The organism is Streptomyces sp. NRRL F-525 (assembly GCF_000716605.1).
In the GTDB taxonomy this organism is placed as follows: domain Bacteria; phylum Actinomycetota; class Actinomycetes; order Streptomycetales; family Streptomycetaceae; genus Streptomyces.
Genome location: NZ_JNXE01000058.1, coordinates 57,513 through 112,945, shown reverse-complemented (window position 1 = coordinate 112,945; position 55,433 = coordinate 57,513). Strand labels below are relative to the sequence as shown.

Below are 55,433 nucleotides of genomic sequence, written 5' to 3'. Positions count from 1 at the left end.
TATACGGAAGCCGATCTCGCGCATCCCACAGCCTGGCGGGACTGGCTGCTGGCGTATCTGCGCGAGGACGCCGAGCACGCGGCGCTCGGCAATGTGGATGGTCCGCTCAAGGCGGCGCTGGACGTGCTGCGCGATCTGCGCAACGAGCTCCGGCTGGTCGTCGACCACGGCGGTCTGGCCGGCACCTCCCGCCGTGACCACCTGGACCGCTGGTACACGCCGCTCAACGCGTTCCTGTCCATCGGCCCGCCCCGGCGCCGTATCGAGGAGCTGGCCGCGCTGGTGGAGGCGGGCGTGGTGGAGGTGCTCGGGCCGCGGCTGGAGGTGCGGGAGGCCGACGGCGCCTGGGTGGCGCGCTCACCGGAGGTACCGGGCTCGGCAGTGCGTGTGACAACCCTCATAGAGGCCCGACTCCCCGAACCGGACCTGCGCCGCACCGCCGACGAACTGCTCGGCCGACTGCTGCGGACGGGCCGGTGCCGCCCGCACACGGTGGACGGTTACGAAACGGGAGGACTCGACGTAACACCACGTCCATACCACCTGATTGACCGTCAAGGAGCCGTCCACGCAAGGCGGTTCGCGTTCGGGGTGCCCACGGAGGGCGTGCACTGGGTGACCGCGGCGGGTGCTCGTCCAGGGGTGGATTCGGTCACGCTTTCGGATGCCGACGCGGTGGCGAGAGCGGTTCTACGTGCGGCGACGGCCGAACCGGAACCGCAAACGGAAGCCGAACGGTGGCCAAATGTTGAACTTGCAAGCATTGATTAGGTTCACCTAACGTTGATCGCTCACTCGGCTCGCCCCCAGACCGGTCCGCGACCCGGACCGGCCCGACCGAAGGAGCACCCCCCACGTGACCCCTCACATCAACGGACGCCTCAACAAGGCCCAGCCGTACGCCGTCGGCCTGTTCCGGATCGTCGTCGGCCTGCTCTTCGCCTGCCACGGAGCGGCCTCGCTCTTCGGCGTCCTCGGCGGCGCGGCCGGCACCGACGGCGGCACCCTGGACGCGGGCACCTGGCCCGGCTGGTACGCGGCCGTGATCCAACTCGTCGGCGGCACGTTCGTCCTGCTCGGCCTCGGCACCCGGGTGGCCGCGCTGATCACCTCGGGCTCGATGGCGTACGCGTACTTCGACGTCCACCAGCAGGCGGCCCTGTGGCCGATCCAGAACGGCGGCGAGGCCTCGGCGATGTTCTGCTGGGCGTTCCTGCTGCTGGTGTTCACCGGGTCCGGCGCGCTGGGCGTGGACCGGCTGTTCGCGAAGCGGTCCGCTACGGCAGCCGGCGAGCGGACGTCGGCGGACCAGACGCCGGTAGCCGCCTGACCCACTGAGCGACTGGCCGGCGCCCCCTCCCAGGGACACCGGCCAGTCGCGTCAGGGAGCCCAGCCGAACGGCACCGTGAAGCAGGCGGCGCGGGTGTGGCTGCCGGGCATGTCATGGATGACGACGGAGGACGCCTCGCCCTGCCGGAAGCCCCAGTCGTGCTGGGCGCTGGCCTCGGCGGCACCGTGCTCGTCGGCCGTGAAGTCGAGCCAGACCTCGTTGTCGGCGTTGGTGGCGGCCGGGTCCGTCGACGGCTTGTGCTGGAAGTGCCCGCCCGCGGCGGCCGGGTCGGCACCGCAGGGCTTCTGATGCACGTGGACGCCGTACGCGTGCCCAGGCACCATCCCGTCCACCTTCAGCCGCACGGTCGTAGCACCACTGACTGCGATGTGCTGACTGACCTGGATCCAAGCAGCGGCGGGAACCAGCTTGTTGTCATACGTCACCGCCGCCGACGGCACGAGGGCGCCGACGGGAGCGAACCGCGCGTCAGTCCGCATCCAGTACCCGTCAGGGGCGCCGGAGCCGGAGCCGACGCCACTGCTACCTCCGCCGCTCGCCAGAAGGGCCGCGACGACGGCGCCCGCACATATGCCTGCCACCATGATGTGTACCGTTCCTAACGTTCTGATGCCTTTGGGTGCGTTTGGATCCCCTTTAAGTTGCTACGGGATGCGGGCCCGCCCCGCCCCTCGGGACAGGGCAGCCGGGTGAACGCGCTGTGCGGATCACACGCGCCCCCCGTGAATCTCCTGTACCCACCCAGGCGTACGCTGTATGGCTGTCACTGGCCGTCTTTGCCGCGGCCCACGGGGGAGTTCACGGGGAGACGCGTTGTTCGAGAGTGTGGGGTCGCTGACCGGCAGCCCATGGATCTACGCCATGGTCGCCCTGTCCGTACTCCTTGATGTGTTCCTGCCGGTTCTGCCGAGCGGCGTCCTGGTCATCGCGGCCGCGACGGCGGCGGCAGCGGGCACCGGTGCGGCGGCGGACGCGGTTCCCGTCCCGCACGAGGTCCCCAGCATCCTGGCGCTGATCGCGTGCGCGGCCACCGCGTCCGTCCTGGGCGACCTGGTCGCCTACCGGCTCGCCTGGCGCGGCGGCGCCCGCCTGGACCGCGCGATCTCCCGCTCCCGCCGCCTCACCACCGCGCAGGAACGTCTCGGCCTCGCCCTCGCCCGAGGCGGCGGCGCCCTGGTCATCCTGGCCCGCTTCGCCCCCGCCGGCCGCTCGGTCGTCTCCCTGGGCGCAGGCGCCGCCCACCGCCGAGCCCGAGACTTCCTCCCCTGGTCAGCCCTGGCGGGCCTGTCCTGGGCGGCGTACAGCGTGGCTCTGGGGTACTACGGGGCACAGTGGCTGGGCGCCACCTGGCTGGCGACGGGGGTTTCCTTGCTGGCGCTGTTCGGGGCGGGCGCGGGGGCGGCGTTCGTGATGCGGAGGCAGCCGGGGGTGGCGGCGGAGGTTGGCGCGCCTTAGGGGCGGGGCGGGTTCGTTTTGAATCAGGGGCGCGCGTCCGTCCTTCAGGGGCGCGGGGAACTGCGCGACCAGCCCCCACCGACCCGCGGATTCACTACGGACCTGAGGCGCGCGTCCGTTTCGAATCGGGGGCGCGCATCCGTCTTTCAGGGGCGCGGGGAACTGCGCGACCAGCCCCCACCGGCCCGCGGATTCACTACGCCCCAGAGGCGCACGTTCGTTTCCAGGGACACGGCTTCGCTACGGATCAGGGGCACGCATCCGCTTTTCAGGGGCGCGGGGAACTGCGCGACCAGCCCCCACCGACCCGCGGATTCACTACGCTCCCCGCGACGCGCCCGCCCCCCTCACCTCAAGCCCCGCCAACAACTCAGCCGTAGCCTCCGCAATCACATCAACCGCACGGTCGAAGACCTCACGATTGTGCGCGGCAGGCGCCCGGAACCCGGAGACCTTCCGCACGTACTGCAACGCGGCAGCGCGAATCTCCTCCTCCGTGGCCTCGTCAGGCAGAACAGGCGGTCGAAGCGTCTTGATACTGCGGCACATACCCCCAGTCTCCCGCGCCGCAAGCGATACCGCCGCCCCTCTCCCGAACACACCTGCGATGATCCCTCCGAGGCGGCCACCGTCACCACGCACGGGGCCGACCGACGAGAGGACGCAAACATGGCGAACAACGAACTCACCGTGGCGGTACTGGGCCCCGGCGGCGTAGGCGGCCTGCTCGCGGCGCTGCTGTCCCGCGCCGGCCACCGAGTGATCTGCCTGGCCGGAGCAGAAACGGCCAACACCCTCCGTACGAACGGAATCCGGGTCCACAGCACCCGCTTCGGCGACTTCACCGCCCCGGTGGAGGCGGACACGGAACTACGCGAACCGGTGGACGCCTGCCTGATCACGGTCAAGGCGACAACCCTGGACGCGGCCCTCACCCGAGTCCCGGCGAAGACCCTGGACGACGGCCTCCTCGTCCCGTTCCTGAACGGCGTAGAACACCCGACACACCTGCGCGCCCGCTACACGCCCGCCCGGGTGGCCCCCGCGATCATCCGGGTCGAGTCAACTCGCACCGCTCCAGGGGTGATTGACCACGGCAGCCCGTTCGCGGAGATCGACCTGACAGGCGACCCCGTCCCCCGCGACCGCCTGGACACCCTGGCGGAGGCACTGCGCGAAGCCGGCCCCGCAACCCAGGTCCTGCCCGACGAAACGGCCGCGCTCTGGGCCAAGATGACCTTCCTGGCCCCCCTCGCCCTCCTCACCACCCGCTACGCCCTCCCCCTGGGCGACGTACGCACGCGCCACCGCGAGGAGCTGACGGCCCTGCTGGAGGAGACGGCGGCGGTGAGCCGCTCGTACGGCGGTCCCTCGGACGCGGCGGGCGCACTGGCCCGCTACGACACCTTCCCTCCGCAGACCAAGTCGTCGATGCAGCGCAACGCGGAGGCGGGCCGCCCGCTCGAACTGGACGCGATCGGCGGGGCGTTGCTGCGGGCGGCGGAACGACAGGGCATCGCGGTACCGGTAACGGCCAGGCTGGTAAGGGAGTTGGGTTCACCGAGCCCCAACTGACAAGCAGCTCACCCTCCAACGGCCGACGGGGTCACCCGTGAAGGTCGACCCGCCAGTCGTTGGAGGTGATCCAGTGCCCCTTGGGGTACTCGAACTCCACCTCACCGACCAGGGTGAACCCAGCCTTCCGGCACACCGAGTTCGACGCGGGATGGCCGACGCTCGGGAAGGCATGCATATACCGGTTCCACCCGGCGGCCCGCGCCTCCGCGACCACGGCACGGGCCGCCCGGGCGGCAAGCCCACGCCCCTGGAACTCGGGCAGGACACCCCACCCGGTCTCCCACACCGACTCCCCCCGCCACTCCCGCTCCCAGAACCCGATCGAGCCGACGGTCTCCCCGCTCCCCGCCAACTCGACCCGGTACATGCGCCCCCGCTCCAGCCCGAGATACCGCCGATGCCGGGCATCGAGCTGCGCCGCACTCTCGGGACCCCCCAAGTGGGCGGTCATCTCAAGGCTGTTGTTCCGCTCCAGCAACCAGAAGTCACCCTCACCCCAGGGCTGAAGCCGTACGAGTTCCACGTCCATGCCGAGCACACTAGGCGGCCCCACTGACACCCGGCTCCGTCAACTCCGGCCCACCGGGCGCCGCAGCCACTCGGCGTACCAGATACGGAAATCCGGGCTCACCGGCACGAAGCCGCCCCAGTCCGGGTCGAGCCGCCAGACCTCGCCCCTTCGCGGGCCGTTCAGGATCAGCCTGACGTAGATGCCGCAGCCTTCGTCGGCCAGCATGAGCGTGCCCGGGGTCAGCTCGCCGGCCGACGGACCGATGCGGCCGGGAAGGGGTTCGGCGAGGGGGAACGGCCCGGCGAGCCGGCCCGGCAGCCGGTCCTCTTCCCACTCGTCGTCCACGGCCCACTCCCACTCCTCGCCGGCCCCGAGGCGGCGGGGTGCGGCCAACGGCGTCAACCCGTGGCCGGGACCCGCAGGTCCGTCACCCACCTCCGTGACGAAAGACCGGTACTCCGCCGGCAGGTCGATGCCGTGGACCGCCTCGAATGCTCTGACCTCCGCCTCCGGCAGCGCAGGTGACAGCTGATACCGGTGCGTGTCCGCCCCGAAGCGCGACCGGTCCGGATCCCGCGCCGCCAGCTCCCGTATCCGAGCGCGCACGCCGCCCTCGTCCCACCGCTCCATCCGGCGACCGTAGCAACACCGTCCCCAACCCGATCGTGTGAAGTCCCCCAAGGAACTCGCGACCCAAATTCGAACAGGCGTAGCATTAGCGCGTGGCTACGACCTATGACTTCCCGAGTGACCTCCTCGCCGGTCAGGAGGAGCTGCATCAGGTCCGGAACGAGCTGTCGGCCCTGCTGAAGCGGCTGCCCTGGTCGGTCGAGCCCCTGGACGGGTTCAGCGACGTGGGCGGCTGGCGCAAGGTGGAGCGCCCCGCGTCCCCCGGCTGGACGCCCGACGAACAGGCCGAGGTGGAGAAGCTCCGGCAGCGCGAGCACGAACTCGCGGTCTTCGTCAGCGGCCACCGCTTCTGGACGGAGGTCGCGGCGACGGAGCGCGTGGAGGGCCGGATGCGGCTGAAGCACGCCCACGAGACGCCTCCGGCGGACGACAAGGACGACTGAGGGGACCGGGGCGACACGAGTCGACGTAAGCCTTGGCGAGTTGACGTAAACCTTTGGATCGCCGGTGCAACCGCGGGGCGGCGATCACAGATGCGGGCGGTCCTGCCTCAACTACGGCTTCCGCAGGGCCCGTTGGGCCACCAACAGGACCGTCACGGCCCCCACGGCACCGACGCCGGCGGCCCGGAACCCGCGCGTGGACCGCCACGACAGCACCGACCACCGCGACTGCGCCGACAGCACGGACCCCGTGCTCAGCCACGACCCGGCCGAGACCAGCGACAGGGCCGAGCCGATCGAACCGACCGACAGCGCGCTCCCGATCGACCCCACGGACAGGCTCGACCCGACGGACCCGATGGACAGCACCGACCCCACCGAGCCGATCGACAGCACCGAGTCCTTGGACCAGAGGGACAACACGGAGCCGGTCGCGGCAGCGCCGGATCCGGTGCGAGGTCTGCTCATGTACCCATCCTGCCCAGCATCCCCGGAAACCGCGACACGGCCGACCCAAAATGACCGACACGGCCTCAACTCCCCGACGGCAAGAAGAAGTTAGAGCTGGTCCCGCCACCACGGCACGCCCGGACCGTCGACCTGAATGGCCTTGGCCCGCGTCAGGATCTTGTCGTCGAGGGCGGAGACAAGAGCGCGCAGTTCCCGTGCGCTCTTCGCGGGCAGGGCGTGCAGCACGGCTTCGAGATGGTCGCGGAAGTACGCCACGTCACAACAGCCGGGAACGCCACACCGGTTGGCGGTCACCGGGTCCGCGATCAGCCTGAGCGGCCCGTGGGCAAGGGCCTTCCAGTGCCAGAACGCCTCGGCGGTCTCGTCGGGCAGGAAACGGGAGCGTTCGAGCCGCCGAAGATCAGCCATGCAGGAGTCCGACAGGCGATCGATGCACGGGTACCGGCGCCAACTGGCGTGCCGGACAGGGACTTCGCCCCGCAGGGCGGACGGGCGCCTACGCGGCATCGCCCTTTCGGTTGTCGGTCATGAGGGCACGGTACAGAGCCGCGTACCAGGCAGCCACCGGGTATCCGTCGGCCTTGCGCCCTAGCAGTCGTACCGATGCGCGTAAGGCAGTTCCGGGCAGCGGCGGCACACGAAGATGTATATGCCTCCGAGGTCGCCCATCGTCATGTCGAGGTCCTCCTCCGCGGTGACGCTGAGCAGGTGTTCCATGCGGTGACCGCGCGCGCAGAGTGGCCAGTCGGGGGGCTGGTTCCAGGCCGGGTAGCCGCCAACCTTGTTCTGCAGCGCACACGCGAACAGGGTGTACTCCATGCCGAAGCGCGCTTCGAGTTCCTCGATGCGGGGCCGCAGGGCCTGCTGAAGGCCTTGTGGCAGGTCCCAGTTGGGGTACTCGATCACCGCGGTGGGGGACACGGTGCAGGGGGTGGGGACGAACTCCTCGTCATACTCGCCCTGTTGCGGGGCGGGAACGTCCCGGAGGACGCCGGTGGCGAGGACGGCCGCCTCGTTGCGCCAGTGGAGCCTCGGCAGCGTGGCGTACGCCTGGTCGTCAGGGTGGATCAGCGGGCACCAGAGCAGCTGGAGCACGTCCGCCCCTTCCGGGAACGGGAGTTCAGGGACATCGCGGGCGAAGAGCTGGACGACCGGCACCATGGGGACCGTTCCGGCCGGGTTCCTGTCGTGGGGCGGGACGTGGTGTCCCCGTTGTGCGCAGGAGGGCCAGGGCTCGTCCGCCGGCCAGAGCAGCGGGCCGCCCAGGGAACTCTCCCCGACACCGGGACACCCGCTCGTCGGCGACAGCACCGTCGTTCGCCGGGCGTGGACCGCGAGTTCGGGTATCAGGTCGTCCAGGTCGTACGGCGGGCCGGTGACGCTCTGTTCCACGGGTGGGGTCTCCTTGTCCGCGCCCGGTGGCGCGCTCGTAGGATGCCGTATGTGACCGGAAGCGTCGTGCTGTGGGACTTCGACGGGACCTTGGCGTTCCGGGGCGGTAGGTGGCGTGGGTGTCTGGTGGAGGCGCTGGACGAGGTCGCGCCCGGGCACGGTGTGGTCGGGGCCGATGTGGCGCCCGGGTTGCGTGACGGTTTTCCCTGGCATCGGGCGGAGATCGGGCATCCCGAACTGAACAGCCCCGACGCGTGGTGGGACGCTCTGCAGCCGCTCTTCGTTAAGGCGTATGTCGGGGCGGGTGTCGAGGACCGGTTGGCTGTCCTCGCCGCGAGCAGGGTGCGGGATCACTACATCGACGCGAGCCGTTGGACCGTCTTCCCCGACAGCCTCGCCGCGCTCGAAGAACTCGCCGGCGCCGGGTGGCTCCACGTCATCGTCAGCAATCATGTGCCGGAACTGGATGATCTGCTTCGGGATCTCGGGCTCGGCCGGCACTTCGCGGCCGTGGTCAACTCCTCGCTCGTCGGGTGGGAGAAGCCGCACCGCCGGATCTTCGAGGCCGCGTTGGAACGGGCCGGGTCTCCCGAGCGGGTCTGGATGGTCGGTGACAACCCGGTGGCCGATGTCGGCGGCGCCCAGGCCCTCGGAATCCCGGCGATCCTCGTCAGCCCGGCGGAGAGCGGGCTGCGACCCGCTGTGCGGCGCGTCCTCGACGGGGATGTGGACTCCATGCGGACTCCGGCCACGGAAAGAGGCCTCCCGGGGAACTCCCCGGAAGGCCTCTGACCTGCTGCTTATCCTGGTGGGCGCGGACGGTTTCGAACCGCCGACATTCGCCTTGTAAGGGCGACGCTCTACCCCTGAGCTACGCGCCCAGGACGAGTCGACAGCCTACATTGCCGGGGGGCCTGTCCTGCAAACCCGTATCGCGATGGAAGAAGGTCCGGGGGGAGGTCAGGGCACTCCCGGGGGTTTTCCCCACCCCGGGTCCGGGAGCGTGCCGGATGCCCCCGCCGAGCGCCGCTCTCTACGGTCGAAGGGCGCCGTAGGAGTCACCGGGACTCCGCGACCGTCCCAGGGGGAATTCACCGTGACCCGCACCGGCACCCAGAGCCGCAGCCACACCCGCACCACCCGCGCCCTCACCGCCACCGGCACCCTCGCCCTGCTCCTCCTCACCGCCACCGCCTGCGGTACCGCCTCCGCCGGGGACGACAAGCACCCCGATCACCGCACCTTCGCCCTGGCCGGCCGTACCCTCACCATCGACTCCGACGACTCCGCGCTGGAGGTCGTCGCCGCGGACTCGAACCCGGCCGGGAAGATCGAGGTCACCCGGTGGTGGGAAGGGAGCGTGGCGATCGGGTCGGATCCCAAGGTGACCTGGGCGATGGACGGCGACCGGCTGGTGCTGCGGACGAAGTGTTCCGGGGTGATCGCCGACTGTTCGGTCAAGCACCGGATCGAGGTGCCGCGCGGGGTCGCCGTGAAGGTGGAGGACGGGGACGGGAGTGTGCGGGCCCACGGGTTCGCGGACGCGCTGAGCGTTCGTACGCACGACGGGTCCGTCCACGTGACCGACTCCACCGGGCCGCTGGTGCTGCACAGCGGGGACGGGTCCGTGCACGCCGAGGTGTCGTCCCGGCAGGTGCGCACGACCACCGGTGACGGGTCCGTGCACCTCGAACTCGGCGCCGTACCCGACCTGGTGGAGGCCGACAGCGGCGACGGGTCCGTGACGATCGCGCTGCCCAAGGCCGGCGGCGCGAAGTACCGCGTGACCACCAAGACCGGGGACGGATCGGTGGATGTGTCGGTGCCCCGGGACTCGTCGAGTTCTCATGTGGTGACCGCCCACACCGGCGACGGGAAAGTCACGGTGCGGAACGCGAACTGACCGGCCCGTGTGTTCGTCCTCTACCGGTGGGAGAATGACAACGGTCAGGATGGAAGACACGGGAGAGGGATGTGACGGCGACACCAGCGCAGCCGTATTCGCCGCTCACACGGCCCCGGCGCGGTTCCGCCGCCGCCCGTGCCGCGCTCGACACCCTTACGGTCATGAGCCTGCCGCTGCTGGTCGGTGTGCTCGCGCTCCCCGCCACGTTCGCCGGCGGCGGCACCCGGCGCTGGTTCGGCGGGCGGGCCGAGAGCCAGCGGGCCGAGGCGCAGGCGGCGAAGGACGCCGCGGCGGCCGCGTTCTACGAGCTGGACACCGCCCAGCGGGATCTGCGGATCTCGATAGACACCATCACCGCGGTCGACGACTCGCCGGCCGCCCGCCGCGCGGTCACCGACTTCGAGGCGCTCGGCCGCCGCATCGACGAGGCCAGCGGCCGGTACATCAACGCCGTCGACGCGCACGACCTCGACCGCGACGACCTGGAGGCGGCGGCAGCGAACCGCGCCCGCACCGAACTGACCGCCGCCAAGGACCAGTTGGGGCAGGTCAAGCAGGAACTGGACCGGTTCGAGAACGGGCTCGGGCCGCTGCTCGGCAAGGCCGAGACCCAGCTCGCCCGGCTCGCGCCCGCCGTCGAGCGCGCCCGGCAGGCACTGCTCGCCGCCTCCAACGCCCTGGACGCCGTCCGCGCGTCGGGGCTGCGCGCCGACGCCCTCGCCGCCCGGCTTGCCGCGCTCGGACCGGAGCTGACGAAGCTGAACCAGGGCGCAGGACAGCACGGCGTACCGCAGACGCTGGAGCGGGCCACGCAGGTCGCCCGGGAGGCGGAGGCCATCCGCGCCGAGGCCGACGGCCTGCCCGAGCGGGCCGCCGAGATCGACCACCGGCTCGTCTCCCTCCGCACCCGCGCCCAGGCCCTCACCACCCGCGCCGGTCAGGTCGACCCGGTGCTCAGCGAACTGCGGCGCCGCTTCTCCGCCGCCTGCTGGCAGGACCTCCAGCACGTCCCCGACCAGGCCGGCGAGAACGTACGACAGGCCGAGCTGAAGCTGAAGGAGGCACAGGCCGCCCGGGACGCACAGCGCTGGCCGGACGCCACGTCCCTGCTGTCGACCGTCCGGGCCCTCCTGAACACCACCGACGAGGCCGTCTCCGCCGCCGGTGACCGCCTGCGCCGCCTGAACGCCGTACAGAAGGACCCCCAGCAGGAGATCGACCGCACCCGCTTCGCCATCCGCGACGCCCAACGCCTCGCGATGTCCGGCCGCACCACCCCCGACCCCCGCCACGCCCGCCCCCTCGACGACGCCGTAGCCCGCCTCGACCGCGCGATCACCACCCTGGACGGCCGCCACCCCGACTACTGGCACTTCCTGACAGAAACGGAGGCGGTACGCCAGTCCGCAACCCGAGTGGTCACCCAGATCCGCGAGGAACGCGGAACCCCGAGCCACTGACAACAGGCCCAGGGTCACCCCCCAAGGGGCGCGGGGAACTGCGCGACCAGCCCCCACCGGCCCGCACATTCAAAACTACCGAGCCAGCGCAGCTTCAAGCACATCCCGCAACAACGTCGGCGGCCGCCCGATCAACTCCCCCAACACCGGACTCACCTCCGCGAACTCCCCCGCCCTGCTTGCCCGGAAGAGCCCCACGAGCATGTCGGCCTGCTCCTCCGGCACCCCATGGGAGACCAGCCCCGCCCGGTACTCCCCATCCGTCACCGTCACCCGCTTGATCGTCCGCCCCGTGATCGACGAGGCAAGCGCGGCCACCTCCGCAAGGTCAAGCGCCTCCGCCCCGGTCAGCGGCGGAGTCACCCCGTCGAACCGCCCCTCCTCCACCAGCGCCATCGCCGCCACCTCCGCCAGATCCGCATGCGCCGTCCACGACACCGGCCCGTCCTCCGGCGCGGACAACTCACCCGTCTTCAGTGCCGCACCGAGCAACATCACGGTCGTAGCCGCGTAGAAGCCGTTGCGCAACGACGTGAAGGGGACACCCGAGTTCCTCAACTCGCCCTCCGTCTCGGCATGGTCGGGCATCGGGGCGAACGGCGAGGCCGGGTTCGCGCCCATGTGGCTGGTGTACAGGATGCGGCGGGCACCGGAGTCACGGGCCGCCGCTATCGCCGTACGGTGCTGCCGTAGAGCCGTGTCACCCGTGCTCGCGGCGGACACCAACAAGATCTGCTCGGCCCCCGCGAAGGCGTCCGCCAGACTCGCGGGGTCGTCGAAGTCGCCCCGGCGGACGCGGACGCCCCGCTCCCCCAGCGCCTCGGCCCGCTCCGGGTCGCGGACGCTCACGGCGATCCGCTCGGCGGGGACCCGGACGAGCAGCCGCTCCACGACGTCCCTGCCCAGTTGCCCATTGGCTCCGGTCACAACAATCACGACGACCTCCGCAACACCACAACGCTTCCATCGCTAACCCAATCGACAGTAGCATCGCTACCGAACGAACGCTAACGAGATTCTGTTAGCGTTTGACCCATGTCTGCCGACGACGACCACCGCAGCCCCCGCGACCGCATCCTCGCCGCCACCGCCCGGCTCCTCACCGAGGGCGGTCGCGAGGCCGTGTCGACGCGGGCCGTCGGTACCGCGGCCGGGGTTCAAGCCCCCACCATCTACCGGCTGTTCGGGGACAAGCAGGGGCTGCTGGACGCGGTCGCCACGGAGGGCTTCGCGGCCTACCTCGCCGACAAGACCGACCTCGCGCCCACCGCCGACCCGGTCGCCGACCTGCGCGCCGGCTGGGACCTGCACATCGACTTCGGGCTCGCGAACCCGGCGCTGTATCTGCTCATGTACGCCGAGCCCCGGCCCGGCGCGACCCCGCCGAAGGCCGCCGTCGCGGGCGCCGAGATCCTCGCCGGGCACATCCACCGCATCGCCGAGGCGGGCCGGCTCCGGGTCAGCGAGGAGCGGGCCGCGCAGCTCGTGCACGCGGCCGGCAGCGGTACGGCGATCAGCCTCATCGGCCTGCCCGAGGACCGCCGCGACCTCGAACTGTCCACGCTGGCAAGGGAGTCGGTGATCGCCGCGATCACCACCGAGGCCCCGGTGAGCGACGACCCAGGACCGGTCCCCGCCGCCGTGGCCCTGCGTGCCGTACTCCAGCGGACCGACGTCCTCACCGACGGCGAGCTGAGCCTCCTGCGCGAGTGGCTCGACCGGATCGCCCGCAGCACGACGTGAACACAGAACGGCCCCCCGTCGCATACCGAAGCGACAGGGGGCCGGTGAAGCTGTACCGGACTACGGACCTCAGGTGCGGTAGGCGTAGTAGTACGCGTTCGGGTACGACGCGATGAGGCTCGCCACCGACCTGCGCAGGGTGTTGTTCGAGTGGTACGTGACGTACGGGACGCCGTTGCTCTTGGCCGTCACGATCATCGTGTGGTCCTTGGCGCCGTCGCGGTCGAAGTCCATCTGGAGGACATCGCCGACCTCCAGCTGGTAGACGTTCGCCAGCGGGGTGGTGCGCTTGGAGTTCTGCGCGAACCAGGACCACTCGTTGACGCCGACGAAGGAGTCCGACTGGATGTCCGCGGTGCCGAACCACTTCGTGTAGTCGTAGACATAGCCCGGGACGTGCTTCCAGCCGCCGGCCTTCAGGGACTGGCTGACGAAGTTGGTGCAGTCGCCGCCGTCCGCGTGGCCGTTGAAGTCCGGGTAGGCCGTGTTGTAGACGTTCCAGTACTTCTCGGCGTAGGCCGCCATCGCCTTGTAGTCGTACGTCGTGCTCGTCTTCGGGACCGCCACCGGGTTGCGGGTGGTGGCCGCGCGCGGCGCATCCGGCGTGGTGTTGCCGTCGTCGGCCGGGGCGGGCGACGCCTTGACCGCGGGCTTGGCCACCGTGTTGACCGCGAGGCCGCCGGTGTCCGTGTCCTGGATGTTCGAGAGCTGCCAGGTGCCCTGCTGGTCGGCCTTGAAGGTCAGCTCGTGGTGGGCCTGGAAGCCGGTGGTCTTCGGCTCGTTCCCCGTGGCCTTCGCGTACGTCAGCGTGGTCGTCTCGGTGACGTCGGCCTTCGCCGTCCGGCCGGTCACCCGGGTCGCGTCCAGCGTGACCTTGGTGGTGCCCGTGCTGTACGTCTCGCCGAGCTTCGCGATGCTGCTCTGGCGGCCGCGCAGCTGGTTCAGCGCCGACTTCTCGTCGCGCGACTGGGTGCTGGAGAGGCGGACGTCGCCGGAGAAGCGCGAGGTGCTCTGCTTCGTCGTGGCCCCGTGGACGAGCGCCTGGGTGCGGTCGGTGAAGACCGCGTCGGCCAGCTTCTGGAAGGTCGCCTTGGTCGCGGCGTTCACGGTCGGGTCGTCGACGACGGCAGCGCCCGCGCTCCAGTTGGGCACGAGGGCGACGCCGGCGACGACCGAGGCGGCGGCCGCCGAGATTATGGCCGTACGGCTCCGCTTACGGCTCAGTTTTCTGGATTTCAATGGTGTTCCCCTCTACGCCGGTACGCCTACCGGGCGAGGGCATCTTCGCACGCCATGTGTGGCTCCTGTGAAGGGGGTTGCACTTGGTCAGTTCACCAGTCCCGAGAGGTCACTTGACCACCGTGGACCAGTCCGGCGACTGAGCGGGGTCCAGGCTGCGCAACTGCTGCAAAGTCTGGGGCGACTGAACGTCCATCCAGTCCGAAAGCTCCTTGAAGGACACGCACTTGACGCCCTTCTTGGTGCAGATCTTCGGGATGATCGTGTCGATCGCCTTCATGTAGATGCTGCCGTTCCAGTTCTCGAAGTGGTTCCCGATGAACAGGGGCGCCCGGCTGCCGTAGTAGACGCGGTTGAAGCCGGCCATGTACGAGTCGACGGTCTTCTGTTCCCACTCGGCGAACTTCGCGGGGTCGCCCTGGGTGGCGCCGCCCGACTGGTTGTAGAGGAAGTTGAAGTCCATCGACAGGGCCTGGATGTTGTCCCCGTAGGGGAGCAGTTCGAGCGGGAAGTCCCAGAGGCCGTCCTTCTTGGTGGGCCATATCTGGAAGTCGCCCGGGGAGCTCGCGTCGTAGCGCCAGCCGTAACCCTTCAGCGCCTTCAGGAGGTTGGGCTGGCCCTCCAGGCACGGAGCGCGGCCGCCGACGACCTCCTTCTTGAAGTCGAAGGGCAGGGCCGGGATGTCGGTGTAGCCGGTGTTGGTCTTCCAGTTCTCGACGAAGGAGAAGAACTGGTCGATCTCGCTCTTCCACTGCGCGACGCTCCACTCACCGCCGCCCTTGGCTTCGCAGAAGTGGCCGTTGAAGTGGGTGCCGATGTCGTTGCCCTGCTCGTAGGCCAGGCGGAGTTGCTCCAGCGTGTCCCGGATGTGCTGGTCGGTCGGGAAGTCGATCGCGGCCGAACCCACCGGGTGCATCGGCGGGTGGTACAGGTCCCTCTTGCTCTTGGGCAGCAGATAGATGCCCGTGAGGAAGAAGGTCATGTGGGCGTTGTACTCCTTCGCCATCTCCCGGTAGTGCGAGAAGAGTTTGTCGTCCCCCTGCAGCGCGCCGTCCCAGGAGAAGACCACGAACTGGGGTGGTTTCTCACCGGGCTTGAGCGGCACGGCCTTCAACTGGTCCTTCTGCGGCCCCGTGTACGAGGTCGAGCCGTCCCCCAGCACCTGCGTCTTGCCGTCCCACGCGGGTTCCTTGGTCGACTTGGGCTCGGCGTTCTTGCCGGCCGACGCGGTGGGCGCCGTGTTGTCCCGGTTCAGCGCCAGGTACCCGGTCACCAGCGAGGCGACGACGAGGAACACGGCCAGGGTGAGGAACCCCGGCTTGGGGGTACGCCGAGGACGCGGTTCAGGGGCTCTGCGGCGGCGGCCGGACGGTGCCTTCGTCCGAGGCTTCATGGGCGGCTCATTCTGCGAGGAGGTGGCGGTTGCGCTGCGGTGGTCAGCCGAGCGAGGTCATGGCTCTCGACCAGATGCCGTAGGGGACGTCGGTTGCTGGGGTGCCGGAAACTCCCTTCAGCGGCATGGGTTCCAGGCTCTTGGTCAGATCGATGCGGTAGACGACGACGGCGGTCGACACGGAGTCGGCCGTCCCGACGTACCAGGCCGCGGTGTCGTCCTGCGTGGTGCCGGTCTTGCCCGCCACCTCGGTTCCGGCGGTCTTGGCGGCGGTGGGATGCGCGAGGCCGAAGGAGTCCGTGAGCGCGTCCGTCACCTCGCTCGCGGTGGTCTTGCTCATCGCCCGCACCGGCTCCGGCCGCTCCAGGGCGACCGCGGCGCCGTTACGGGTGATACGGCGGACCGAGTACGGCTCCGTGTGGACGCCCCCGGCGTCGAACGTGCCGTACGCGCTCGCCATGCGCAAGGCACTGGGCGTGGCATTGCCCAGCGACAGCGCGGGTACCTGTGCGCCGAAGCTGGAGGAGAGCAGCCCGGCGTCCTCGGCGGTCTTCCGTACGGTCGTCAGGCCGGTGTCCATGCCGAGCTGCATGAACGGCGTGTTCACGGACTGGGCGAGGGCCTGGCGCAGACTGATCTGCCCGTAGGACTTCTTGCCGTCGTTGTGCGCGGCGACCTTCTTGCCGCTGCGGTCCCAGTACGGCCCCTCCGGTGTGGTGACCGGCACGCCGTCGTCCCCGTCGTAGAGCGTGTCCGGGGTGACCGAAGTCGGCGGTCTGCCACGGGTCTTGGTGACCCCGTGCTCCAGGGCGGCCGCGTAGACGAACGGCTCGAAGGCCGAACCCGCGGGCACAGTGGTCGAGTTGGAGTCGTTGTAGCCCTGCGTACGGTGGTCGGGGCCGCCGTAGACGGCGAGGATCCGGCCGTCCGAGGCCACCGAGGAGGCGCCGTAGTGGGCGGTCTTCGCCGTGCCGGGGTTCTTGTCCAGCGCGTCCTTGCGGGCCTTGGTGACGGCGTCCGTCAGCTCGGTCTCGCGGTTGCGGTCGAACGTCGTGTAGATCTGGTAGCCGCCGAGGTCGAAGTCCTTGTCCGAGATGTGCGCGGTCTTCTTCACGTACTGCGTGGCGAGTTCGACCAGGTAGTCGCTCTGCTTGCCGGTGTCGTAGGTCTTCGACTGCTTGAGCGGCTCGGGGAACGTCTTGTACGTGGCGCGCTCGGCCGGCGACAGCTTGCCGATCTTCACCATGCGGTCGAGGATCCACGACCAACGGGCCACCGCCCGGGCGTGGTTGGCCTTGCTGAGCGTCGGGTCGTAGAGGCCCGCGCCCTTCAACAGCGAGGCCAGGAAGGCGCCTTGGCTGGCGTTGAGCTGGCTGACGTCCTTGCCGTAGTACGCCTGCGACGCGCGCTGCAGACCGTAGGTGCCGCGGCCGAACCAGCTGGTGTTGAGATACCCCTCGAGGATCTTGTCCTTGCTCATCTTGTTGTCGAGCTTGAGGGAGATCATCGCCTCGGTGAACTTGCGGCTCACCGTCTGGTTCTGGGTCAGATAGACGTTCTTCACGTACTGCTGGGTGATCGTCGAGCCGCCCTCGGTGTCCCCCTGGCCGACCGTGCGGTAGAGGGCGCGGGCGATGCCCTTCACGGAGATGCCGGGGTCGCTGTAGAAGCTCTGGTTCTCGGCGGCGAGCACCGCCCAGCGGACGTCGGTCGGGATGTCCTTCAACGGCATCGCCTGCCGCTGCACCCAACCGGTCCGGGCCATGGGCGTCCCGTCGGACCAGAAGTACACGTTGTCCTGCTGGGTGGCGTACGTGTTGAGGTTCGAGGGGATGTCGGTGGTCGCGTAGGCGACGACGAGGAAGAGTCCGCTGAGTCCTACGGCGGCCAGGACACCCCCGACCGACTGCCGCCAGGAGGGTATCCAGCGGCGCCAGTCCGTACGGCCCGGGCGCGGGTAGATCGGGCGCAGCTTGCGGACGTACGGCGTGAGGAAGATCACGGCCGGGGCGAGGCGGGCGGCGACGGGGGCGAGGCGGGTGCGGAGGATCGCGGCGAGGCGGGAGAGACGGCTGCGGAGGGACGCGCGGTGGGCCTTGCGGCCCCGGCGGCGTACCGGCTTCGTCTCCCCCTCGGGTATCTCCGGCGCCTCCGGTATCTCCAGATCGGACAACCGCAGCTGCATGGTCTCGTCCGGCCTGAACCCGGCGGGGAGCTTCAACTGCATGGTCTCGTCCGGTGCCTGGCGCTCCTCCCCGTCCCCCTCGTGGGTCACGACGCGACTCCCCTCCGCACTCCGTATTGCTCGCACAGGCAGACGCATTGACGTACGAGGGTCTGAAATGGTTGCCGTGAACACGACTGCAAATCCCGGTTCCCCCCGGCCTCACAGATCACGCGGCGCCCTCAAATTACCAGTGGTCTTCGCAAGTTCTCCATATAAGAAAACGACAGAACAGGACACAGCCGAAACCTTCATGAAAAAACAAGGTGCCGTACTCATGTGAGGTGGGGGTTAGCCTGAGGCCATGCCTCGCTACGAGTACCGCTGCCGCACGTGCGGATCTACGTTCGAACTGAGTCGGCCCATGGCGGAGTCGTCCGCGCCGGCCGATTGCCCCGCGGGGCACGGCGACACGGTGAAGCTGCTGTCTGCCGTTGCCGTGGGCGGTGCGGCGTCCGCCCCCTCGCCTGGAGCGGGCGGAGGGGGCGGTTGTTGTGGTGGAGGGTGCTGCGGCTAGGCAAAGCCTGTGCGGTGCGTTGTTGACTGCGGGTGCGTGGGGGCTGGTCGCGCAGTTCCCCGCGCCCCTGGGGGTTGCCCCTAGGGGGTTGGTGGGTGGGCCGCTCTCAGGAACTCCTGGAGGATCCGTTCTCCTGCCAGGACTCCTCGCTCGGGTAGGGCTGTGACGTTGGGGGCCGTCCAGGACTCGTCTGCCAGTTCGCCGTGGCCGGGGCGCCAGGACTTGTCGGCGGCCAGGAGGAGGTCGGCGTCCAGTAGGGAGTCGCCGGCTGCCAGGGTCACGGTGGCGTTGGTGCGGTGGGCCACCTCTCGCATCGCCGCGCTCTTGGTGAGGGGCTTGGGGACCGCGTAGATCTTGCGGCCCTGCAACGACACCGTCCAGCCTCGGTTCTCCGCCCAGACCGCCAGTTCCTTCACCCACTCCTCGGGGAGCAGGTCGCGCTCTACGACGAGGTAGGCGAAGAGGTCCTCGGCGATGCGGTGCTTGCGGACCCAGGCCGGGTCGGCGGAGTCGGCCAGGTGCTGCCGGACCTCCTCCAGGGGCGCGCACTCGGCGGCCAGCTTCGCCTGTACCCCGGCGTGCCAGTCCTCGTCTGTGACGCCGTCGACGAGGAGGTGGCCGCCGTTGGCGCAGATCGCGAACTTTGGTTCCGGGCCGGGCAGGTTGATGCGCTGGTACTGCTTGCGGGTGCGGGTGGTGGTCGGGACGAAGACGGCCGCGTCACCGAGTTGGGTAAGCAGTTCGGCCGACGTCTCCGTCATGAAGGACAGCGGCTTGCTCTCGTGCACCTCGACGCAGAGGAGCCGGGGCGCCCGCGCGTCCGGCATCGTGAGGGCGAGGGCTGCGGCGGAGTAGATGAGCGTACGGTCGAGGTCGCTCGTGACGAGTACCGGCATCAGACCGCCACCGCCTTGCCGTCGGCGCCGGTCGCACCGCGCGTGTACTTGGGGTGGATCAATCCCACGCAGGTGTACGGCAGTTCGGCGACCTCCTCGACGGGTACGCCCCGCTGCTCGGCGAGCAGTCTGACGTGGTCGAGGTCGGCGCCCGCACCGGCTCGCGCGAGGATCTTCCAGGGCACCCGGCGCAGCAGCACCCGGGTGGTCTCGCCGACGCCTGGCTTGACGAGGTTCACGTCGTGGATGCCGTACTCCTCGCTGATCCGCTCAACTGCCGCCCAGCCCTCCCACGTTGGGGTGCGGTCGGCGGCGAGCAGTTCCTTGGCGAGGACGGTCACGGCGTCCGACACCTCCGGGAAGCGGGCGGCCACGGCGTCCAGGAAGTCCACGGAGACATCGGCTCCGGCGAGTTCGCGGTAGAACTTCGCGCCGTGGAAGTCGTGCGGGCCGACCAGGTCCGAGCGGAGGACCGTACGTGAAATCAGGCCCGACACGGTCGAGTTGAGGCACGCGGAGGGGATGAGGAAGTCCTCGCGGGTGCCGTACGTCTTGACGCAGGAACCGGGGTCGGCGAGCACCGCGATCTCCGGGTCGAAGCCGGTGATGCCGTCGGACTCCTCGAACTCCCTGACCGCGTCGGTGAGTTCGCGGGTGATGGCGCCCTTGCCGGTCCAGCCGTCGACGAACACGACGTCGGCGGGGTCGTGGTGGGCGGCGAGCCAGCGGAGCGCGTTGGCGTCGATGCCGCGGCCGCGCACGATCGACACGGCGTAGTGCGGGAGGTCGAGGCCGTGGCGGTACTGGGCCCAGCGGCGCATCAGGACGCCTACGGGGGTGCCGGCTCGGGCGAGCGAGACGAGGACGGGGTGCGGGGAGCGCTCGGCGAGGACGAGTTCGGTGACTGCCCCTACGGCCAGTGCGAGGCGGTCGGCGGCCTCGTCCAGGGCGGTGTGGAAGAGCTGCTGGTACTGCTCGCTCGGCTGGTACTCCACCGGGAGCGACTCCGCGTAGTGGGCTCCGCCGCTCTGGATGGCCTCCTCGCGCTCCTCGGTCGGCGCCTCCAGGGTCACGTCCGAGAGGTCCTGGAGCAGCCAGCCGACCTCTTCCGGCGCGTACGAGGAGAAGGCGGGGCCGCGGAGGGGGTCGGGGAGCATGGGGGGCCTTTCGGGGACGTACGAGGGCACTACCGCGAGGACGACGTGCGGGGTGTGTTCGGCGAGCCTCGCCAACAGGCCGTCCGGGGCGTGGAGTTCGGGGGTGTCGGCGGTGTCGTCGATCACGGCGACGACCGCGTCGAAACCGGCGCCGGCGATGTTGTAGGCGTAGCGGTCGCCCGGGCCGTCGGCGGGGGTGTCGTGGGCCGGGAAGGTGAGGCGGGTTCGTATCGCGTAGCCCGGGTCGTCCACCGCAAGGACGGGTGAGCGGGTGGTGGTGGAGTAGGTGACGCCGGCGTCCACGACCTGTTCCAGCTCGCGGGCGAGGCGGAGGGGGGCGTACATCAGCTCTTCGAACCCGAGGATGTGCACGCGGTGGGCGTCTTGTGGCAGTGCCTCGGCCAGGCGGGCCGCCATTGCGGGGAGGGCGCGTTCGAGCCGTATTCGGTGCTGGGGGGTGAAGCCGTGCCTTCCGCCGTCGGGGAGGTCTCTGGGCCAGCGGAGTTCGACTCGGGTGATTCGGTTGTGGGTCGGGTGCGGGCCGGTGGGGGCTGGTCGCGCAGTTCCCCGCGCCCCTGGGGGGTCAGCGTCCAGGTCGGCTTTTAGGGGCGCGGGGAACTGCGCGACCAGCCCAGACGGCGCAGCAGACGACGAACCACCTGCCCCGGCACCCCCCGACTCGTCTTCGTCTTTCAGGGGCGCGGGGAACTGCGCGACCAGCCCGGACGGCGCTGCAGACGACTGACTACCCGCTTCGTACCTCGCCACCAACTCCTGGCCCTTTTCCAGCACCCCCGCCGGCAGGCGAACCGTGCCGGACGCAGCCGCCACCAAGTCCACCCTCGCGCCGATCTCCGCCGCGAACTCGTCCAAACGACCCGCGTCCGCCGCCGAGCGCATGTCCACCAGGGCGACGACCACGTACCGGTCCCGCGGATAGCGCTCGTGCAGGTCGCGGATCGTGTTCAGGACCGTGTTGCCCGTGGAGAACTCGTCGTCCACCAGGACCAACGGGCCGTCGCCCGAAAGGAGTTCGGGGTTCTCGGGGAGGAGCAGGTGGGACGTCGCGTGGGAGTGGGACTCCTCGAAGCCGCCTGCCGTGGCGACGCCGGGGACCGGGCGGCGGGTCGAGTGGAGGTAGGGGGCGACCGCGATGCCGTCGGCGACCGCGTGGCCCAGGCCCGTCGCCGTCTCCGCGTAGCCGAGGACCACCGCACGGGCGGATTCCTCGGTGCCGAGGAGTTCGCGGACCCGGCGGCCCAGGGTGAAGCCGTAGCCGTAGACGATCGATGGGGACTGGGGGACGTGCTTGCCCAGTACGTTCGACACGAGGAGGTGGGCCCGCTTGGGGTTGCGGCGGAGGGCCAGGCCCAGGAGGTTGGTCAGCTCGGGGTCGCCGAGCAGTTCGACACCGAGCCGCTCCGCGACCCAACTGCCCGACCAGACCCCGTCGTTCACTGCCTTGTTCATACGTCCCTTGCGATTCAGCCGGGGATTCCGGCGGCGAGCAGCTCCACGAAGCCGACGTCCTCGCGTGCGACCCCGAAGATCTCGGCGCGCAGCATCGTCCGCTCGGCCCAGGCGCGGTGCGGCTTCACCTCGTTCATCTTGTTCGTGTACGCCGAGCGCAGCACTCCCCCGCCGCCCCGCTCCGGCCGCAGGATGTCCTGCGCGTCGCAGAACTCCTCGTGGCTGACCACGGACAGCGCGTGCACGGGCAGCACGTGGGTGGGGTGGATGCAGGTCTTGCCCAGCAGCCCGTTGGCCTGGTCGAGAGCGATCTCGCGCAGCAGGCCGTCCATCGCGTGCTCGATCAGCGCCTCGCGCAGCTCCTCCGCCTGGCCCTCCAGGAAGGGGCTGCGGCGCAGCTGCGGCTTGAACATGCGCTCCTGGACCCGGAAGTACTCCCACACCGGGCCGGTCACGGTGAAGCCGGTGCCGTCGGCGCGGCCCAGCATGTTCACCACGTCACCGATCACGTTGGCGACGATCTGGACGTCGTAGGCCGTCATGTCGGAGGCGCGGCGCAGGCCGTAGGAGGAGCAGAAGTCCGTCACGCCGAGGCGCAGGGCGAGGACGCGGTCGCGGTACTTGTCGACCGCGCGGGAGATGCCCTCCAGGGTCTCCACGCGCGACTCGCGGTACAGCAGCTCGGGCGATTCCAGGACCGGCATGCCGAACAGCCGGTGCCCGCTCGCCGCCTCCGCCGCGGCCAGCGCCTCCAGGAAGGGCGTGCCGCTCTCCTCGGTGAACTTCGGCATCACGAAACCGGAGAGCAGTTCCACGGCGGGACCCATGCGGCGTACGAGATCGGGGATCTGGTCGGGCACGCGGACCCGGATGAACAGCAGCGGAAGCTCGGTGTCCGGGCGGGCGGCCAGCTCGGTGAACTGCTGGACCAGGTTCTCCTCGGCGGCGGGTACGTCCTCGTCGCCGATCGAGTCCTCCAGGCACAGCACCATCGACACGACGCCGCGGCCCGCCAGCTTGACGATGTCGTCGGCGAGGTGGGGGCGGGTGGCCGGGCTGTAGAGCGTGGCGCCCAGGGCCGCGGCGAGCAGCCGGGCCGGGGAGTCCGCGTCGAACTCGCACGGCTCCTGGAAGAAGAGACGCTGCCGTACCTCAGGGGCAATGTGCCCGAAATGACGCATAAAGCTCCCCCGTGGTGACGTTGTGGTTCGTGATTGTTTTCGATAGGTGGCCGGTAATAGTACGTACAAACCCATGTCAGGGGTTCCCGCCCGGCATGAACTTCAGGTAACTCGGCCGTGTCGGTGTCCGAACCCCCACGTTGTCGTGACCAGGACCGAGAGGGCAGGATGACCGCATGACGCACGCGATGCTGAAGGGGTCGAACGTCCCGCTGGAAGCCACCACGGTACGTGCCGTGCTGCGCTGGACCCCCGGGCAGGGGGTCCCGGACGTGGATGCCTCCGCGCTGCTCCTCGGCCCCGCCGGTCAGGTGCGTTCCGACGAGGACTTCGTCTTCTACAACCAGCCCCGGCACCCCTCCGGGAAGGTCTGGTGGCTCGGCAAGAAGCGTGTCGCGGAGGGGCCTACCGACACGATCCAGACAGATCTCGCCGGTGTCGAGCCCGAAGTCAGCCGGATTCTGGTGGTCGCTTCGGCGGAGGACAACACCTTCGACCGCGTACAAGGGCTGCGCATCCTGCTGTACGACGCGGGTGTCGCCGAGGGTGAGCCGCTGCTGTATTTCGACATCAAGCCGGAGACCGGTGAGGAGACCGCGCTGATCTGCGGGGAGCTGTACCGGCGGGGGGACGGGTGGAAGTTCCGGGCGCTGGGTGAGGGGTACGCCAACGGGTTGCGTGGGTTGGCGATGGACTTCGGGATCACGGTGGACGAGTCGGAGGGGGTGGCTGCGGGGGCCGTTCCCGAGGTCTCGCAGCCGTTGCCTCCGGCGGTTCCGGTGCAGTCCGGGTACGGGTACCCCCCGTCCGAGGAGCCGGCGACTCAGCCGGCGTACGGGTATCCGCAGACGGCGCCGGCGGGGACGTACGGGTATCCGCAGCCGGTGCCTGTTGCTACCGCGCCGGATCCGGACTTCCGTTTGCCGCCGCAGGGGCCGCAGTTCATCTGAGAGTGGGTGCGTTGTCTTTTGGGCGCGGGCCCGGTGGGGGCTTGTCGCGCAGTTCCCCGCGCCCCTGAAGGGGAGCTATCGCTCCACCTTTGTCTTGTAACCCCGCCCCCACTGCAGGCCCCACCCGTACAACCGGTCCAGCTCCGCCTGGAAGCCGTAGACGAACTTCACCTCTCGGCGGACGACCAGTTCCCCCTTGACGTTCTCGATCATTACGACCGCGCAGGAGCGGGCCTGGGGGTGGCGTTCGTCGAGGCCTATCTCGATGCGGGGGCCGTTGCTGGGGTAGAGGGTGACGATCGCGTGGGTGCGGTCGAAGGCGGGGGTCTGGTCGTAGATGTAGACGAAGACCAGGAGGCGCTTGATCTGGTCGCGGTGGTCGAGGTTGACGTACATCGTCTCGCCGGACGCGGAGCCGAAGCGGTCGTCGCCGCTGAGCTTCACGTACGGGGGTGAGTTGACGTCTCCCAGGAGGCCGCCGAGGGGCTGGACGACGCCCTTGGTGCCGTCCATCAGTTCGTAGAGGCAGCCGAGGTCGAGGTCCACGTTGACCATGCTCTGGCTGTGACCCATGACCTCCGGGGGCTTCAGCGCCTTGAAGGGGTGGCGCAGGAGGCTGTCGCGCTGGAGGCCGCCTATGTCGGAGGTCCGCATCCGCCAGGTGAGGTTGACGCGGAGGTTGCCGGTGGCCGCGCCCTGCTTGGTGAGCGAGACCTGGTGGTGCCGTTTGGTCAGTTCGATCGCGTTGCTGGCCGCGCTGCCCGAGTCGAAGTCGGCCTCGCGCCGCCAGATTCCGTCGAAGAAGCCCATTCCCGCCCCCACGTTCGCGTCCACACTGCGTATGACAAAGCCGTCGGGGCGGCCAGACAGAGGACATGTCCTCGACGGCCGCCCCGAACAGAAGCGTTCCCTTACCAGGGAGCTTGTCACACCCCGGACGGGACCTCAGTCTTCTCGTCCGAGCCTGCTTTTCCCTCGGCTTCCGCGAGGGCCTTGTTCCTGCGGACCGAGGACCAGAAGGACCAGCCGATCAGTACGACGCCGACCAGGCCGGTGATGACCTCGTTGATCTGGTACTGGATGGTGACCATGAGGATCACGGCCAGGGCGCCGATCGCGTAGTGCGCGCCGTGCTCCAGGTAGACGTAGTCGCCGCTCCTCCTCTTCCTCGAGCTTGTCCTCGAAGTAGCCGGAGAGTCCGCCGACGATCATGTACGTGATCAGGCCGGAGATACCGGCGATCAGGACCGTCTGCGCCTTGTCCGCGTGCGCGCCGCCGTGCTGGTGGGCGTGGGCCGCGAAGGTGAACGAGGTGATCAGCAGGACGATCAGCGCGATGCAGACCGACAGCATGTCGACCTTGCCGAGCTTGGCGAGCGGGCGCTCGATCCAGCGCAGCCACTGGATGTCGCGATCCTCGAAGATGAAGTCGAGGAAGATCATCAGCAAGAACATGCCGCCGAAGGCCGCGATCGCCGGGTGGGCGTCGGTGACCAGCTGCTGGTAGTGGTCCTTGTTGTTGAGCGCGAGGTCGACCGCGTCGATCGGGCCGATCTTGGCGGTGACCGCGACGATGACGACGGGGAACACCAGCCGCATGCCGAAGACGGCGATCAGGACACCGATGGTGAGGAAGATCTTCTGCCAGAAGGCGGACATCTTCTTCAGGATCCCGGCGTTGACCACCGCGTTGTCGAAGGACAGCGAGATCTCCAGGACGGCCAGGATCGCCACGATGCCGAAGGCTTCCCACCCCCCGTAGAACGCCGCTGCGACAAGGCCGAGCGCGGTGACCGCGAACGACCAGCCGAAGGTTTTCAGAAGCACTGGCTACCCAATCGTGTGTTGGGGGTTCCCCCAGACGGAGTCTGGGGGAGGGTCTTCCCCCGCGCCGCACTCGGCTTTACTTAAAATTTGACGTCGAGCACTGAGTCTAGAGGGAGACTCCGCCGACCGGGACAGCCGGTGTGGATAACGCCTTTACGAGACGTTGACCCCGAAGTCCAGGGCGATGCCCCGCAGCCCGGACGCGTACCCCTGGCCGACCGCCCTGAACTTCCACTCGCCCTGGTAGCGGTAGAGCTCGCCGAAGATCATGGCCGTTTCGGTCGAGGCGTCCTCGGAGAGGTCGTAGCGGGCCAGCTCCTGGCCGTCGGCCTGGTTGACCACGCGGATGAAGGCGTTGCTGACCTGGCCGAAGGTCTGGCCCCGGTTGTCGGCGTCGTGGATGGAGACCGGGAAGACGATCTTGTCGACGTTGGCCGGCACCTTGGCGAGGTCGACCAGGATCGACTCGTCGTCACCCTCGCCCTCACCGGTGAGGTTGTCGCCGGTGTGCTCCACCGAACCGTCCGGGCTGGTGAGCTGGTTGTAGAAGATGAACCACTCGTCGCCCAGCACCCGGCCGCCGTTGCACAGCAGCGCGCTGGCGTCGAGGTCGAAGTCGGCTCCGGTGGTGGAGCGTGCGTCCCAGCCGAGGCCGATCAGGACGTTCGTGAGGTTCGGTGCGGCCTTGGACAGGGAGACATTGCCCCCCTTGGCGAGCGTGACGCCCATAGTGCTGGTCCTCCCCGAGGCGATGCTTCTTTGGTTGTCCTGCACTCCCCCGGAGGGGAGACCCCCGGGCGCCGCACGCGAACCGTGCGGCGCCCGGGCGGTGAAGCCTCCGTACGTCGGGCGTCCGTACCCCGGACGCCCGTACGGCAGACGCCCGGACGTCAGACGTTGACGCCGAAGTCCTGGGCGATGCCGCGCAGGCCCGAGGCGTAGCCCTGGCCGATGGCGCGGAACTTCCACTCCGCGCCGTTGCGGTACAGCTCGCCGAAGACCATGGCCGTCTCGGTCGAGGCGTCCTCGGAGAGGTCGTAGCGGGCGATCTCGGCGCCGCCGGCCTGGTTCACCACGCGGATGAACGCGTTGCGGACCTGGCCGAAGGACTGCTGGCGGTTCTCGGCGTCGTAGATCGAGACCGGGAAGGTGATCTTGTCGACGTCCGCCGGGACCGCCGCGAGGTTCACCTTGATCGCCTCGTCGTCGCCCTCGCCCTCACCGGTGGTGTTGTCACCGGTGTGCTCGACGGAGCCGTCGGGGCTCTTGAGGTTGTTGAAGAAGACGAAGTTCGCGTCACTGGCGACCTTGCCCGCGCTGTTCAGCAGGAGTGCGCTGGCGTCGAGGTCGAAGTCGGTGCCGGTGGTGGTGCGGACGTCCCACCCCAGACCGACGATGACCGCGGTCAGGCCCGGGGCCTCCTTGGTCAGTGATACGTTGCCGCCCTTGCTGAGGCTGACTCCCACGAGTCCTCCATTGGTGTCCAGGGGCGGGGATGCCCCGTAGTGCGTCGGTATCGGATCAACGTCTCGATCCTAGTGACGGGTTCCCGACCCTCGCAGGCTCTGGAACCTAACAATCACAGGCTGTCGAGCGCCTTCACGTACTCGTTGAGGTCCCGCGCGTCCGGCAGGCCGTTGACGACCGTCCAGCGCACGACGCCCTCCTTGTCGATGACGAAGGTCCCGCGCACGGCGCAGCCCTTGTCCTCGTCGAAGACGCCGTAGGCGCGCGAAGTGTTGCCGTGCGGCCAGAAGTCGGAGAGCAGCGGGTACTCCAGGCCCTCCTGCTCGGCGAAGACGCGCAGGGTGTGGATGGAGTCGTTCGAGACCGCGAGGAGCTGGGTGTCGCGGTCGGTGAACTGCGGCAGGTTGTCGCGCAGGGAGCACAGTTCGCCGGTGCAGACGCCGGTGAAGGCGAAGGGGTAGAAGAGCAGCACCACGTTCTTGTCGCCCCGGAAGTCGGACAGCTTCACGGTCGCGCCGTGGTTGTCCTTGAGCTCGAAATCGGGGGCCTTGTCGCCGACCTGGATCGCCATCTCGTCCTGCATCCCTTCGGTGGGGCTGTTCGGGTGAGTCCACCCTGCGACCACCCTACGCAGCGATCACCGCATGCGGACGGACGGGCTGGCGTGGCCAGCCCGTCCGGGATTCAACGATCGAGGTACCTCCGGCGACTACCTCTTGGACTTGGCTGCCTTGGGCGTCACCAGCCGGCTGCCACTCCAGTCCTTGCCCACGCTGACGCTCTTGGCCGCGGAAAGGCCCGCGGTCGTGGCGGCTTCCGAGATGTCGCTGGGCTCGACGTAGCCGTCACGGCCGGTCTTCGGCGTCAGCAGCAGGATCGAGCCGCCCTCCTCGACGTACGAGATGGCGTCCACCAGCACGTCGGTCAGGTCGCCGTCCTCGTCGCGGAACCACAGCACCACGGCATCGGCGACGTCGTCGTAGTCCTCGTCCACCAGGTCGCTGCCGATGACTTCTTCAATGGCCTCGCGGAGTTCCTGGTCTACGTCGTCGTCGTAGCCGATCTCCTGGACCACCTGCTCGGGCTGGAACCCCAGCCTGACGGCAGGGTTCGTCCGCTCCTCCGCGTGGTCCGCGGTCGCGCTCACGGGTTGCCTCCTGATCATGTCTTGATGAATGTCCAGCATCGCGCGTGCGCGAAGCATTGGCCGTAGTCCACACGGACGGGCCGGATCGCGCAAGTACCCGGCGATTCGGAACGCCGAAACGGTGACGATCCTGGCCGTGTCGCCGCAACTCCAGGCACGCTATCGCGGCCGCCGGTGACGTACACCACAGCGTTCTGCCCGGTTTGCACGTTTGAGAACCCTCCGAGGGTACGCGACTCGAATGACTTTGCTAAACGAGTCACGGTTACCTCACGGTAGAGATGACGATTGCCGCCCTGCGGTAGACCATGGGGAACGGTGCAGCTCCCCTCCTCCTCCCCCCCTCTGACACGTTTTCCCCTCTGACACGTAAGGAACAGCGTGGCTTCCGGATCCGATCGCAATCCGATCATCATTGGCGGCCTTCCGAGTCAGGTTCCTGACTTCGATCCCGAAGAGACCCAGGAGTGGCTCGACTCGCTCGACGCCGCCGTGGACCAGCGCGGCCGTGAGCGGGCCCGCTATCTGATGCTCCGGCTGATCGAGCGGGCCCGCGAGAAGCGCGTGGCCGTGCCCGAGATGCGCAGCACGGACTACGTCAACACGATCGCCACCAAGGACGAGCCGTTCTTCCCCGGCAACGAGGAGATCGAGCGCAAGATCCTGAACGCGACCCGCTGGAACGCCGCGGTGATGGTGTCCCGCGCCCAGCGTCCCGGCATCGGCGTCGGCGGCCACATCGCCACGTTCGCGTCCTCCGCCTCGCTCTACGACGTGGGCTTCAACCACTTCTTCCGGGGCAAGGACCAGGGCGACGGCGGCGACCAGATCTTCTTCCAGGGGCACGCCTCGCCGGGCATCTACGCCCGCGCGTTCCTCCTGGACCGGCTCAGCGAGCAGCAGCTGGACGCGTTCCGCCAGGAGAAGTCGAAGGCGCCGTACGGACTGTCCTCGTACCCGCACCCGCGGTCGATGCCGGACTTCTGGGAGTTCCCGACCGTGTCGATGGGCCTGGGCCCGCTCGGCGCGATCTTCCAGGCGCGGATGAACCGCTACATGGCGGCGCGCGGGATCGCGGACACGTCTAAGTCGCACGTGTGGGCGTTCCTCGGCGACGGCGAGATGGACGAGCCGGAGTCGCTCGGCCAGCTGTCGATCGCGGCGCGCGAGGGCCTGGACAACCTGACCTTCGTCGTCAACTGCAACCTGCAGCGGCTCGACGGGCCGGTGCGCGGCAACGGCAAGATCATCCAGGAGCTGGAGTCGCAGTTCCGGGGCGCCGGCTGGAACGTCATCAAGCTGGTCTGGGACCGCACCTGGGACCCGCTGCTGGCCCAGGACCGCGACGGCGTGCTGGTGAACCAGCTGAACACCACGCCGGACGGCCAGTTCCAGACGTACGCCACGGAGACCGGCGCGTACATCCGCGAGCACTTCTTCGGGCACGACCACCGGCTGCGCGCGATGGTCGAGAACATGACCGACGACCAGATCCTGCACCTGGGGCGCGGCGGACACGACCACCAGAAGGTCTACGCGGCCTTCGCGGCGGCCAAGCAGCACCAGGGCCAGCCGACCGTCGTCCTCGCCCAGACGGTCAAGGGCTGGACGCTGGGCCCCAACTTCGAGGGCCGCAACGCCACGCACCAGATGAAGAAGCTGACGGTCGCCGACCTCAAGGGCTTCCGCGACCGGCTGCACCTGCCGATCACCGACCAGGAGCTGGAGTCCGGCGCGCCGCCGTACTTCCACCCGGGCCGGAACTCGGAGGAGATCCAGTACATGCACGACCGGCGCAACGCGCTGGGCGGCTACGTCCCCACCCGCGTCGTCCGCTCGAAGCCGCTGGCGCTGCCCGCGGACAAGACGTACGCGAGTGTGAAGAAGGGTTCGGGCCAGCAGTCGATCGCCACTACCATGGCGTTCGTACGGCTGCTCAAGGACCTCATGCGGGACAAGGAGATCGGCCGGCGGTTCGTGCTGATCGCGCCGGACGAGTACCGCACGTTCGGCATGGACTCGTTCTTCCCGAGCGCGAAGATCTACAACCCGCTGGGCCAGCAGTACGAGTCGGTGGACCGTGAACTCCTGCTCGCCTACAAGGAGTCGCCGACCGGGCAGATGCTGCACGACGGCATCTCCGAGGCGGGCTGTACGGCCTCGCTGATCGCGGCGGGTTCGGCGTACGCGACGCACGGCGAGCCGCTCATCCCGGTCTACGTCTTCTACTCGATGTTCGGTTTCCAGCGCACCGGTGACCAGTTCTGGCAGATGGCCGACCAGTTGGCGCGCGGTTTCGTGCTCGGCGCGACCGCTGGGCGTACGACTCTGACCGGTGAGGGTCTGCAACACGCGGACGGACACTCGCAGTTGCTGGCGTCGACCAACCCGGGGTGTGTCGCCTACGACCCGGCGTACTCGTACGAGATCGCGTACATCGTGCAGGACGGGCTGCGGCGGATGTACGGCTCGGACGCGGAGCACCCGCACGGCGAGGACGTCTTCTACTACCTCACCGTCTACAACGAGCCGATCCAGCACCCGGCCGAGCCGTCCGATGTGGACGTGGAGGGCATCCTCAAGGGCGTCCACCGGATCAGTCAGGGGGTTTCGGGGACGGTTCCGGCGCAGATCATGGCGTCCGGGGTTGCCGTGCCGTGGGCTCTTGAGGCTCAGCGGATTCTCGCCGAGGAGTGGAACGTGCGGGCCGATGTGTGGTCCGCGACCTCCTGGAACGAGCTGCGGCGCGAGGCGGTCGAGGTCGAGCGGCACAATCTGCTTCACCCGGAGGAGGAGCAGCGGGTTCCTTATGTCACGCGGAAGTTGAGCGGGGCGGAGGGGCCGTTCGTGGCTGTTTCCGACTGGATGCGGTCGGTTCCTGACCAGATCTCGCGGTGGGTGCCGGGCACGTATCAGTCGTTGGGGGCTGATGGGTTCGGGTTCGCTGACACGCGCGGGGCGGCTCGGCGGTTCTTCCACATTGACGCGCAGTCGGTTGTGGTGGCTGTGCTGACGGAGTTGGCGCGGGAGGGGAAGGTCGATCGGTCTGTGTTGAAGCAGGCGGTTGATCGGTACCAGTTGCTGGATGTTTCCTCGGCTGATCCGGGTGCGGCTGGCGGAGACGCGTAGTTTTTTGCCTGCGGGTGCGTGGGGGCTGGTCGCGCAGTTCCCCGCGCCCCTGGAGGGCGGCCCCTTCGGGGCAGCCCATCAGTCCACCCCCACCGCCCTAACATGCGGGCATGAACGAACCATCGGCACAAGCTCGTTGGGAGCAGCGGACTCAGCGGCCGCTGCTGGCGCTCGCGGTCGGGTTTGCCGTTGCCTATGCCGTGCCGATCGTGGACTCGACCGCCGGGCACCGGCTGACGACGGTCTGCACGGTGGTCGAGTGGGTGGTGTGGGGGGCGTTCGCCGCCGACTATCTGATGCGGCTGGCGATGTCCCGGGACCGGCGGCGGTTCGTGCGGACGCACTGGATGGACCTGTGCGCGGTCGTGCTGCCGATACTGCAGCCGTTACGGCTGCTGCGCATGGTGTCGACGCTGATACTCGTCGGACGCCGGGCCCGGATGGCCTCGCAGATCCAGCTGACGACGTATGTCGCCGGCGCGGTGATCGGGCTGCTGATGTTCGGTTCGCTGGCGGTCCTGTCCGTCGAACGCGACTCGCCCAACGGGAACATCCGGACGCTGGGTGACGCCGTGTGGTGGTCCTTCACCACGATGACGACGGTGGGGTACGGGGACCACGCGCCGACCACCGGGCTCGGGCGGATGATCGCCGTCGGGCTGATGCTGTCCGGCATCGCGCTGCTCGGTGTCGTCACCGCGAACATCGCCACGTGGTTCATCGCCCGCTTCGAGAAGGACGACGTGGAGGAACGGCGTCAGACCCTGGCGATCGAGGCGCTGGCGGAGGAGGTGCGGGCCTTGCGGGCGGAGGTGGCGGCGTTGTCGGGGGTACGGGTGGATGTCTCCGGGGCGGAGGTGGCGGCCCTGTCCGGGGCGTCGGAGGCGGACTCCTCCGGGTCGTCGGAAGCGGTCCCCTCCGGGGCGGGGCGGTAGTCCCCTCCGAGGCGGGGCGGTGACCTTCTCCGCTCAGTCTCCGTACAGGGCGACCGCCACTCGGGCTCGGCCCGGACGAACGTCCGCTCAACCTCGGCTCAGCAGAAGGTCCGCCTCGCCCCGGCTCGGGCGAACATCCACTCGGCCTCCGCCCAGCAGCAGGTCCGCTCAACCCCCGCTCAGAAGAACGTCCACAGCACCGCCGCCAACGTGTCGATCGCGCCCAGGACCAGGGCCACCAACGCCATCACCCGGCGGGAGCCCGTCCATCTGCGGCCCATGGCCAGCCAGCCGCAGATCACCGCGATCGGGCCGAGGAGGATTCCCAGGTTCCCGGCGGTGAAGAAGCCCGCGATCGCGCAGACCAGGCCGATGATGGCGAGCGTCGCGCGGTCCGGCCTGCTCCCTGACCCCATGCGGCCAGGCGAGCGGGGGTTCCTGCGCGTTCCGTTGCCGAAGCCCGTCATCGTCAACTCCCTGGGCGTCCGGGCCGGTTCGGCCGGTGCGGCGAATTTCTGTTACGACGAGCGGATACCCGCGTACACGCAAAAAAAGCCTGCTTGCGCGCTGCCCCCCTCCGGCAGCGCGCCGCAGACCACCCCGTCCTCCCTGCCCTGCGGAGGACTTGACCCACTGTGACCTGCGGCGCGTGCCGGGTGCCAGGAATCTTTAGCGGAGTCACCCTGATAGGCGAACTCGGCCTGAATCAGGGTCAGATGTGGGCCGCGCCCGCGCCCGCCTCCGCGTTCTCGCCGCGCTTGGTCAGGAGCGCGACGAACACCGCGACCACCGCCACGCCGGCGGCGACCAGGCAGGCCAGGCTCATGCCGGAGATGAACGTGTCGTGGGCGACCTGCGTGATCTTCGCGGCGATCGTCTCCGGGGTGTTCGGGGCGATCGGGGCCACGCCGACCTGGACCGCCTCGGCGGCCGCGTCCAGTTGGGGCTGGGTGAGCTTGGGCAGGCCCGCGTCCGTCCAGTTGCCGGCGAGGTCGCTGTCGACGCGGGATGCCATCACGGCGCCGAGGACGGCCGTACCGAGGCTGCCGCCGATCTGCATCGCGGCCTGCTGGAGACCGCCGGCGACACCGGACAGCTCCATGGGCGCGTTGCCCACGATGACCTCGGTCGCGCCGACCATCACCGGGGCGAGGCCGAAGCCCAGCAGGGCGAACCAGATCGACATGACGCCGCTGCCGGTGTTCGAGGTGAGGGTGGACATGCCGTACATCGCGATCGCGGTCGCCGCCATGCCTCCCGCCAGCGGGATGCGCGGGCCGAGCTTGGTGATCGCGGCGCCGGCGAGCGGGGAGCCGACGATCATCATCCCGGTGAGCGGGAGGAGATGGAGACCGGCGTCGATCGGGCTCATACCGTGCACGTTCTGCAGATAGAACGTCACGAAGAACAGGCCGCCCATGAAGGCGATCGCCATCAGGACCATGAGGACCACGCCCGCGGACAGCGGGACCGAGCGGAACAGGCCCAGCGGGATGAGGGGTTCCGCGACCTTCTGCTCCCAGAAGGCGAACAGGGCGAAGCCCAGCACCGACACGGCGAGGAACGTCCAGGTCGTGCCGGAGCCCCAGCCCCAGGTCGGCGCCTTGATGAGGGCCCAGACGAGGCAGAACATCGCGCCGGAGAGCAGCACGATGCCCAGGATGTCGAAGGAGCGCGGCGCGTTCTCCGCGCGGTGGTCGCGGAGGATCAGCAGGCCGAGGACCAGCGCGATGGCGCCGACCGGCACGTTGATGAAGAACACCGACTGCCAGTTGACGTGCTCGACGAGGACACCGCCGAGGATCGGGCCGCCCGCGGTGGAGGCGCCGATGACCATGCCCCACAGGCCGATCGCCATGTTGAGCTTCTCGGCCGGGAAGGTGGCCCGCAGCAGACCGAGCGCGGCCGGCATCAACAGCGCGCCGAACAGCCCCTGGAGCACGCGGAAGGTGACGACGAACGCGATGCTGTGCGAGAGCCCGATCGCGCCGGACGCGAGGGCGAAGCCGCTCACGCCGATCAGGAAGGTCTGGCGGTGGCCGAAGCGGTCACCGAGCTTGCCCGCGGTGATGAGGGAGACCGCGAGGGCGAGGAAGTAGCCGTTGGTGATCCACTGGACGTCGGCGAAGCTGGCGCCGAGGTCCTTCTGGATGGCCGGGTTGGCGATGGCGACGATGGTGCCGTCGAGGGCCACCATCATGACGCCGACGGCGACGGTTATGAGGGTGAACCACGGGTGGCCGCGCAGGCCCGTGGACGGCGTCGGGTCCGACGGGGCGGCTGGTGCCTTGTCCCCCGGCCCCGTCGCGCTGATGGTGGTCTGACTAGTCATACGTGCGAGGCTAATGTCAGTCGCTGACAGTTGACAAACAGGTTCAGATGTCGGCGACTGTCAACAATCGCGAGGAGAACAGCATGGAGACGTTGCGCGAGCGCAAGAAGGCGCGTACGCGGGACGCGCTGCTGCGCGCCGCCCTGGAGCTGTTCACGACGAAGGGGTACGAGCGGACCACGGTCGACGAGATCGCCGAGGCCGTCGACGTCTCGCAGCGCACCTTCTTCCGCTACTTCGCGAGCAAGGAGGAGGCCGCGTTCTTCGTGCCCCGGCTCACGGAGACGCACTTCGTCACGGCCGTCCGCGCCCGCCCGCCGCACGAGGCCCCGCTGGAGGCGCTGCGCCGGGCCGTGCTGGAGAGCTGGGACACCATCAACGAGGCGATCCAGGAGGTCGTACCGCTGGACCTGCACATGCGCACCTACCGCGTGATCGAGTCGACGCCCGCGCTGCTCGCCGCGCATCTGCGGCGCTCGCAGGAGCTGGAGGAGGAGCTGGCGCAGATCGTCGCCCGGCGTGAGGCGCTCGACGTGGACACCGATCCCCGGCCGCGGCTGGTGGTGGCCGTGTTCAGCGGGGTGATGCGAGTGGTGGAGCGGAGGTGGATCGCGGGCGACGACCTCAGCATCGAGGCGATGCGCGAGCTGACCGCCGACTACCTGGACGGGGTCGGGCCCGCGCTCGCCGGGAACTGGCGCACGAGCCGCACGGGGTGAGTCGTACTGAGTTTCTCGTCACGCCCCACTGAAACGTGATCCCCGTCACTCGGTTAACGCGAGACCCTCTCGTTCTCCTAGTGTGTCCTCCCAGTGACTTCCTTCGACTCCTCCCCCACGCTGAACGCCTGGCGCGCACTGGCCGCGCTGGCCGTGGTGTTCGTGATGCTGGCGACCACCGGTTGGACCGCGGTCCGCAGCCACCCCGGGAAAACGGCGCTCCAGGCCTCCCTCTCCGCGTGGGAGCACGGCCACATCAACGGGCGCGAGCTGCCCGACCCGGACGCCTCCCCGACCCGGCTGGCCCGGTTCTTCGCCTCGCTCACCGCGCAGCAGCGGACGCGCCTCGCGCACCGCTACCCGCTCGCGGTCGGCAACATGAACGGCGCCCCGGTCTCGCTGCGCTACCGCGCCAACCGCGTCGCCCTCGACCAGCAGCGCGAGGTCGAGAAGAAGCGCATGCACGACAACCGCCTCACGCCACTGGGCCAGCAGGACGCGGGCCGCCTCATGCACCGCTTCGAGGCGCTGATGACCGAGGGCCGCCACATCCTGGCCTTCGACCCCGAGGGTTCGGGCCGCATCGCCGAGGTCTTCGGCGACCTGGACACCGCGCAGCGCGTCTCGGTCATCGTCCCCGGCGTCGACACCGACCTGCTCACGTTCCAGAAGACGAACAAGAACTACTCGGCACCGGTCGGCATGGCGAAGAACCTGTACGCGGCCGAGAACACGGCGAAGTCCGCGACGGACACGACGGGCGTGCGTACGGCGGTCATCGCCTGGGCCGACTACACCTCCCCCGGCGGCCTCGGCATCGACTCGGCCACCGCGGGCCGCGCCGAGGCGGGCGCCGTACGGCTGAACGCGCTGGTGCGGGCGCTGCCCGGGACCTCGCAGGTCGCGCTGTTCTGCCACAGCTACGGCTCGGTGGTGTGCGGGGTCGCCGCGCACGAGCTGCCGTCGCGGGTGACCGACATCGCGGTCGCGGGCAGCCCCGGGATGCGCACCTCCAGCGCCGCCCACCTGCACACACGTGCCCGGGTGTGGGCGATGCGGGACGCGAACGACTGGATCCAGGACGTGCCGTACATGGAGCTCGGCGGCCTCGGGCACGGCGAGGACCCGGTGTCGAACGCGTTCGGCGCGCGCGTGCTGTCCGCCAAGGACGCGGAGGGTCACACCGGTTACTTCGCGACGGGCACCGACAGCCTGACCAACTTCGCCGACATCGGCGTTGGCGCGTACCGCTCGGTGACGTGCGCGCACGAAGGTGACACCTGCCGAGAGGGTTTGTCCGGCGCCTCGGCGGCCGGACGCGCGTAGAAACAGCAGGAAGTGCGGTCTGCGCGGGGATGGGACGGAGGAGCGTGTGCCGCCTACGATGAGCCGCATGGGTGACGTACTGGCCGGATTTCATGCCGCCTGGGAGTTCGAGTCCGACTCCGTGGTCATCCGCTACGAACGTGGTATTCGAACACCCAAGCTATTCCAGGCGCTCGGTGAACGCCGGATCCCCTTCGAGGCGATCGAGGCGGTGACGCTCGCGCCCGGCCGGCGCGGCACGGTCGTGCTCCGCGCGGTGCCCCGGCCCGGTGCGGATCCGCTGATGGAGGCGGCCGCGGGTCAGCTGAAGGAGAGCTGCGATCCCTACCGGCTGGTGCTGCCCGCCGAGCGCGAGACGCTCGCCGAGTACTACGCCGACGAGTTGCGTGCGCGGCTTAAGCCGGAGGGTCCTGCCGAGCGGTTCCTGGTGGCTGCGCCCGAGGTGCCGTTGCGGTTCAAGGCGTACGACGGGAAGGCGTCCTTCGACGGGAAGACCGTGTCGTTCCGGTGGTTCTGGACCGGGGCGTCGTCCGCGAAGTGGAAGGCCGGCGACCAGAGTTTCGCGATCGCCGACCTGAATGGTGTCGAGTGGCGGTCGCCCGAAGTCTTTGAGGGGCATCTACGGCTGTTGCGCGGGGCCGAGTCGCTTCTGCCCGTTGATCAGGATCCGGCCGCCGTGGTGTTCGGGCTGGGGTATGGGCCTGTGCATGAGTCGTTGCCGTTTGCGGGGGCTGTGCTTGCGGCGGTTCGCTCTGCGCGGCCCAGCGTTGTGGTGCCGGCCGCGCGTCGTGACCCGGCGGATATTGCTGAGCGGATTCGTCACCTCGGGGAGTTGCATCAGGCGGGGTTGGTGACGGATGACGAATTCGCCGTGAAGAAGGCTGAGTTGTTGGCGGAGTTGTAGTTGGGGGCTGCTCGTTGTTTTTTGACCGCGGGCCGGTGGGGGCTGGTCGCGCCCACGCGGCGGAGCCGCAAATCGACACAGCCCCGCGCCCCTAAAAGAAGGGGCGCTTCAGCTGAAAGTGTTTCTACTCCCTGCTCGATGACGCGAAGGACATGTCCGCGTAGCGGTCGCCCGCCACCTTGCCGGCGATGGGCTCCAGGAGGGACAGCTCCTCGTCCGTGAGGATGATCCTTGTTGCCGCTGTGTTCTCCTCCACTCGGCCCGGCTTGGTTGTGCCCGGGATGGGGATCACGGGGAGGCCGTGGACCTGGGAACGCTGTTGGACCCAGGCCAGGGCGATCTGGCCGAGGGAAGCCCCATGCGCCTTGGCGACCGTGCGGACCGGGTCCAGGAGGGTGGCGTTGGCTGCCGCGTTCTCGCCGGTGAAGCGGGGTTGGGTGCGGCGGTAGTCGCCCTCTGTCAGGTCCTGGTCGGCGTTCGCGAAGGAGCCGGTGAGGAAGCCTCGGCCCAGCGGTGAGTACGGTACGACCGCCGCGCCCAGGTCGGCGGCCGCGCCCACCAGGCTGATCTCGACGTCGCGGCTGAAGAGGGACCACTCCGACTGGACGGCGGCGATGGGGTGGACGGCGTGGGCGGCCCGGAGTTCCGCGCCCGTGACCTCGCTCAGGCCGAGGTGCTTCACCTTGCCCTCGGCCACCAGTTCCGCCATCGCGCCGACGGTGTCCTCGATGGGGACGGCCGGGTCGCGGCGGTGCATGTAGTAGAGGTCGATGACGTCGATGTCGAGGCGCTTCAGGCTCGCCTCGACCGCCTGGCGGATGTAGGGGCGGTCGTTGCGGATGACGCGCCGGGTGGGCTCGCCGGGCGGGATCGACAGGGCGAACTTGGTGGCGATGACGAGCTGGTCGCGGTGCGCCTTGAAGAAGGGCGACAGGAACCGCTCGTTCTCTCCCTGGCCGTACGCGTCCGCCGTGTCGTACAGGGTCACGCCCAGGTCGAACGCCCGGTCCAGGGCGGCCTGCGACTGCTTCGCGTCCGAGGGGCCGTAGGCGAAGCTCATGCCCATGCAGCCGAGGCCCTGGACGCCGACCTCGGGGCCGGCCGCGCCGAGCCGTGCGGTCGGGATCGTGGTGTCGGTCATCCTGCCTTCTCCTGTTCGTAGGCGCGGCCGGCCGTGGCGTAGAAGTTGATCTTCCGGTCGAGGACGGCCAGGGTGTCCTGCAGTTCGGCGATCCTGGCGATGACGTCCCTGCGGGTCGATTCCAGGAGTTCGAAACGGTCGCCGTAGGTGTGCTCGCCCTCGCGCATCAGCTCGGCGTAGCGGACCATGTCGGCGACCGGCATCCCGGTCAGGCGGAGCTTGCCGACGAGGTCGAGCCAGTCGAGGTCGCGGTTGCTGTAGCGGCGCTGGCCGGTGTGCGAGCGGTCGATGTGCGGCATCAGGCCGATGCGCTCGTACCAGCGCAGGGTGTGTGCCGTCAGGCCGGTGAAGGCGACGACCTCGCTGATCGTGTAGCTGTCCTCGCCGTCCGGACGCCGCTCGGCCTGCGGCGGACCCGCGCAGCTGTCGGTACTGGTACCCGTGGTCTCCATCACCGTCATGACCACCACGCTATGGCCTTGGAGTGCACTCGAAGCAAGCGGAACCGGTAAGAAATCGACGGGACGGGTCAGGGGTGCGGTGGATAGCGTGCGGGACATGAGTCTCGTACGACGGGCAACTCCCGAGGATGCCGCCGAACTGCTGCGACTGCGCCAGGTGATGATCGACGCGCTGCCCGGGTCGGACCCCGGCACGGACTGGCACGCGGAGTCGCTGCCGACGCTGCGGGAACGGCTCGCGTCGGACGAGGACTTCGGGGCGTTCGTCGTGGACCATCCGGAGCGGCCGGGGTCGCTGGCTGCCCTGGTCGTCGGCACGGTGGACTACCGGATCGGGAAGGCGGGGAACCCGCACGGGAAGGCCGGGTTCGTCTTCAGTGTGGCCACCGACCCGGACGCGCGGCGCCGGGGGTACGCGCGCGTGTGCATGGAGGAGCTGCTCCAGTGGTTCCGCGAGCGCGGCGCGGGCCAGGTGCTCCTCACCGCCTCCCCCGACGCCGAGCCGCTCTACGCCTCCCTCGGCTTCACCCGCAAGCCGGACCCCATGATGGGGCTCATGCTCTGAACCACTTACGCTCGACGGCATGTCCTTGCAGAGCCTCGCGCTGATCGAGAACTGGCCGGTACCGACCGCGGCGGCGGGTGCCGTACGAGCCGACGGGACCGTCCTAGGGACCCACGGCCCGACCGGCCACCGTTTCCCGCTCGCGTCGGTCACCAAGCCGCTCGCGGCGTACGCCGCGCTCATCGCGTACGAGGAGGGCGCGATCGAGCTGGACGAACCGGCGGGCCCGCCGGGCTCCACGGTCCGCCATCTCCTCGCCCACACCTCGGGGCTGGCCTTCGACGAACATCGCGTGACGGCTCCGCCGGGACAGCGGCGCCTCTACTCGAACGCCGGCTTCGAGCAGCTCGGCGACCACCTCGCGAAGGCGACGGAGATCCCGTTCGCGGAGTACCTGCACCAGGCGGTCCTCGCTCCCCTGGGCATGACGTCGACGACGCTGGAAGGCGCCAACTCCCCGGCGAAGGACGGCGTTTCGACGGTCGAGGACCTCCTCCGCTTCGCCGCCGAACTCCAGGCCCCCCGCCTCCTCGACCCCCGCACGGTCGCCGAGGCGATGACGGTCCAGTACCCCGGTACGAAGGGCGTCCTCCCGGGCTACGGCCACCAGAACCCCAACGACTGGGGCCTCGGCTTCGAGATCCGCGACTCCAAGTCCCCGCACTGGACGGGCAGTTCGTCCTCGCCCCGCACGTTCGGGCACTTCGGTCAGTCCGGTACGTTCCTGTGGATCGACCCGGCGGCGGGCGTGGGCGGCGTGGCCCTGACGGACCGGCCGTTCGGGCCGTGGGCGGTGGAGGCGTGGCCCCCGTTCACGGACGCGGTACTGGCCGAACTCTCCGAACACTGACGGGCGTTGGCCCGGCTCTCCGGCGCTAGGTCATCTCCCACATCAGCAACTCGCCCCCGGTCGCCGCAGCCTGGGCCACCAGATCCCGCGCGTCCGTGATCCGAGCCGCATCCCCCGGCCCCAACTCCTCCCCACCCAGGCTCACTTCACCCCGCACCACATGCACATACACATGCACGGCATCCGGTACGGCGGTCAACTCACCGGGTGCGAGCCGGCGCACGTGCAGCATGGCCCCCGCCTCCGGCACCGCGTACGGCGTGGAGTCGGCGATGCCGTGCACGATCCCGTACGACGGTTCACCACCGGGTTCCAGCGGGGCGAGCCACATCTGCACGAAGGTCAGGGGCGAGTCGCCGTCGTTCCGCTCGACATGCCGCACCCCGGCCCCCGAACCGAGCCGCTGAACATCACCGGGCCGGACCCGCGTCAGGTGCCCCGCGGAGTCCCGGTGGCTCAACTCCCCTTCCACGACCCAGGTGATGATCTCGGTGTGGCTGTGCGGGTGTTCGTCGAACCCGGCGCCGGGGGCGAGTCGCTCCTCGTTGCAGGCGATGATCGCGCCGAAGCGGAGGTTGTCCGGGTCGTAGTGCGGCCCGAAGGAAAAGGCATGCCACGACTGAATCCCGGCCTGCGGGTCACCCCCTGGGTAGCGCTCGGTGGAGCGCCGTACGTCCATCACGACGGCCGAGAGGGAGCCGTAGGGGCGCGCCGGTGTCGAGAGCCCCAGCGCGCGGAGGCGCGCAGCGCCGAGCACGGTGGGGCTCTCGACACCGGCTCCCGGCGCCCCGAAGGCGACCGAACCAAAAGAGGTGCGCGCACGGTGCCTGACCAACACCGGCACATATCGCCGACGCCTGACCAACACCGGCCCACCTACGCAGCACCTTCCCAACACCGGCGCAGCCACCCCCACCGCACACCCCCGTCCGGATAAGGCAGTCTTGTTCCGTGCCCGAACCCGAAACCAGCAGACCCGCAGGCCCCGCACCCCGTGCCCACTCGCACCCGGCGACTCTGAAGCGGCTGGAGCAGTCGTCCGGGAGTCTCGCCGCCCAGGCCATCGCGCGCATGGACGAGACGCTGCCGTGGTACCGGGCGATGCCACCGGAGAACCGTTCCTGGATCGGGCTGGTCGCGCAGGCCGGTATCGCCGCGTTCACCGAGTGGTTCCGGCATCCGGACGCGCCGCAGGCCATCTCCACCGACGTGTTCGGGACCGCTCCCCGTGAACTGACCCGCGCTATTACCCTCCGCCAGACCGTCGAGATGGTGCGGACGACCATCGAGGTCATGGAGTCCGCCATCGACGAAGTCGCCGCCCCCGGCGACGAGTCCGTACTCCGCGAGGCGCTCCTCGTCTACGCCCGGGAGATCGCCTTCGCCACCGCCCAGGTGTACGCGCAGGCCGCCGAGGCCCGCGGCGCGTGGGACGCCCGGCTGGAGTCCCTCGTCGTCAACGCCGTGCTGAGTGGGGAGGCCGACGAGGGGGCCGTATCCCGGGCCGCCGCGCTCGGGTGGAACTCGCCCGAGCACGTCTGCGTCGTCCTCGGCACCGCGCCCGACGGGGACAGTGAGCTGACCGTCGAGGCGATTCGGCGCGCCGCCCGGCATGCCAAGCTCCAGGTGCTCACCGGCGTGCTCGGCGACCGGCTCGTCGTCATCGCCGGCGGGAGCGACAACCCGCTCGCCGTCGCCAAGTCGCTGATCGGGCCGTATGCCGCCGGACCCGTCGTCGCCGGCCCCATCGTGCCCGACCTGCTCGCCGCCACCCGCTCCGCGCAGGCCGCCGCCGCCGGGCTCAAGGCGTGCTCCGCCTGGCAGGACGCCCCGCGCCCGGTACTGGCGGACGACCTGCTTCCGGAACGCGCGATGGCCGGTGACCCCAGCGCCCGGGACCAGTTGGTGGAGGAGATCTACAGACCGCTGGAGGAGGCCGGGTCCGCGCTCCTGGAAACGCTCAGTGTCTATCTGGAGCAGGCGAGTAGCCTCGAGGGTGCCGCGCGGATGCTGTTCGTCCATCCCAACACCGTGCGCTACCGGCTTCGACGTGTGACTGACGTCACCGGCTGGTCGCCGTCGGATGTACGCTCCGCGTTCACGCTGCGGATCGCGCTGATCCTGGGGCGTCTGGCCGATGGAGATCCCCAGAACTAGCCTTTTGTCGGGGCTCCACAAAACCCCTTCCCGTTCTTCGTCCCTGTCCCCACGGGCGGCCGTGCCCGTCCCCAAGAGAGAGTGTGAGAGTGCTCGTACTCGTCGCTCCCGGCCAGGGCGCCCAGACGCCCGGCTTCCTGACCCCCTGGCTCGACCTCCCCGGTGTCGGGGACCGTCTGCGTGCCCTCTCGGCCGCCGCCGACCTCGACCTGGTGCACTACGGCACGGACGCCGACGCGGACGAGATCCGTGACACCGCCGTCGCCCAGCCGCTGCTCGTCGCCGCCGGACTGGTCTCCGCGGCCGCCCTCGGCGAGGTGTCACCGGGTGCCGTCGCCGGTCACAGCGTCGGCGAGTTCACCGCCGCCGTCCTCGCGGGCGTCCTGGACGACACGGCCGCCCTGGCCCTCGTACGCAAGCGCGGTCTGGCGATGGCCGAGGCCGCCGCGATCACCCCGACCGGGATGTCCGCGCTGCTCGGCGGCGACCCGGACACGACGGTCGCGCACCTGGAGAAGCTGGGCCTGACCCCGGCGAACGTGAACGGCGCGGGCCAGATCGTGGCCGCCGGCACGCTGGAGCAGCTCGCCGCCCTGGAGGCCGACAAGCCCGAGGGCGTGCGACGGGTCGTAGCGCTGAAGGTGGCCGGCGCGTTCCACACGCGGCACATGGCCCCGGCGGTCGACACGCTCGCCAAGGCCGCGCAGGAACTGACGCCGGGTGACCCGACGATCACGTACGTCTCGAACAAGGACGGCCAGGCCATCGCCACCGGCGCCGAGGTGCTAGAGCGGCTGGTCGGCCAGGTCGCCAACCCGGTCCGCTGGGACCTGTGCATGGAGACCTTCAAGGAGCTGGGCGTCACCGCGCTCGTGGAGGTGTGCCCCGGCGGCACCCTGACCGGCCTCGCCAAGCGCGCCCTGCCCGGCGTCAAGACGCTGGCCCTGAAGACCCCGGACGACCTCGACGCGGCCCGCGAGCTCATCGCCGAGCACGCCAACGCCTGAAGAAGGAGCCGTACGAACATGTCGAAGATCAAGCCGAGCAAGGGCGCACCGTACGCGCGCATCCTCGGTGTGGGCGGTTACCGTCCGGTCCGTGTCGTCCCGAACGAGGTGATCCTGGAGACGATCGACTCGTCCGACGAGTGGATCCGCTCCCGTTCGGGCATCGAGACGCGGCACTGGGCGAACGACGAGGAGACCGTCGCCGCGATGTCCATCGAGGCGTCCGGCAAGGCGATCGCGGACGCGGGCATCACCGCCGAGCAGATCGGCGGCGTGATCGTGTCCACGGTCTCGCACTTCAAGCAGACCCCGGCCGTGGCGACGGAGATCGCCGACAAGCTGGGCACGAACAAGGCCGCCGCGTTCGACATCTCGGCGGGCTGCGCGGGCTTCGGCTACGGCCTCACCCTCGCGAAGGGCATGGTCGTCGAGGGCAGCGCCGAGTACGTGCTCGTCATCGGCGTGGAGCGGCTGTCCGACCTGACCGACCTGGAGGACCGCGCGACGGCCTTCCTGTTCGGTGACGGCGCGGGCGCGGTCGTGGTCGGCCCCGCCAAGGAGCCGATGATCGGTCCGACCGTGTGGGGTTCGGAGGGCGACAAGTCCGACACCATCAAGCAGACCGTGCCGTGGACCGAGTACGACAGCACGGGCAAGTTCCCTGCGATCACGCAGGAGGGCCAGGCGGTGTTCCGCTGGGCCGTGTTCGAGATGGCGAAGGTCGCCCAGCAGGCGCTGGACGCGGCCGGGATCACCCCGGACGACCTGGATGTCTTCATTCCCCACCAGGCCAACGAGCGGATCATCGACTCGATGGTGAAGACGCTGAAACTGCCGGAGCACGTCACGGTCGCGCGTGACGTACGCACCACCGGCAACACCTCGGCCGCCTCGATTCCGCTCGCTATGGAGCGGCTTCTGGCGACCGGCGAGGCCAAGAGCGGCGACACCGCGCTCGTCATCGGCTTCGGGGCGGGTCTCGTGTACGCCGCGACGGTCGTTACCCTCCCCTAGGCACTCCGTGCCGGATCATCATCGGATCCGGCACGGCTGTACTCAGCCGCCGCTGCCGCGGCGGGAACGCCACACCCTCTGGATCACAAAGAAGGAGCGCCTGACATGGCCGCCACTCAGGAAGAGATCGTCGCCGGTCTCGCCGACATCGTGAACGAGATCGCCGGCATCCCGGTTGAGGACGTCCAGCTGGACAAGTCCTTCACCGACGACCTGGACGTCGACTCGCTGTCCATGGTCGAGGTCGTCGTCGCCGCCGAGGAGCGCTTCGACGTCAAGATCCCCGACGAGGACGTCAAGAACCTCAAGACGGTCGGCGACGCGACCACCTACATCCTCGAGCACCAGGCCTGAGCCACGTCTCGGGCCCGGACCACCGGGCCCTAGCCACCTCATAGGCCCGGCTGCATGGCCCCGCCACCCGGCGGTGGCGCCGCTTAATCCTCGTACCGTTGGAGAAAGAATTCCCGTGAGCCCGACCAATCGCACCGTGGTCGTCACCGGTATCGGCGCAACCACACCGCTGGGTGGCGACGCAGCCTCTACCTGGGAAGGCATGGTCGCCGGCAAGTCCGGCGTGAAGCCCCTGGAGCAGGAGTGGGCCGCCGAGCAGGCCGTCCGTATCGCCGCGCCGGCCGCCGTGGACCCCTCCGAGGTCATCCCGCGTCCGCAGGCCCGCCGCCTGGACCGCTCGGCGCAGTTCGCGCTGATCGCGGCCAAGGAGGCCTGGGCGGACGCCGGTTTCACCGACAAGGCCGGTGAGGACCCCGCCGTCGACCCCGACCGGCTGGGCACCGTCATCGCCTCCGGCATCGGCGGTGTGACGACCCTGCTCGACCAGTACGACGTGCTGAAGGAGAAGGGCGTACGCCGCGTCTCCCCGCACACCGTCCCCATGCTGATGCCGAACGGCCCGTCCGCCAACGTGGGTCTGCTCGTGGGCGCCCGCGCGGGTGTGCACACGCCGGTCTCCGCGTGCGCCTCCGGCGCCGAGGCCATCGGCTACGCCATCGAGATGATCCGCACCGGCCGCGCCGACGTCGTCGTCGCGGGTGGCACGGAGGCGGCCATCCACCCGCTCCCCATCGCCGCGTTCGGCAACATGATGGCGATGTCCAAGAACAACGACGACCCGCAGGGCGCCTCGCGTCCCTACGACATGGGCCGCGACGGCTTCGTCCTCGGCGAGGGCGCGGGCGTCCTCGTCCTGGAGTCCGCCGAGCACGCCGCGAAGCGCGGTGCCCGGGTGTACGCCGAGGCGGTCGGGCAGGGTATCTCCGCCGACGGCCACGACATCGTGCAGCCGGAGCCGGAGGGGCGTGGCATCTCGCAGGCCCTGCGGAACCTGATGGACAACACGGACCTCGACGCGGCGGAGATCGTGCACGTGAACGCGCACGCGACGTCCACGCCCGCGGGTGACGTGGCCGAACTCAAGGCGTTGCGCAAGGTGTTCGGTGACGACGCCGACCACATGGCTGTCTCGGCCACGAAGTCCATGACCGGGCATCTGCTGGGTGGTGCGGGGGGTGTCGAGTCGGTTGCCACCGTGCTCGCGCTGTACAACCGGATCGCGCCGCCGACCATCAATGTCGAGAACCTTGATCCTGAGGCTGAGGCCAACGCGGATGTTGTTCGCGGGGAGGCTCGGAAGCTTCCTGTTGAGGGGCGGATTGCTGCGCTGAACGACTCGTTCGGGTTTGGTGGGCACAACGTGGTGTTGGCGTTCCGGACCGTCTGAGGCGGTTGCTGAACTGTGTGTGGCCCGCCCCCTGGGTATTGGGGGCGGGCCACTTCGTCGTTTGTCGAGTGCCGGCCGGTGGGGGCTGGTCGCGCAGTTCCCCGCGCCCCTAAAAGCAGCGCCCCTGACCGGCGATTTTCAGACCACCTGGTGTAGCCAGCGGACCGGGGCGCCTTCGCCCGCGTATCTGAAGGGCTCCAGCTCGTCGTCCCAGGGCTTGCCCAGGAGTTTGGCGATTTCCGCTTCCAGGTCTGTCTCGCCCTGTTGGGAGCGGGTCAGGGCCGCGCGCAGGCGGTCCTCCGGGATGAGGATGTCGCCGTGGATGCCGGTTACGGCGTGGAAGATGCCGAGGTCGGGGGTGCAGCTGTAGCGCTCGCCCTCGGCTGTGGGGTTGGGCTCGGCGGTTACCTCGAAGCGGAGGAGGTGCCAGCCTCGGAGGGCTGAGGCGAGTTTGGAGGCGGTGCCCGCCTCGGCCTGCCAGGAGAATTCGGAGCGCCATGTTCCGGGGGCGGCGGGCTGTCGGATCCAGTCGAGGCTGACGCGTGTGCCGAGCACCCCGGCGACGGCCCACTCGACGTGCGGGCACAGCGCGCGCGGCGCGGAGTGCACGTACAGAACTCCACGTGTCGTCACCGGGACCTCCGGACAGAGCGGGGCATCTTGCTGACTGGCGAACGGCGGCGGCAGGGCAGCCACGTTGAGGGCGAGGCTACCGTGCGGCGGCGCGCGGAGTGTGACGTACCGTCCCTCCCGGTGCCAGGAAACGCCGCCATTCACCCATGGGGACGCTTGTACGGGGGTGTGCCGTTGCATCGCACACGTGCGGGAACCCTCGCGCGTTGTTATGGGAGGGGACCGCTACACGACTTCAAGGGGCTGGGCCAGGGCATGCGAAACCGACGTCACCGTTCACAGGCCGTGCTCGCCGTCCTGGCGGCGACCGTCCTGGGAGCCGCCGGCTGCGACTCCGGCGGAGGTGGCTCCGCCGGCGCGCACAGCAAGAGCGGTACGGCGGCCAAGGCGAAGCCCTCCCCCACCCCGCTGTGGGACAGCAGCCCGTCCTCGGTCGCGGCGGTCGGCGACTCCATCACCCGTGGTTTCGACGCCTGTTCGGTGCTGTCGGACTGCCCGGAGGTGTCCTGGGCGACCGGCAGTTCCGCTTCGGTCGACAGTCTCGCCGTTCGACTGCTGGGGAAGACCGGCGCGGCCGCGCGCAGCTGGAACTACGCGGAGACCGGGGCGCGGATGGCCGACCTGCCCGCGCAGATCGGCCAGGCGGCCGCGCGCAAGCCGCAGTTGGTCACGGTGATGGTGGGGGCCAATGACGCCTGCGCGGCCTCGACCTCGGCGATGACCTCCGTGGCCGACTTCCGGGCCGAGTTCGAGACCTCGCTGAAGTCGCTGCGCCGGGCGCTGCCGAAGACGCAGGTCTACGTCGCCAGCGTGCCGAATCTCAAGCGGCTCTGGTCGCAGGGGCGGACGAACCCGCTGGGCAAGGAGGTCTGGAAGCTGGGCATCTGCCCCTCGATGCTGGCCGACGCTGATGCCCTGGACGCGGCGGCGACCGAGCGGCGCGACACCGTGCAGGACCGGGTGGAGGCGTACAACAAGGTGCTTGAGCAGGTGTGCGCGACGGACGAGCGGTGCCGGTTCGACGGGGGCGCGGTCTACGACTACCGGTTCGGGACGGACCAGTTGAGCCACTGGGACTGGTTCCATCCGAGTACGGACGGGCAGGCGCGGCTCGCCGAGATCGCCTACCGGCACGTCACCGCGCGCACACCCGTGACCTAGGGTTTCCCTCATGAGCGAACTTTTCGGCACCCTTCCCGACGGCACGCCGGTCCACCGCTGGACGCTGGAGCGGGCCGGTGTGCGGGTGCGGGTGCTGTCGTACGGCGGGATCGTGCAGTCGGTGGAGGTGCCGGACCGGGACGGGCACACGGCGGACGTGGTGCTCGGGTTCGCGGATCTGGACGGCTGTCTCGCCCATCCCGAGCCGTATCTCGGGGCGTTGGTGGGGCGGTACGCGAACCGGATCGCGGGCGGCCGTTTCCCGCTGGAGGGCGTCACGTACTCGCTGGCGCAGAACAACGCGCCCAACTCCCTGCACGGCGGCGAGCGCGGCTTCGACAAGCGCGTGTGGGACGTCGAGCCGGTCGAGCACGGGGTGCGGCTCAGCCGGGTCAGCGCGCACGGCGAGGAGGGCTTCCCGGGGCGCCTCGCCGTCTCGGCGACGTACACGCTGGACGCGTCGGGCGGGCTCCACTTCGGCTACGAGGCGACGACGGACGCGCCGACCATCGTGAACCTCACGAACCACAGCTACTTCGACCTGAGCGGCGCGGGCAGCACGGGCGGCGCGGGTGGTCATGAACTCCGGCTCGCCGCCTCCCGGTTCACGCCGGTCGACGCGGACCTGATCCCGACCGGCGCCCTCGACGACGTGACGGGCACGCGCTTCGACTTCCGCGAGGCGCGGAAGGTGGGTTCCGGGTACGACCACAACTTCGTGCTGGACAAGGGCCTCACCCCGGCCCCGGTCGAGATCGCCGAGCTGCACGACCCGGCGTCCGGGCGGGTGTTGACGGTGGCGACCACCGAGCCCGGCATCCAGCTCTACACCGGTGAGCATCTGGGCGAGCCGTTCGGCCCGGGGGCCGGGATCGCCCTGGAGACCCAGCACTTCCCGGACTCCCCGAACCGCCCGGAGTTCCCGAGCACGGAGCTGCGCCCGGGCGACACCTACCGCTCGGAGACGGTGTACGGCTTCTCGGCCCGCTGAGTTGGTCGCCTGAGTTGGTCGCCTGAGTTGGCTGTCTCCCGGGCAAGAATGAGCCCCGGTCCAGGGGTCAGGTCCCGGACCGGGGCTGTCTGAGGGGGACGGCGTCCCGGATCAGACGTTAATCGTCGTCGCGACCCTGCGGTCGGTGATCGAGCGCCCGGCCTGGATCTCGTACGAACCCTTTACAAATGCCCACGCGTTCGCCGTCTCATCCCAGATCTCGAAAGATCGGCGCGGAAGTTCGACGACCACGTCGACACTCTCGCCGGGCCCGGCCTCGACCCCGGCGAATCCGGCCAGCCAGCGGGCGGGGCGCTCCGGGTCGGCCTCGACCGGGGCCAGATAGACCTGGACGACCTCACGGCCGTGCCGGGCACCGGAGTTGGTGATCCGGACGGTCACACTCGTGCCCTCCGCCTCGATCGCGTCGTAGCTCCAGTCGGTGTAACCGAGGCCGTGCCCGAAGGGGTACGACGGGGTGCGGCCCTCCTTCTCCCAGGCGCGGTAGCCGATGAACACGCCCTCGGTGTACGGGAGTTCGCCGTCCGCCGGGACGACCTGGGTGACCGGGGCGTCGGTGAGGGAGCCCCAGGTGGTGGGGAGCCGGCCGCCGGGTTCGTGGGTGCCGGTGAGGACGTCGGCGAGGGCGGCTCCGCCCTCCTGGCCGGGGAACCAGCCGAGCAGCACGGCGGCGACCTCGTCGCGCCAGGGCAGTTCGACCGGGGAGCCGGAGTTGACGATCACGACGGTGTTCGGGTTGGCGGCGGCGACGGCGTGCACCAAGTCGTCCTGGCGGCCGGGGAGTTGGAGGTCCGTCCGGTCGTAGCCCTCGGACTCGACGCGCTCGGTGGTGGCGACCACGACGACGGCGGTGTCGGCCGCGCGGGCCAACTCGACGGCCTCGGCGATGAGTTCGTCGGGGTCGCGCTGCGGTTCCTGGTGGACGAGGGTGAAGCCGATGACCTTGAGGTCGCGGTTCTCGGCGAAGCTCACGACGTAGGTCAGGGACACCTCGACCGGGATGCCGGCGGTGAGGTCGACACGGGCGCGGGGTTCGGGGGAACCGAAGAAGGAGCTGAACGGGTCGTCCTTGAGCGGGCGTTGGACGTCGTCGTAGTACGTCGTGCCGTCGACGGTGAGGGTGAAGGCGCCGAGTCCCTTGATGCCGAAGGTGTGTTCGCCGGTGTCGCGCGGGGTGAAGGTGCCGGTGAGTTCGACGGTGTGGAGGGTCTCGTGGGTGACGCCCTCGGGGAGGTCGTCGCCCATCCACCGGAGCTGTCCGCTGGGTGCGGAGGCGGTGCCGATGACCTGGCCCGCCGCGTCCCGGCAGACGGCGCGCAGCTCGAACCCCTTGTCGGCGTCGGCGAGTTCGGTGTTCGGGTCGGCGCCGACGGCGTAGGTGAGGGTGCCGTCGGGGAGGGCGGCGGTGAGGCCGTCGAGCGGGGAGACGACGTGCGGCGGGAAGACGATGGCGGAGCCGCCGCCGAGGACGCGGGCGTCGCGGGCGGCGGCGCCGAGGAGCGCGACGGTGCCGTTCGGCTTCAGCGGGAGGGCGTCGTTCTCGTTCCGGACGAGGACGAAGGAGCGGCGGGCGATCTCGCGGGCGAGCGCCTCTCCGTCTACGGGGGAAGGGAGTTGGGCTTCGGCGACGACGGGTTCGGCGCCGTCGAGGATGCCGACGCGGGCGGCGAGCCGCAGCACGTTCCGTACGGCGGTGTCGACGGTGGCCTCCTCGACCTCGCCGTCGCGCACGGCCCGGGCGAGGGCCTCGCCGTAGACCGTCTTCGGGCCGGGCATGGCGACGTCGAGGCCGCCCTCGATGGTGCCGACGGTGGAGCGGGCGGCGGTCCAGTCGGAGACGTTGAAGCCGTCGAAGCCCCATTCGCCGCGCAGGATTTCGTTCACCAGGTAGCGGTGCTCGGACATCGTCGTGCCGTTGACCGTGTTGTACGCGGTCATGATGCCCCAGGGGTGGGCGTTCTCGACGATGAGCTCGAAGGGGGCCAAGTACAGCTCGCGCAGGGCGCGTTGGGAGATCAGGTTGTTCACGGTGAAGCGGTCGGTCTCGGCGTCGTTGGCGACGAAGTGCTTGACGGTGGTGCCGACACCGCCGGACTGGACGCCCTCGACATACCCGACGCCGATCCGTCCGGTGAGGTACGGGTCCTCGCTGTACGCCTCGAAGTGCCGTCCGCCGAGGGGTGATCGGTGGAGGTTGACGGTAGGGGCGAGGAGGACGTGCACACCCTTGCGGCGGGCCTCCTGGGCGAGCAACACGCCTGCGCGGTGGGCGAGTTCGGGGTCCCAGCTGGCGGCGAGGGCGGTCGGGGACGGCAGCGCGACGGACGGATCGTCGGCGGTCCAGCGCACGCCCCGGACGCCGATGGGGCCGTCGGACATGACGAGGGACTTCAGACCGATCTCCGGGAGCGCGGGCAGCGACCACATGTCCTGCCCGGCGAGCAGCCGCGCCTTTGCATCCAGGTCGAGCTTGCGGAGAGCCGCCTCCGCGGCTGCTTCACGGGCCTCGTCGGCCGGGGTGCGGGTTCCCGCCATCGCTGTGCCTCCTCGTTGAGTCCGTACGGTGCGGTGCCTCCATCGTGCATCGGTTCCCTGTAGAGCGGTAGGTTTCGTAACCTTGCTGTTATGTGAACGGTCGCCGGGTGTCGTACGGTGACGCCATGAACGCCACGAACTCCAGGACCCGGCGCGAGGAACGACGCGGCGAGATCGTGCGGGCGGCCCTGGAGGTGATCGCCGAGCGCGGTTACCGGGGCGCGAGCCTGGCGGCGGTGGCGGAGCGGGTCGGCCTGACCCAGCAGGGCCTGCTGCACTACTTCCCCACGAAGGACGCGCTGCTCGTCGCCGTCCTGGAGGAACGGGACCAGTGGGACGCGGTGCCGGACACCCGCTGGCGCGTCGACCTCCTGGCCTCCCTGGTCGAGTACAACGCGATGCGGCCCGGCATCATCCAGACCTTCTCGGCCCTCCTCGGCGAGAGCGTCACGGAGGGGCATCCGGCGCGGGACTACTTCTCCGAGCGGTACGTCCGCGTCCGGGCGAGCATGGCGGGGGTCCTGCGCGCCGAGTACGGCGACCGCCTGCCGAACGGTCTGACGCCCGAGCGGGCGGCTCCGCTGCTGGTGGCGGTGATGGACGGGCTGCAGTACCAGTGGCTGCTGGATCCGGAGTCGGTGGACATGCCGGGTGCGTTCAGGGACTTCCTGGCACTGCTGGGCGAGGGCTGAGCCGACGCCCGGGTCGTGAACCGGCCTGCTACTGCCGCCAGATGACGGCCAGCGTCTTGCTCACGACACACACGAGGGCGAGGACGAGGGCCCAGTCGTAGACACCGGCGAGCACCAGCGCGGCAACCCCGACCCCGAACCACACCACCTCGAACCCGACCCGACCGGCGCCCCGCACCTTGTACTTGGCCTTGGGCGACCCGCACAGTCCCCACACGACGGCGAGCACGACGGTCCCACCGACACCGAGCAGCCAGGTCAGCGGCGTGGCGAGGTCCCGGGTGAACCCCCAGTAGCCGACGGCGACGAGGGTGCCGACCTCTATGGCGAAGAGGACGCCGAGGTTCGCTGCTTTCGCTGTCTCCGCTGCGGTCATGGGCGGCAGTATCGCCCGGAGGGGATCACCCTGTCGCGGGTACGGCGGCCACGACTTCGACCTCGACCAGCGCCTCCGCCCGGAACAGCCGGGGCACCTCGAAGGTCATGCTGGTGAGCGGGGTACCCGTGAGGAACTCCCTTCGTACGGTGCCGTATTCGTCGAGTCCGGTGATGTCGGTCAGGTAGGTGCGGATGTTGATGACGTCGGCGAGGGTCGCGCCGTGGGCCTTGAGGAGGGCGGCGATGGTTTCGAAGACGCCGCGGCTCTGGTCAGCGAGGGTGGCACCCTCGGCGATCTGGCCGGAGAGGAACAACAGGGCGCTCCCGTCGGGGTGTTCGACGCGGGCGACCTGGGAGTAGTAGGGGCTCAGGGGCTGGGGCGCGGAGGCCGGGTTGTCCAGGGTGATGCGCATGGCGTCGACGCTAGGTCCGGCCCCGCGGTGCGACAAGCGAATGTCTAGCATGGCTGACATGCCTATCCTGCATGGCAGTTCACCGGACGACACCGTTCCCGACCTCTCCACCGTGTGGCTGCGGGTGTTCCTGGAGGTCGCCCGGCACGGCTCGTTCACGGTGGCCGCAAGGGCGTTGGGGTGGACCCAGTCCGCGGTGTCGCGGCAGATCTCCTCGCTGGAGGCGGCGTTGGGCGGGGCGGCGTTGTTCGACCGGTTGCCGAGGGGGGTCCGGCTCACAGAGGCGGGGCGGGTGCTCGTACCGCACGCCGAGGCGGTGGCGGAGTCGCTGCGCGGGGCGGTGCGTGAGTTGGCGGCGTTGCGTGAAGTGGCCGGTGGGCGGGTGCGGTTCGGGGCGTTCGCTACGGCCGACTCGGTGCTGGTGCCGCGCGCGCTGGCCGCGTTCCGGGACCGGTACCCGGGGGTGCTGCTGTCCCGAGAGGAGGGTCTCACCCCTCGTCTCCTGGACCGGCTCGCCTCCGGGCATCTCGACCTGGCGATCGTCTCCACCACGGGACGCGCCCCGCTCGACGCGTACGAACTCCACCATCTCCTCGACGAGTCGCTGTACGTCGCCGTGCCGGCCGGTCACCCCCTCGCCGGACAGGGACCGGTCCGCCTCGCCCAACTCGCCGACGCAGACTGGATATCCGGCAGCCCCCACCCCGAGGGCACCCTCCTCGACACCGCCCTCCGGCAGGGGTTCCGGCCGCGGATCGCCCACGTCGTCGCCGAGTGGACCGCGAAGGAGGGGTACGTCGCCGCGGGGCTGGGCGTGGCCCTGGTGCCGTCCCTCGCCGCCGGGGCCGTACGGGCCGACGTGGCGTTGGTGCCGGTGCTGGACGAGGGGGCGCCGGCGCGGGCGGTGTACGCGGCGACCGTGCGGGGGCGGTCGTTGTCGGCGGCCGGGGCCGCGTTCCTCGGGGTGCTGGAGGACGAGGCGGAACGGATCGGGTCGGCCGTCGCACCCGTGGCGTAGACCACTCCCGTCACGCGATACTGCGGCCGAACGGCACCGCCCCGCACCGCACCCCACTGCGAACGGAAGGCCTCAACCACCTTGAACGTCATACGAGTTCGGACCGGCATCCTCGGCCTGGCCCTGCTGGCCGGTTTCTCCGCCCCCGGTACCGGGGCGGCGGCAGCCGACACCACCCTGTCCCCGACCGTCGAGGAGCAACGCCTCGACAAAGAAGTCCCCCAGGAGATCCTCGAACACTCCGGATTCGACACCGTGGCCCCGGAGTTCACCCAAGCACTCGAAGCCGCGCACAGCTACGCGCAGGCCCGCCGCATCGTCGTACGCGAGGGAACCGCGTTGTGGCAGCGGGCCGTTGACCGGGCGCAGGGGCGGGGGCCCGCCGGTGGGGATCTGAGCCGGGACGACGATCGGCCGTTGTACTGGGCCCGGTTGGGGATGACCCGGGAAGTTCGGGAGTGGGAGCCCGAGTTCGGGCTCTCGGAGGGGCAACGGGCCGCTCTTCTCGGGGAGTTGGAAGTGACCTCGCGGGGTCAGAGCAGTATCCGGTATCCGCACGAGAAGGGGATCAAGCGGATTCTGGTGACCGGGTTCGACCCGTTCACGCTCGACGCGGACATCCGGATCTCCAATCCGTCCGGGGCCACCGCGCTCGCGCTCGACGGCACGGTGATCCAGACCGCGGACGGACCGGCGCGGATCGAGACGGCCATGTTCCCGGTGCGGTGGGCAGACTTCGCCGAGGGGACCGTGGAGCGGGCGTTGCGGCCGTATCTGCCGAAGGTGGATCTGTTCACGACCGTGAGTCAGGGACGGGTGGGCCGTTTCGACGTCGAGCGGACCAACGGGGCCTGGCGGGGCGGGTATCCGGACAACGACAACGTGTCGAAGACGGAGACCG

Annotated in this window: 56 protein-coding genes, 1 tRNA gene and 1 pseudogene (2 of these 58 cut by a window edge); 28 read left to right on the top strand and 30 right to left on the bottom strand. The window is 69.7% G+C overall.

What is annotated here, in order from left to right; genetic code table 11:
* Both OO69_RS45630 and OO69_RS45625 read left to right on the top strand, forming a co-directional pair.
* Nucleotides 1–771, top strand: partial view of an FAD/NAD(P)-binding protein gene (locus tag OO69_RS45630; protein WP_420707969.1) — the 3' portion only. It extends 1,152 nt beyond the left edge of the window; the window shows 771 of its 1,923 coding nt (coding positions 1,153–1,923); its start codon lies off the left edge, out of view; it ends in the stop codon at nt 769–771.
* Nucleotides 772–868: 97 nt separating this feature from the next.
* Nucleotides 869–1,330, top strand: coding sequence for a DoxX family protein (locus OO69_RS45625; protein WP_033286931.1), 462 nt, complete (start codon nt 869–871; stop codon nt 1,328–1,330).
* A gap of 51 nt (nt 1,331–1,381) precedes the next feature.
* On the opposite strand, the gene OO69_RS45620 is transcribed toward OO69_RS45625, so the two are convergent.
* Complete coding sequence (locus tag OO69_RS45620; RefSeq protein WP_033286908.1) at nt 1,382–1,936, bottom strand: superoxide dismutase family protein; 555 nt, start codon at nt 1,934–1,936, stop codon at nt 1,382–1,384.
* A gap of 229 nt (nt 1,937–2,165) precedes the next feature.
* Between OO69_RS45620 and OO69_RS45615 the strand changes: the two genes are divergently transcribed.
* Nucleotides 2,166–2,807 (top strand): DedA family protein, encoded by a 642-nt coding sequence (locus OO69_RS45615; RefSeq protein ID WP_033286907.1) that lies wholly within the window; start codon nt 2,166–2,168, stop codon nt 2,805–2,807.
* Between the two features lie 318 nt (nt 2,808–3,125).
* Here OO69_RS45615 and OO69_RS45610 read toward each other — a convergent pair whose 3' ends face one another.
* A complete protein-coding gene (locus tag OO69_RS45610; RefSeq protein ID WP_033286906.1) occupies nt 3,126–3,356 on the bottom strand; it encodes a DUF2277 domain-containing protein in 231 nt (76 codons plus the stop codon).
* Between the two features lie 120 nt (nt 3,357–3,476).
* On the opposite strand from OO69_RS45610, the gene OO69_RS45605 reads away from it, so the two are divergent.
* Nucleotides 3,477–4,382 (top strand): ketopantoate reductase family protein, encoded by a 906-nt coding sequence (locus OO69_RS45605; protein ID WP_033286905.1) that lies wholly within the window; start codon nt 3,477–3,479, stop codon nt 4,380–4,382.
* Between the two features lie 31 nt (nt 4,383–4,413).
* On the opposite strand, the gene OO69_RS45600 is transcribed toward OO69_RS45605, so the two are convergent.
* Together OO69_RS45600 and OO69_RS45595 are read right to left on the bottom strand one after the other, a co-directional pair.
* Nucleotides 4,414–4,914 (bottom strand): GNAT family N-acetyltransferase, encoded by a 501-nt coding sequence (locus tag OO69_RS45600; RefSeq protein WP_033286904.1) that lies wholly within the window; start codon nt 4,912–4,914, stop codon nt 4,414–4,416.
* A 39-nt stretch (nt 4,915–4,953) separates the two neighbouring features.
* Nucleotides 4,954–5,526, bottom strand: coding sequence for an SMI1/KNR4 family protein (locus OO69_RS45595; protein ID WP_033286903.1), 573 nt, complete (start codon nt 5,524–5,526; stop codon nt 4,954–4,956).
* A gap of 92 nt (nt 5,527–5,618) precedes the next feature.
* Between OO69_RS45595 and OO69_RS45590 the strand changes: the two genes are divergently transcribed.
* A complete protein-coding gene (locus OO69_RS45590; protein ID WP_033286902.1) occupies nt 5,619–5,969 on the top strand; it encodes a hypothetical protein in 351 nt (116 codons plus the stop codon).
* Nucleotides 5,970–6,080: 111 nt separating this feature from the next.
* Here OO69_RS45590 and OO69_RS45585 read toward each other — a convergent pair whose 3' ends face one another.
* The 3 genes from OO69_RS45585 to OO69_RS45575 all read right to left on the bottom strand — a co-directional run bounded on the left by OO69_RS45585 (nt 6,081) and on the right by OO69_RS45575 (nt 7,832).
* Nucleotides 6,081–6,437: a hypothetical protein gene (locus tag OO69_RS45585; protein ID WP_033286901.1), complete on the bottom strand. Its 357-nt coding sequence runs from the start codon at nt 6,435–6,437 to the stop codon at nt 6,081–6,083.
* A gap of 90 nt (nt 6,438–6,527) precedes the next feature.
* Entirely contained in the window at nt 6,528–6,848 is a 321-nt protein-coding gene (locus tag OO69_RS45580) for a hypothetical protein (RefSeq protein ID WP_033286900.1), read from the bottom strand.
* 180 nt (nt 6,849–7,028) lie between these two features.
* Complete coding sequence (locus OO69_RS45575; protein ID WP_234444702.1) at nt 7,029–7,832, bottom strand: DUF1963 domain-containing protein; 804 nt, start codon at nt 7,830–7,832, stop codon at nt 7,029–7,031.
* A 51-nt stretch (nt 7,833–7,883) separates the two neighbouring features.
* Between OO69_RS45575 and OO69_RS45570 the strand changes: the two genes are divergently transcribed.
* Nucleotides 7,884–8,624: an HAD family hydrolase gene (locus OO69_RS45570; protein ID WP_051801760.1), complete on the top strand. Its 741-nt coding sequence runs from the start codon at nt 7,884–7,886 to the stop codon at nt 8,622–8,624.
* 14 nt (nt 8,625–8,638) lie between these two features.
* On the opposite strand, the gene OO69_RS45565 is transcribed toward OO69_RS45570, so the two are convergent.
* Nucleotides 8,639–8,713, bottom strand: a tRNA-Val gene (locus OO69_RS45565).
* A 290-nt stretch (nt 8,714–9,003) separates the two neighbouring features.
* Here OO69_RS45565 and OO69_RS45560 point away from each other — a divergent pair.
* Complete coding sequence (locus tag OO69_RS45560; RefSeq protein ID WP_420707968.1) at nt 9,004–9,735, top strand: DUF4097 family beta strand repeat-containing protein; 732 nt, start codon at nt 9,004–9,006, stop codon at nt 9,733–9,735.
* Nucleotides 9,736–9,806: 71 nt separating this feature from the next.
* Nucleotides 9,807–11,198 (top strand): hypothetical protein, encoded by a 1,392-nt coding sequence (locus tag OO69_RS45555; protein WP_033286898.1) that lies wholly within the window; start codon nt 9,807–9,809, stop codon nt 11,196–11,198.
* 75 nt (nt 11,199–11,273) lie between these two features.
* On the opposite strand, the gene OO69_RS45550 is transcribed toward OO69_RS45555, so the two are convergent.
* The gene (locus OO69_RS45550; protein WP_033286897.1) at nt 11,274–12,134 is read right to left on the bottom strand and encodes an SDR family oxidoreductase; all 861 of its coding nucleotides are present in this window, start codon (nt 12,132–12,134) and stop codon (nt 11,274–11,276) included.
* 99 nt (nt 12,135–12,233) lie between these two features.
* Between OO69_RS45550 and OO69_RS45545 the strand changes: the two genes are divergently transcribed.
* Entirely contained in the window at nt 12,234–12,941 is a 708-nt protein-coding gene (locus OO69_RS45545; RefSeq protein WP_033286896.1) for a TetR/AcrR family transcriptional regulator, read from the top strand.
* A gap of 69 nt (nt 12,942–13,010) precedes the next feature.
* Here OO69_RS45545 and OO69_RS45540 read toward each other — a convergent pair whose 3' ends face one another.
* The 3 genes from OO69_RS45540 to OO69_RS45530 all read right to left on the bottom strand — a co-directional run bounded on the left by OO69_RS45540 (nt 13,011) and on the right by OO69_RS45530 (nt 17,800).
* A complete protein-coding gene (locus tag OO69_RS45540; RefSeq protein WP_199811163.1) occupies nt 13,011–14,180 on the bottom strand; it encodes an amidase domain-containing protein in 1,170 nt (389 codons plus the stop codon).
* A gap of 109 nt (nt 14,181–14,289) precedes the next feature.
* The gene (locus OO69_RS45535) at nt 14,290–15,573 is read right to left on the bottom strand and encodes a lipoprotein (RefSeq protein ID WP_033286895.1); all 1,284 of its coding nucleotides are present in this window, start codon (nt 15,571–15,573) and stop codon (nt 14,290–14,292) included.
* Between the two features lie 43 nt (nt 15,574–15,616).
* Nucleotides 15,617–17,800 carry a transglycosylase domain-containing protein gene (locus OO69_RS45530; RefSeq protein WP_078652875.1) on the bottom strand — a complete coding sequence of 728 codons (2,184 nt, stop codon included), beginning with the start codon at nt 17,798–17,800 and terminating at the stop codon, nt 15,617–15,619.
* Nucleotides 17,801–18,101: 301 nt separating this feature from the next.
* Between OO69_RS45530 and OO69_RS51005 the strand changes: the two genes are divergently transcribed.
* Entirely contained in the window at nt 18,102–18,314 is a 213-nt protein-coding gene (locus OO69_RS51005) for an FmdB family zinc ribbon protein (RefSeq protein WP_033286894.1), read from the top strand.
* An 80-nt stretch (nt 18,315–18,394) separates the two neighbouring features.
* Here the strand turns inward: OO69_RS51005 and OO69_RS45520 are convergent, their stop codons facing one another.
* The 3 genes from OO69_RS45520 to OO69_RS45510 are packed head-to-tail and all read right to left on the bottom strand — an operon-like array spanning nt 18,395 to nt 23,018.
* Entirely contained in the window at nt 18,395–19,210 is an 816-nt protein-coding gene (locus tag OO69_RS45520; protein ID WP_033286893.1) for a hypothetical protein, read from the bottom strand.
* Nucleotides 19,210–21,837 (bottom strand): phosphoribosyltransferase, encoded by a 2,628-nt coding sequence (locus OO69_RS45515; protein ID WP_033286892.1) that lies wholly within the window; start codon nt 21,835–21,837, stop codon nt 19,210–19,212. The genes OO69_RS45520 and OO69_RS45515 overlap by 1 nt, the downstream gene beginning before the upstream one ends.
* A 14-nt stretch (nt 21,838–21,851) precedes the next feature.
* Nucleotides 21,852–23,018 carry an HpcH/HpaI aldolase/citrate lyase family protein gene (locus OO69_RS45510; RefSeq protein WP_033286891.1) on the bottom strand — a complete coding sequence of 389 codons (1,167 nt, stop codon included), beginning with the start codon at nt 23,016–23,018 and terminating at the stop codon, nt 21,852–21,854.
* Nucleotides 23,019–23,194: 176 nt separating this feature from the next.
* On the opposite strand from OO69_RS45510, the gene OO69_RS45505 reads away from it, so the two are divergent.
* Nucleotides 23,195–23,968, top strand: coding sequence for a TerD family protein (locus OO69_RS45505; protein WP_033286890.1), 774 nt, complete (start codon nt 23,195–23,197; stop codon nt 23,966–23,968).
* A 75-nt stretch (nt 23,969–24,043) separates the two neighbouring features.
* Here OO69_RS45505 and OO69_RS45500 read toward each other — a convergent pair whose 3' ends face one another.
* The 6 genes and pseudogenes from OO69_RS45500 to OO69_RS45475 form a co-directional block, all read right to left on the bottom strand.
* Nucleotides 24,044–24,778: a TerD family protein gene (locus OO69_RS45500; protein ID WP_033286889.1), complete on the bottom strand. Its 735-nt coding sequence runs from the start codon at nt 24,776–24,778 to the stop codon at nt 24,044–24,046.
* Nucleotides 24,779–24,894: 116 nt separating this feature from the next.
* Nucleotides 24,895–25,795, bottom strand: a pseudogene (locus OO69_RS49140) (DUF475 domain-containing protein).
* 153 nt (nt 25,796–25,948) lie between these two features.
* Nucleotides 25,949–26,524 (bottom strand): TerD family protein, encoded by a 576-nt coding sequence (locus OO69_RS45490; RefSeq protein WP_033286888.1) that lies wholly within the window; start codon nt 26,522–26,524, stop codon nt 25,949–25,951.
* Between the two features lie 161 nt (nt 26,525–26,685).
* Entirely contained in the window at nt 26,686–27,261 is a 576-nt protein-coding gene (locus OO69_RS45485) for a TerD family protein (RefSeq protein WP_019060360.1), read from the bottom strand.
* 113 nt (nt 27,262–27,374) lie between these two features.
* Nucleotides 27,375–27,833, bottom strand: a complete 459-nt coding sequence (locus OO69_RS45480) for a peroxiredoxin (RefSeq protein ID WP_026150930.1) — start codon at nt 27,831–27,833, stop codon at nt 27,375–27,377.
* A 138-nt stretch (nt 27,834–27,971) separates the two neighbouring features.
* On the bottom strand, nt 27,972–28,409 hold the full coding sequence (locus OO69_RS45475; RefSeq protein ID WP_019060358.1) for a DUF3052 domain-containing protein: 438 nt from the start codon (nt 28,407–28,409) through the stop codon (nt 27,972–27,974).
* 381 nt (nt 28,410–28,790) lie between these two features.
* Between OO69_RS45475 and aceE the strand changes: the two genes are divergently transcribed.
* Complete coding sequence (gene aceE / locus OO69_RS45470) at nt 28,791–31,538, top strand: pyruvate dehydrogenase (acetyl-transferring), homodimeric type (RefSeq protein ID WP_033286887.1); 2,748 nt, start codon at nt 28,791–28,793, stop codon at nt 31,536–31,538.
* Between the two features lie 110 nt (nt 31,539–31,648).
* Nucleotides 31,649–32,473: a potassium channel family protein gene (locus OO69_RS45465; protein ID WP_051801758.1), complete on the top strand. Its 825-nt coding sequence runs from the start codon at nt 31,649–31,651 to the stop codon at nt 32,471–32,473.
* A 179-nt stretch (nt 32,474–32,652) separates the two neighbouring features.
* Here the strand turns inward: OO69_RS45465 and OO69_RS45460 are convergent, their stop codons facing one another.
* A complete protein-coding gene (locus OO69_RS45460) occupies nt 32,653–32,940 on the bottom strand; it encodes a DUF4190 domain-containing protein (protein ID WP_033286886.1) in 288 nt (95 codons plus the stop codon).
* Nucleotides 32,941–33,185: 245 nt separating this feature from the next.
* A complete protein-coding gene (locus OO69_RS45455; RefSeq protein ID WP_033286885.1) occupies nt 33,186–34,805 on the bottom strand; it encodes an MFS transporter in 1,620 nt (539 codons plus the stop codon).
* 83 nt (nt 34,806–34,888) lie between these two features.
* On the opposite strand from OO69_RS45455, the gene OO69_RS45450 reads away from it, so the two are divergent.
* From OO69_RS45450 to OO69_RS45440, 3 genes are all read left to right on the top strand, one after another.
* Nucleotides 34,889–35,524 carry a TetR family transcriptional regulator gene (locus OO69_RS45450; protein WP_033286884.1) on the top strand — a complete coding sequence of 212 codons (636 nt, stop codon included), beginning with the start codon at nt 34,889–34,891 and terminating at the stop codon, nt 35,522–35,524.
* Nucleotides 35,525–35,617: 93 nt separating this feature from the next.
* Nucleotides 35,618–36,850, top strand: coding sequence for an alpha/beta hydrolase (locus OO69_RS45445; RefSeq protein ID WP_033286883.1), 1,233 nt, complete (start codon nt 35,618–35,620; stop codon nt 36,848–36,850).
* Between the two features lie 58 nt (nt 36,851–36,908).
* Nucleotides 36,909–37,754, top strand: a complete 846-nt coding sequence (locus OO69_RS45440) for a DUF4429 domain-containing protein (RefSeq protein WP_033286882.1) — start codon at nt 36,909–36,911, stop codon at nt 37,752–37,754.
* A 124-nt stretch (nt 37,755–37,878) separates the two neighbouring features.
* Here OO69_RS45440 and OO69_RS45435 read toward each other — a convergent pair whose 3' ends face one another.
* Both OO69_RS45435 and OO69_RS45430 read right to left on the bottom strand, forming a co-directional pair.
* The gene (locus OO69_RS45435; RefSeq protein ID WP_033286881.1) at nt 37,879–38,895 is read right to left on the bottom strand and encodes an aldo/keto reductase; all 1,017 of its coding nucleotides are present in this window, start codon (nt 38,893–38,895) and stop codon (nt 37,879–37,881) included.
* Entirely contained in the window at nt 38,892–39,356 is a 465-nt protein-coding gene (locus tag OO69_RS45430; RefSeq protein WP_033286880.1) for a MerR family transcriptional regulator, read from the bottom strand. The genes OO69_RS45435 and OO69_RS45430 overlap by 4 nt, the downstream gene beginning before the upstream one ends.
* A gap of 97 nt (nt 39,357–39,453) precedes the next feature.
* Here OO69_RS45430 and OO69_RS45425 point away from each other — a divergent pair, with 97 nt between their 5' ends.
* Together OO69_RS45425 and OO69_RS45420 are read left to right on the top strand one after the other, a co-directional pair.
* Nucleotides 39,454–39,921, top strand: coding sequence for a GNAT family N-acetyltransferase (locus OO69_RS45425; protein ID WP_033286879.1), 468 nt, complete (start codon nt 39,454–39,456; stop codon nt 39,919–39,921).
* 19 nt (nt 39,922–39,940) lie between these two features.
* On the top strand, nt 39,941–40,771 hold the full coding sequence (locus OO69_RS45420; protein ID WP_033286878.1) for a serine hydrolase domain-containing protein: 831 nt from the start codon (nt 39,941–39,943) through the stop codon (nt 40,769–40,771).
* A 25-nt stretch (nt 40,772–40,796) separates the two neighbouring features.
* Here OO69_RS45420 and OO69_RS45415 read toward each other — a convergent pair whose 3' ends face one another.
* On the bottom strand, nt 40,797–41,450 hold the full coding sequence (locus tag OO69_RS45415; protein WP_033286925.1) for a pirin family protein: 654 nt from the start codon (nt 41,448–41,450) through the stop codon (nt 40,797–40,799).
* 272 nt (nt 41,451–41,722) lie between these two features.
* On the opposite strand from OO69_RS45415, the gene fasR reads away from it, so the two are divergent.
* From fasR to OO69_RS45390, 5 genes are all read left to right on the top strand, one after another.
* Complete coding sequence (gene fasR / locus OO69_RS45410; RefSeq protein ID WP_033286877.1) at nt 41,723–42,928, top strand: fatty acid biosynthesis transcriptional regulator FasR; 1,206 nt, start codon at nt 41,723–41,725, stop codon at nt 42,926–42,928.
* Between the two features lie 89 nt (nt 42,929–43,017).
* On the top strand, nt 43,018–43,935 hold the full coding sequence (locus OO69_RS45405; protein WP_033286876.1) for an ACP S-malonyltransferase: 918 nt from the start codon (nt 43,018–43,020) through the stop codon (nt 43,933–43,935).
* Nucleotides 43,936–43,953: 18 nt separating this feature from the next.
* The gene (locus OO69_RS45400; protein ID WP_033286875.1) at nt 43,954–44,949 is read left to right on the top strand and encodes a ketoacyl-ACP synthase III; all 996 of its coding nucleotides are present in this window, start codon (nt 43,954–43,956) and stop codon (nt 44,947–44,949) included.
* Nucleotides 44,950–45,054: 105 nt separating this feature from the next.
* A complete protein-coding gene (locus OO69_RS45395) occupies nt 45,055–45,303 on the top strand; it encodes an acyl carrier protein (protein ID WP_033286874.1) in 249 nt (82 codons plus the stop codon).
* Between the two features lie 115 nt (nt 45,304–45,418).
* Complete coding sequence (locus tag OO69_RS45390; RefSeq protein WP_033286873.1) at nt 45,419–46,690, top strand: beta-ketoacyl-[acyl-carrier-protein] synthase family protein; 1,272 nt, start codon at nt 45,419–45,421, stop codon at nt 46,688–46,690.
* 138 nt (nt 46,691–46,828) lie between these two features.
* Here the strand turns inward: OO69_RS45390 and OO69_RS45385 are convergent, their stop codons facing one another.
* Nucleotides 46,829–47,323 (bottom strand): DUF3145 domain-containing protein, encoded by a 495-nt coding sequence (locus OO69_RS45385; RefSeq protein ID WP_033286872.1) that lies wholly within the window; start codon nt 47,321–47,323, stop codon nt 46,829–46,831.
* Between the two features lie 255 nt (nt 47,324–47,578).
* Between OO69_RS45385 and OO69_RS45380 the strand changes: the two genes are divergently transcribed.
* Together OO69_RS45380 and OO69_RS45375 are read left to right on the top strand one after the other, a co-directional pair.
* The gene (locus OO69_RS45380) at nt 47,579–48,484 is read left to right on the top strand and encodes an SGNH/GDSL hydrolase family protein (RefSeq protein WP_033286871.1); all 906 of its coding nucleotides are present in this window, start codon (nt 47,579–47,581) and stop codon (nt 48,482–48,484) included.
* A gap of 10 nt (nt 48,485–48,494) precedes the next feature.
* Nucleotides 48,495–49,475, top strand: a complete 981-nt coding sequence (locus OO69_RS45375; RefSeq protein WP_033286870.1) for an aldose epimerase family protein — start codon at nt 48,495–48,497, stop codon at nt 49,473–49,475.
* A gap of 111 nt (nt 49,476–49,586) precedes the next feature.
* Here OO69_RS45375 and OO69_RS45370 read toward each other — a convergent pair whose 3' ends face one another.
* A complete protein-coding gene (locus OO69_RS45370; protein ID WP_033286869.1) occupies nt 49,587–52,031 on the bottom strand; it encodes a beta-glucosidase H in 2,445 nt (814 codons plus the stop codon).
* 107 nt (nt 52,032–52,138) lie between these two features.
* Between OO69_RS45370 and OO69_RS45365 the strand changes: the two genes are divergently transcribed.
* Entirely contained in the window at nt 52,139–52,723 is a 585-nt protein-coding gene (locus OO69_RS45365; RefSeq protein WP_033286868.1) for a TetR/AcrR family transcriptional regulator, read from the top strand.
* A 28-nt stretch (nt 52,724–52,751) separates the two neighbouring features.
* On the opposite strand, the gene OO69_RS45360 is transcribed toward OO69_RS45365, so the two are convergent.
* Together OO69_RS45360 and OO69_RS45355 are read right to left on the bottom strand one after the other, a co-directional pair.
* Nucleotides 52,752–53,099 (bottom strand): YrdB family protein, encoded by a 348-nt coding sequence (locus OO69_RS45360; RefSeq protein ID WP_033286867.1) that lies wholly within the window; start codon nt 53,097–53,099, stop codon nt 52,752–52,754.
* A gap of 25 nt (nt 53,100–53,124) precedes the next feature.
* Nucleotides 53,125–53,514 carry a RidA family protein gene (locus OO69_RS45355; protein ID WP_033286866.1) on the bottom strand — a complete coding sequence of 130 codons (390 nt, stop codon included), beginning with the start codon at nt 53,512–53,514 and terminating at the stop codon, nt 53,125–53,127.
* A 49-nt stretch (nt 53,515–53,563) separates the two neighbouring features.
* Here OO69_RS45355 and OO69_RS45350 point away from each other — a divergent pair, with 49 nt between their 5' ends.
* Together OO69_RS45350 and OO69_RS45345 are read left to right on the top strand one after the other, a co-directional pair.
* Nucleotides 53,564–54,532 carry a LysR family transcriptional regulator gene (locus OO69_RS45350; protein ID WP_051801754.1) on the top strand — a complete coding sequence of 323 codons (969 nt, stop codon included), beginning with the start codon at nt 53,564–53,566 and terminating at the stop codon, nt 54,530–54,532.
* Nucleotides 54,533–54,613: 81 nt separating this feature from the next.
* Nucleotides 54,614–55,433, top strand: partial view of a pyroglutamyl peptidase gene (locus OO69_RS45345; RefSeq protein ID WP_033286865.1) — the 5' portion only. Its footprint extends 437 nt past the window's final position; 820 of the gene's 1,257 nt are visible here — the first part of the coding sequence; it begins with the start codon at nt 54,614–54,616; the stop codon falls past the right edge of the window.

Excerpts from the sequence above, each read along its gene's own strand:
- OO69_RS45620 (WP_033286908.1), bottom strand. The coding sequence starts at position 1,936 with ATGGTGGCAGGCATATGTGCGGGCGCCGTCGTCGCGGCCCTTCTGGCG.
- OO69_RS45610 (WP_033286906.1), bottom strand. The coding sequence starts at position 3,356 with ATGTGCCGCAGTATCAAGACGCTTCGACCGCCTGTTCTGCCTGACGAG.
- OO69_RS45605 (WP_033286905.1), top strand. The coding sequence starts at position 3,477 with ATGGCGAACAACGAACTCACCGTGGCGGTACTGGGCCCCGGCGGCGTA.
- OO69_RS45600 (WP_033286904.1), bottom strand. The coding sequence starts at position 4,914 with ATGGACGTGGAACTCGTACGGCTTCAGCCCTGGGGTGAGGGTGACTTC.
- OO69_RS45595 (WP_033286903.1), bottom strand. The coding sequence starts at position 5,526 with ATGGAGCGGTGGGACGAGGGCGGCGTGCGCGCTCGGATACGGGAGCTG.
- OO69_RS45585 (WP_033286901.1), bottom strand. The coding sequence starts at position 6,437 with ATGAGCAGACCTCGCACCGGATCCGGCGCTGCCGCGACCGGCTCCGTG.
- OO69_RS45580 (WP_033286900.1), bottom strand. The coding sequence starts at position 6,848 with ATGGCTGATCTTCGGCGGCTCGAACGCTCCCGTTTCCTGCCCGACGAG.
- OO69_RS45545 (WP_033286896.1), top strand. The coding sequence starts at position 12,234 with ATGTCTGCCGACGACGACCACCGCAGCCCCCGCGACCGCATCCTCGCC.
- OO69_RS45535 (WP_033286895.1), bottom strand. The coding sequence starts at position 15,573 with ATGAAGCCTCGGACGAAGGCACCGTCCGGCCGCCGCCGCAGAGCCCCT.
- OO69_RS45530 (WP_078652875.1), bottom strand. The coding sequence starts at position 17,800 with ATGCAGTTGAAGCTCCCCGCCGGGTTCAGGCCGGACGAGACCATGCAG.
- OO69_RS51005 (WP_033286894.1), top strand. The coding sequence starts at position 18,102 with ATGCCTCGCTACGAGTACCGCTGCCGCACGTGCGGATCTACGTTCGAA.
- OO69_RS45520 (WP_033286893.1), bottom strand. The coding sequence starts at position 19,210 with ATGCCGGTACTCGTCACGAGCGACCTCGACCGTACGCTCATCTACTCC.
- OO69_RS45515 (WP_033286892.1), bottom strand. The coding sequence starts at position 21,837 with ATGAACAAGGCAGTGAACGACGGGGTCTGGTCGGGCAGTTGGGTCGCG.
- OO69_RS45510 (WP_033286891.1), bottom strand. The coding sequence starts at position 23,018 with ATGCGTCATTTCGGGCACATTGCCCCTGAGGTACGGCAGCGTCTCTTC.
- OO69_RS45505 (WP_033286890.1), top strand. The coding sequence starts at position 23,195 with ATGACGCACGCGATGCTGAAGGGGTCGAACGTCCCGCTGGAAGCCACC.
- OO69_RS45500 (WP_033286889.1), bottom strand. The coding sequence starts at position 24,778 with ATGGGCTTCTTCGACGGAATCTGGCGGCGCGAGGCCGACTTCGACTCG.
- OO69_RS45490 (WP_033286888.1), bottom strand. The coding sequence starts at position 26,524 with ATGGGCGTCACGCTCGCCAAGGGGGGCAATGTCTCCCTGTCCAAGGCC.
- OO69_RS45480 (WP_026150930.1), bottom strand. The coding sequence starts at position 27,833 with ATGGCGATCCAGGTCGGCGACAAGGCCCCCGATTTCGAGCTCAAGGAC.
- OO69_RS45465 (WP_051801758.1), top strand. The coding sequence starts at position 31,649 with ATGAACGAACCATCGGCACAAGCTCGTTGGGAGCAGCGGACTCAGCGG.
- OO69_RS45460 (WP_033286886.1), bottom strand. The coding sequence starts at position 32,940 with ATGACGGGCTTCGGCAACGGAACGCGCAGGAACCCCCGCTCGCCTGGC.
- OO69_RS45455 (WP_033286885.1), bottom strand. The coding sequence starts at position 34,805 with ATGACTAGTCAGACCACCATCAGCGCGACGGGGCCGGGGGACAAGGCA.
- OO69_RS45450 (WP_033286884.1), top strand. The coding sequence starts at position 34,889 with ATGGAGACGTTGCGCGAGCGCAAGAAGGCGCGTACGCGGGACGCGCTG.
- OO69_RS45440 (WP_033286882.1), top strand. The coding sequence starts at position 36,909 with ATGAGCCGCATGGGTGACGTACTGGCCGGATTTCATGCCGCCTGGGAG.
- OO69_RS45435 (WP_033286881.1), bottom strand. The coding sequence starts at position 38,895 with ATGACCGACACCACGATCCCGACCGCACGGCTCGGCGCGGCCGGCCCC.
- OO69_RS45430 (WP_033286880.1), bottom strand. The coding sequence starts at position 39,356 with ATGACGGTGATGGAGACCACGGGTACCAGTACCGACAGCTGCGCGGGT.
- OO69_RS45425 (WP_033286879.1), top strand. The coding sequence starts at position 39,454 with ATGAGTCTCGTACGACGGGCAACTCCCGAGGATGCCGCCGAACTGCTG.
- OO69_RS45420 (WP_033286878.1), top strand. The coding sequence starts at position 39,941 with ATGTCCTTGCAGAGCCTCGCGCTGATCGAGAACTGGCCGGTACCGACC.
- OO69_RS45415 (WP_033286925.1), bottom strand. The coding sequence starts at position 41,450 with ATGGACGTACGGCGCTCCACCGAGCGCTACCCAGGGGGTGACCCGCAG.
- OO69_RS45400 (WP_033286875.1), top strand. The coding sequence starts at position 43,954 with ATGTCGAAGATCAAGCCGAGCAAGGGCGCACCGTACGCGCGCATCCTC.
- OO69_RS45395 (WP_033286874.1), top strand. The coding sequence starts at position 45,055 with ATGGCCGCCACTCAGGAAGAGATCGTCGCCGGTCTCGCCGACATCGTG.
- OO69_RS45380 (WP_033286871.1), top strand. The coding sequence starts at position 47,579 with ATGCGAAACCGACGTCACCGTTCACAGGCCGTGCTCGCCGTCCTGGCG.
- OO69_RS45375 (WP_033286870.1), top strand. The coding sequence starts at position 48,495 with ATGAGCGAACTTTTCGGCACCCTTCCCGACGGCACGCCGGTCCACCGC.
- OO69_RS45370 (WP_033286869.1), bottom strand. The coding sequence starts at position 52,031 with ATGGCGGGAACCCGCACCCCGGCCGACGAGGCCCGTGAAGCAGCCGCG.
- OO69_RS45360 (WP_033286867.1), bottom strand. The coding sequence starts at position 53,099 with ATGACCGCAGCGGAGACAGCGAAAGCAGCGAACCTCGGCGTCCTCTTC.
- OO69_RS45355 (WP_033286866.1), bottom strand. The coding sequence starts at position 53,514 with ATGCGCATCACCCTGGACAACCCGGCCTCCGCGCCCCAGCCCCTGAGC.
- OO69_RS45350 (WP_051801754.1), top strand. The coding sequence starts at position 53,564 with ATGGCTGACATGCCTATCCTGCATGGCAGTTCACCGGACGACACCGTT.